Below are 57,671 nucleotides of genomic sequence, written 5' to 3'. Positions count from 1 at the left end.
TAAATTTACTATCATAAAATTCGGCATATTCCCTTGGGCTTTTTCCCCATAAGTCAAAAAACCAATCCATGACTTGCGGAATAGGCAAATACAATTCTCCCTGTTTTTTTGGCATATGCCAGTCAGGCAGATACCAAAATCGACCACGAGGCATACCTTTATCTAATTGTGGGAAATTCCAAAAAGCAGCTCGGCGAGCTAATGAAGGAGCAAAGTAAAAACCTAATAAATGCCAAATAATATTCCGCTTGTTTGCATTGAAAGTGTATATTTTGCTATATAGCTCGGTATAGCAAAAAGCTGTATCACATAAATTTTGAATGAAATCAAACCGCGCTTTCTCATCTAAATCATCAATTTCAGTAGCTGCACAAATCTCATCAACTATGATTTCTAACATCTGCTCATACTTATTTAAGGTATTCAAATGTTCTGCAAACCGATTTTTTTGATTAGTTTGTTTTTGATAAATGCCTAAAGATTGATGCACTTCTAACAAGATTTTTTCAAAGGTGGGCAAAGTAGCCATTCTTTCCTCCTTAGCAGTATTCAAAGATTGTCATGAATATAACATAGGTAACAGAATTTGCTCACGGACTTTTAACGTACATCATTCTTTTGCATCTGAAGTGATATGTATGCCAAAAGTCCTGTCAGAAAAAATACTACTTCTTCATAATCCGCACATGTTTAATCATTCACGAAAGCGTTCCATGAAGTACAGTTCCAATAAAGACGTTCACCAATTTATTTGTGCGCTGATAAAACATGGTTGGCAGTTTCAGAAGCGCAGGAAGCATGGCGTTTTGATAGAGCCGGTCAAGAGTGTAAAAATTTTCATCTCTACTTCACCGAGTGACTGGAGGGCTTTACTGAAAATAAAGCAGAACATTAGACAAGCGGGGTATGACGTAAAATCCTATTTTATTTAACAAAAAATGCCGTCTGAAAGTATCAAACACTTTCAGACGGCCTTTACCTTGATTTCAATTTAAATCATTGCATTAAATCTAAAATCAATCTTTCAACTTCGCCAATTGCCCCTGCACCTTGGCCATCTTGTCTTCCAACTCGGCCAGTTCGGCTTTGTCCTTCTCCACCAGATGCGCGGGGGCTTTTTCGGTGTAGCCGGGTTTGGAGAGTTTGCCGTTGAGTTTGTCCAAGGCTTTTTGCAGTTTTTCGGCTTCTTTGGTCAGACGCGCGGTTTCGGCGGCTTTGTCGATTTCGACTTTCAGCATCAGGCGCGCGCCGTTGCAGACGGCCACGGGCGCGTCTTCGTTTTCGGGCAGTTTGTCCACGATGTTGGCTTCGGTGAGGCGGGTCATGGAAGGCAGGTATTTCAGCAGTTTGTCCACGCCTTCGCCGCCTTCGACAAACAGCGGGGCTTTGACGTTCGGCGCGATGCTCATTTCGCCGCGCAGGTTGCGCACGGCGCCGATGAGGTCTTGCAGGGCGGCGGTTTGCTCGAACGCGGCGGGGACGATTTTTTCGGCGTCCGGCTCCGGCCATTTGGCAATCATGATACTGTCGGCGGTTTTGGCGTTGGCCAGCGGGGCAACGGTCTGCCACAGCTCTTCGGTGATGAAGGGCATAATCGGGTGCAGTAGGCGCAGGATGACTTCGAGCACGCGCACGAGGGTGCGGCGGGTGGTGCGCCGGGTCGTCGGGCAGCCGGTTTGCAGTTGGACTTTGGCCAGCTCGATATACCAGTCGCAGAAGTCGTTCCACACAAATTCATACAGGGTTTGCGCGGCGAGGTCGAAACGGTAGGTGTCGTAGGCTTCGGCGGCGGCGGCCTCAACCTGTTGCAGACGGCCGACAATCCACTGGTCGACAAAGGTATAGGCCAGCGGCTGGGTTTCGTCTTGGCCGCAGTCTTTGTCTTCCACGTTCATCAACACGAAATTGGTCGCGTTCCACAATTTGTTGCAGAAATTGCGGTAGCCCTCGGCGCGTTTGAAGTCGAAATTGATGCTGCGGCCGAGGCTGGCATAGCTGGCCATGGTAAAACGCAGCGCGTCGGCGCCGAACACGGGAATGCCTTCGGGGAACAGTTTTTTCGTCGCTTCAATCACTTGCGGCGCTTTTTCGGGGCGGCGCAGGCCGGTAGTGCGTTTGACCAGAAGCTGTTCCAAATCGATGCCGTCGATCAAATCCACGGGGTCGATGACGTTGCCCTCGGATTTGGACATTTTTTTGCCTTCGTGGTCGCGCACCATGCCGTGGATGTACACGTCTTTAAACGGCACTTTGCCGGTAAAATGCGTGGTCATCATGATCATGCGGGCGACCCAGAAAAAGATGATTTCGTAGCCCGTTACCAACACGTTGCTGGGCAGGAAGGCTTTCAACTCTTCGGTTTCAGACGGCCAGCCGAGCGTGGAAAACGGCACCAGCGCAGAGGAAAACCAGGTATCCAAAACGTCTTCTTCGCGGGTAAGCCCGCTTTTGCCGGCCAATTTTTCCGCTTCCGCTTCGCTGCGGGCAACGTAAACATTGCCGTCTGAATCGTACCAAGCGGGGATTTGGTGCCCCCACCAGAGCTGGCGCGAGATGCACCAGTCTTGGATGTTGTTCATCCATTGGTTGTAGGTGTTCACCCAGTTTTCCGGGAAGAATTTTACCGCGCCGCTGTCCACCGCTTTTTTGGCTTTTTCAGACAGGCTTAGTCCCTTAAATTCGCTTTCCGGCTCACCGCCCTCGGGCTTTGCGCTCATGGCGACAAACCATTGGCGCGTCAGCATCGGCTCGATTACCGAACCCGTGCGGTCACCTTTGGGCGTCATCAGCGTGTGCGGTTTTACCTCTTTCAGATGGCCTTCTGCTTCCAAGTCGGCCACGATTTGTTTGCGCGCAGCGAAGCGGTCAAGGCCGGCGTATTTTTCAGGAAGCTTAATGCCTGTCTGAACTTCGCCTTTGTAGTCGAATACTTCCGCTTCGGCCAGAATTTCCGCCTTTAGGCTCAACACGTTAATCAGCGGCGTATTGTGACGTTTGCCCACTTCGTAGTCGTTGAAATCGTGCGCGGGCGTGATTTTCACGCAGCCGGTGCCGAAATCCTTGTCCACATATTCGTCGGCAATCACCGGAATCGTGCGCCCCGTCAGCGGCAGCACCAATTCCTTGCCGATCAAATGCGCGTAGCGTCCATCGTCGGGATGCACCGCAACCGCCACGTCACCCAACAGCGTTTCCGGCCGCGTGGTCGCTACGGTCAGGCCGTCTGAAAGATTGTCAGCCAGCGGATAGCAGATGTGCCACATCGAGCCCTGTTCTTCCACATTTTCCACTTCCAAATCCGAAATCGCCGTGCCCAAAACCGGATCCCAGTTGCCCAAACGCTGGCCGCGGTAAATCAGCCCCTGCTCATACAGGCGCACGAACACCTCGGTCACAATCCCCGCGCGCGTGTCGTCCATCGTGAAATACTCGCGCGTCCAATCGGCCGAACAGCCCACACGGCGCATCTGCTGCGTAATCGTGCCGCCCGACTGCTCTTTCCATTCCCAAACCTTTTCCAAAAACTTCCCACGCCCCAAATCATGGCGCGACACGCCCTGCTCGGCGAGCTGGCGTTCCACCACAATCTGCGTGGCAATCCCCGCGTGGTCGGTGCCTGGAATCCAGCAGGTGTTGCGGCCTTTCATGCGGTAATAGCGCGTCAAGCCGTCCATAACCGTCTGGTTGAACGCATGCCCCATGTGCAGCGTGCCCGTTACGTTGGGCGGCGGAAGCTGGATGGAAAACGACTCTTGCGAAGCGTCCATATGCGGCTGGAAATAGCCTTTCGCTTGCCAGTTCGCGTAATGTTTGGTTTCGATTTCGGCGGGGTTGTATTTGTCTAGCATGGTAAATTCTGTCGTGAAAAAATTGAAAACATCTGCCCAAAACGCTGCGGCAGAATGCGGAAACTGATTTTTGGAATTATAACGCAAAAGGCCGTCTGAAAGTTTCAGACGGCCTTTCCAAACAATCGGGAAGATTATTTGTTTTTGTCGGATTTCGCTTCTTTTTTCAGCGATGCGTAAAGCTCCGGGTCACGGTTTTTCAGCAGGGAAGCCACCGCCAAATCTTCGCGGTTTACTTTTGCCAGGTCAACGCGCTCGATGTGCACCAAGCGCAGCAGCTCACGAACCGGTTTGGGCATATTGCGGCCTGACTCGTAACGCGAACCGCCGGACTGGGTCACGCCGATGCGGCTCCAGAAGTCCATTTGGTTCAAACCGAGTTTTTTACGGATGTCGCGGATGTTTTCAATTTTCTCAAACGATTTCATTTGGTTTCCTTCTTTCAGATTGGTTTTCAGCAAGCAGAGGGATAAAACTTTACAGATTGCCCGCTGTGAAAGCGCAAGCCCTATTCCATACCTCATACAGATTATTAGACAGGATATTCGAAAGAAGTTTTATCGAAAACATCATAATCTGGATAAATATTTCTAGGTTAAATAGTCCAAACGGAAAACTACATAAAAATCAAAAATATAAAATTCAGCCCTCCAGCTGCTCTTATAAAAATTTTACACAAAAAAACACTAAAAACAGGCATATTCTTGAATGTAAACGTTGTTTTCTGCTGAAAAACGCCGTCGGCATTATACCAAACTGCATATCACGGCCTACCCGTCATCGGACTAACGGTCAAAATTTCATACCCAGTGTCAGTCACCAACACCTCGTGTTCCCATTGTGCCGAGAGCATACGGTCTTTGGTCACAACCGTCCAACCGTCGGGCAGAATGCGCAGATGGCGTTTACCCTGATTGATCATCGGCTCGATGGTAAAAATCATACCCGGCTCCAACACCAGCCCCTGCCCTTTGCGGCCGTAGTGCAAAACCTGCGGCGCTTCGTGGAATTTGCGGCCGATGCCGTGCCCGCAAAACTCCTGCACCACCGAATAGCCCGCATTTTCCGCAATCTGCTGGCAGGCATAGCCGATGTCGCCCAAAGTCGCGCCCGGTTTGACCGCTTCGATGCCCGCCATCATAGATTCGTGGGTAACGTCAATCAGCCGCTGCGCCACAGGCTTGATTTCGCCGACGGCAAACATACGGCTCGAATCGCCGTGGAACCCGTCTTTTTTAATCGTCAGGTCGATGTTGAGAATATCGCCTTCTTTCAAAGGTTTGTCGTCTGGAATGCCGTGACAGATGACATGGTTGACCGAAGTGCAGCAGGATTTCGGATACGGCGGATTGCCGTAATTTAACGGTGCAGGAAACCCGCCCTGCACGTTGACATGATAGTCGTACACCAGCTTGTCGATTTCGTTGGTGGTCACGCCCGGTTTGACGAACTGGCCGATATAGTCCAGCGCCTCGGCGACCAGCCTGCCCAGCTCGCGCATTTTTTCGATTTCTTCAGGCGTTTTGATGGTTACTGCATCCATGCGGATTTCCTTTGTATGAAATGGTTTCAGACGGCCTGATGCCGTCTGAAAAATGGTGGGATTGAAATGGTGGGTTTAATCGAACGGCTGAGGCTGAATTTTAGCGGTAAGCGGGGAAACTGCCGGAAGGCCGTCTGAAACAGTTAATCCTTTACCCGACGTCATTCCCGCGCAGGCGGGAATCCAGAAGACTAAACCCGCACAACTGTTTGCTTTAAAAGTATGACTCATCTCAAACACCTAGATTTCCGCCTGCGCGGGAATGACAAGTCCGGCGTTTCAGACGACCTTCAAACGGTATTTTGAGATTTTTGTAAAAGACCCGACCTTTCTGCTTTTCGCAACACCCCGCTGTTTTTAAAACAGATTATCCATTTCCTGCCCCTGCTTGGACGGTTGCTCCGGCTTCGGCTCGGGCTGCTCGGCTTGCGGCGCAGGTTTAGGTTCCGGCTGCGGCGCAGGCGCGGGCTGGTGTGTTTCGGGTTCGGGCTGTGGCGCGGGTTGCGGCTCAGTTTGGAGAACCGGCGGGACGGCAGTTTCAGACGGCGTATTGACCATGCTCGGCTGCAATTCCCCGTTTGGCACGGCGCGGTTTTGCTGTTCCATCGGGCGCGCGCGCGGGCGTTCGCCGCTGTTTTGGCGGGTCAGAAACGGATTGCGCTCGGCCTGTTCGGCTTCGTTTTTCAACAATTCGGCCTGGGCACCGTCGGTTTGGTTCATTACGTCGGGATTCAAAACAACCGCGCCGCCGCCTTCGCTGCCGTTCGGTTTCCAAACTTCCACGCGTTCGCTGCCGGCCGGCGGCTGCGGCGCGGCGGTTTCGGTTTGCTTTTTCCCGCTGTTAAACGTGCCGATAACGCCGAGGATGACGCCGATAATCGCCAATATGCACACGCCGAACGTGGCGCGGATCAGAATCTGCGGGGTAAGCCGGAATTTTTGTGGTCGGTTTTTCTGCATATGTCGTCGTTCCGCAAATCGGAAAAATTATTCTTATAGATTTAATTGGATTTGAGGCCGTCTGAAAACCCCAACCGCGTATGCGAAAAGTTTTCAGACGGCCTGATGGTTACGGCTGTGCAGCGGCGGGGGATACTGGGGCGGCAGGCGCGGATGCGCTGCCGTTGATGCCGTTATATTCCTGATACAGGGTCACGACTTTCTGCACGCCGATGGTGGTGCTGACGCGCTGGGTAACGGCAGCCTGCTCGGTGGGCGTGAGGATGCCCATCACATAAGTCACATTGCCGTAGGTCACGATTTTCACGCGCGCCTGTGTGGATGCTGGCAGACCCAAGAGCGCGGTGCGGACTTTGGAAGTGCCCCAAGAGTCGGTGGCAACATTATCAAACGTGCGCGCATCGGGGGAAACGGTAATGTAGTTGTACACATTGGCGGCGGCGCGCTCATTGCGGGCGATTTGCTCGACGGCCTGCTTTTCGCTTTCGTTGGAAACCTGCCCCAACAGCAGCAGATTGCGGTTGTAGCTGACGACGCTGATTTTCGGTTTGTAGCCGATGGTCGGGTTGTTTTGGCGCAGATAGCTGCGGGCGGACTGCGCCACGCGCACGGCCATTACGTTGTCGTCGGCCTGTGCGCCGGAAGAGCGGCGGTCAACGACGGATTTGGTGCCGACAGCGGCGCCGCCGACGATGGCGGGCAGACAGCCGGCCAGCATCACGCTGGCGGTGGCGGCAGTGAGAATCAGTTTGGCGGTTTGCTTCATGTTTGTCAGCGTCCTTTAATGGTCATAAAACGGTTTTCAGACGGCCTGAAGTTGAAAAAGTTCAAACAGGCCGTCTGAAAACATTACATTCCGTCGAGCAGCGAAGAATCGATGCAGTCGCACATGGCATGAATCAGCAGGATATGGTTTTCCTGAATGCGGGCGGTACGCGGGTGCGGCACATTGAGCAACACGTCGCTGTCTTTCAGCATGGCGGCGATTTTGCCGCCGTCGCGGCCGGTCATGGCGACAACGTGCATATCACGCTCGTGCGCCGCTTTAACGGCTTCGATGACGTTGGCGGAATTGCCCGAAGTGGAAATACCGACCAACACGTCGCCCGCGCGCCCCAATGCGCGCACCTGTTTGCTGAAAATATGGTCGAAACCGTAGTCGTTGCCGATGGCGGTCAGCGCGGACGTATCGGTGGTCAGCGCCACGGCGGCGAGTTCCATTCGCTCTTTTTCAAAACGCCCCGTCATTTCGGCGGCGAAATGCTGCGCGTCGGCAGCCGAACCGCCGTTGCCGCAAATCAGGATTTTGCCGTCGTTCATCAGACATTGCAGCATCAGTTCCGCCGCCTGCGCGGTCGGCCCGGCCAAAACTTCCGCCGCCTGACGTTTGGCTTCGATGCTCTCGGCAAAATGCGCGGCCACGCGCGCCTGTAATGTTGTCATTTCTGTCATCCTGTAATGTTCTGCACCCAAACGGGTGCGGCGTTTCCCTCGATTAAAACGGCATCCAAACGGCAGGGCTTGCCGCCCAATCCGTGCCGTTGCAGATAATACTCTACACTTCGCTGGAGTTTCAATAATTTAGACGGCGAAATGCTGTATGCAGCCCCGCCGAAACGGCTGTTTTTGCGGTATTTTACTTCAACAAACAAAATCATACCGTCATTCTCAACAATCAAATCAATCTCGCCAAACGCGCAATGCCAGTTGCGCGCCAGCAGCCGGCATCCTTCGGATTCCAAAAAAGCCAGCGCGGCATCCTCGCCCGCCGCACCCTGAGCATGGTTCAAACGCATCACAATCCCCGTTATATTTAGTGCATTAAAATAAAAAATCTACTTCGTTGGCTGCGGCTTGTCGTACTACCTGTACTGTCTGCGCCTTGCCGCCTTGTATCTTTCTTATTTTATTTCTCTATAATGTGGTTCATTCTATTTTTCAGACGGCCCTAGCATCATGTTTCAAAAACACTATCAAAAAGCCTGCGACAGCCTTGCCGCGCAGACATTATACGTTGTCGCCACGCCCATCGGCAATTTGGCCGACATTACCCTGCGCGCGCTCGCCGTCTTAGCCAACGCCGACGTCGTCTGCGCCGAAGACACCCGCGTCACCGCCCAACTGCTCGCCGCCTACGGCATACAGGCCAAACTCGTCAGCGTGCGCGAACACAACGAGCAGCAGATGGCCGACAAAATCATCGCCTTCCTTTCAGACGGCCTCACCGTCGCCCAAGTCTCCGACGCCGGCACCCCCGCCGTCTGCGACCCCGGCGCCAAACTCGCCGAACGCGTACGCGAAGCCGGATTTGCCGTCGTCCCCATCGTCGGCGCCAGCGCCGTCATGGGCGCATTGAGCGTCGCCGGTGTCGCCGAACCAAACTTCCATTTCAACGGCTTCCTCCCGCCCAAATCCGGCGAACGGCAGAAACTCTTCGCCCAATGGGCGGCAGCCGACTACCCCATAATCATGTTCGAAACCCCGCACCGCATCGAAGCCGCCCTCGCCGACATGGCCGCCGCTTTCCCCGAACGCCGCCTCACCCTTGCCCGCGAAATTACCAAAACCTTCGAAACCTTCCTCAGCGGCAGCATCACCGACATTCAGACGGCCTTGCAAACCGACAATAACCAAAGCCGCGGCGAAATGGTGCTCATCCTCCACCCCGCCCCGCCGCAAAAACACAGCGACCTGCCCGAATCCGCCCGCAACATCATGAAAATCCTCGCCGAAGAACTCCCCACCAAACAAGCCGCCGCCCTGACCGCGAAGATTACGGGCGAGAGCAAAAAAGCGCTGTATGACTTGGCGTTGGGGTGGAAGGAATGAGGGATGTATTTTAGGGATTGGGGCCGTCTGAAAAACAGCGGTTATTTTTTGCTAACACTCTTTTCTATGAAACAAACTGCCGTATGAATTAACCTCAGATTCTAGAAGAGAAAGGAAACTTAATGGGTCAAATTATCGAACTTTTCCGCACCAGTTTTTCCTTAATATTCAATCGTAAAAACGTTAAAAAATACCTTTCAGGCGAATTTGAACCGACTGATGAAGAACTGACACAAATGTGGCGTTTTCTCCGCCAGCTTTTATCAACAGATATACAAAATACCATTGAAAACGATTACTCAAATCTGCTCAAACTTCAGACCGAACATCTGAAAACACCTTATCTGAAAGAGCTTTCGTTGGCGGAGTTAGATTTTCTGATTAAAAATAAAGTTGATTTATCAAGCATCCTAATTTTTGTTTTCGCAAAAGGCGGGGTAGCTTCCATTTCATGGGATAACAACAAGCAAATATTTATCGAAGGCGTTGTTGATGCAAAATTGAGAGGGACAATACTTTTAATCCTGATATGTGCAGCATTAGCCTTAATGATAGATAGTATTACTAAACTTTGGTCTCAGGCTGTTTTATATTGGAATACAGCAATAGAACCAAGCAGTAAAACTCAAAATACTTCAATAGCTTACACAGCCTTTACCATTTTGATAATTATATTTATATTTGCAGTAATTAATACTCTTGTGCTAGGGCATCATACTCATCTAGCGAAAGAGAAACTTAAAAAGCTATACCCTGATCTTTTTGAATCCAAATTCGATGCATCTCCTCCGGAAAAGGCTACCTGAAAAAGAGTAAGTCGTTTTTTTTTACTTTTTCAGACGGCCTAACCAAACAAAGGAATACCCATGTTTACCGTCCAACGCATTTACGATTACCGGCCCGACGGCAACCCCGCCGTCTTTATCGACCGCCTCTACCCGCGCGGCGTGACCAAAGAAAAATTCGCCGCCGCCGAATGGCTGAAAGACATCACACCAAGCACAGCGCTGCGGCGCCGGTATCACGAAGATCCCGAACAGAATTTCAGCGGTTTCGCTACCCGCTACCACGAAGAATTGCAGGGCGAAGCGCAACAGCGCGCCATCGCGCATCTTTTGACATTGGAAAAACAACACCGCAGCGTTCGCACGTTTCCGCGTTGGCCGAATATTTAGGCACGGAATTTGTGTACCGCTGAAAGGCCGTCTGAAAAATCCGCCTGTTTTCAGACGGCCTCTCCCCAAACAAATACCTTGCCAACGACAAACCCGTGTTGCTATAATACACAATTATTCGGAATGTAGCGCAGCCCGGTAGCGCACTTCGTTCGGGACGAAGGGGTCGGAGGTTCGAATCCTCTCATTCCGACCAAATATGAAAACCGCTTTGATTGCAAAATCAAAGCGGTTTTTGCTTGAGGCCGTCTGAAAACGCGTCCTCCCGCAGGTCGGATGGATATTTATATCCGACATTTTCAGACGGCTTTTACACTCCGCTGAGGTTTTACCCTTTCCGTCGGATTCAAGAATCCGACCTACGGCTCTTTGTTTTTTCAGACCTCAAACCGCGCCGGGAAATCCGTTCCCAAGCCTGCCGTCCAAGCCAAAGGCCGTCTGAAAAACATTTCTGCTTTTTCAGACGGCCTTGCCGTTACGTTTCAATCCAAACGCGGCTCAGGCGTTTATTTTTTGTCACCCAGTTGCGGCAAAACCGAGCCTTCGCCCGGTTGCAGCAGACCGCTTTGCGAATAAATGCCCAGTTTGGCGCGGGTGTCGGTGATGTCGAGGTTGCGCATGGTGAGCTGTCCGATGCGGTCGAGCGGGGTGAATGCGGCGCCTTCGACTTTTTCCATGCTCAGGCGTTCCGGCTGGTAGGTCAGGTTCGGCGATTCGGTGTTCAGAATCGAATAGTCGTTGCCGCGGCGCAGTTCCAGCGTAACTTCGCCGGTAACGGCTTTGGCCACCCAGCGTTGGGCGGTTTCGCGCAGCATCAGCGCCTGGCTGTCAAACCAGCGGCCTTGATAGAGCAGTCGGCCCAAGCGCAGGCCGTTGATGCGGTATTGTTCGATGGTGTCTTCGTTGTGGATGCCGGTAACGAGACGCTCGTAGGCAATATGGAACAGCGCCATGCCGGGGGCTTCGTAAATGCCGCGCGATTTGGCTTCGATGATACGGTTTTCGATTTGGTCGCTCATGCCCAAACCGTGGCGGCCGCCGATGCGGTTGGCTTCCAAGAACAATTCCACGGGGTCGGCAAACTCTTTGCCGTTCAGCGCAACCGGCACGCCTTCTTCAAAGCGCACGCTCACTTCTTCGGGCTTCACTTCGACGTTTTCGTCCCAGAACGCCACGCCCATAATCGGTTTCACGATTTTGATGCCTGAATTTAAAAATTCCAAATCTTTGGCTTCGTGGGTCGCGCCGAGCATGTTGGAGTCGGTGGAATAGGCTTTTTCGACCGACATTTTGTAGTTGAAACCGTTAGCAATCAGAAATTCGCTCATTTCGTGGCGGCCGCCGAGTTCGTCGATGAACTGCTGGTCGAGCCAGGGTTTGTAGATGCGCAGCGCGGGGTTGGTGATCAAGCCGTAGCGGTAGAAACGCTCAATGTCGTTGCCTTTGTAGGTCGAGCCGTCGCCCCAGATGTTCACGTCGTCTTCCTTCATCGCCGACACCAGCATGGTGCCGGTTACTGCGCGGCCTAAAGGCGTGGTGTTGAAATAGGCGATGCCGCCGGTGGAAACGTGGAACGCGCCGCATTGGATCGCCGCGATGCCCTCGTGCGCCAACTGCGCGCGGCAGTCGATTAAGCGCGCGTTTTCCGCACCGTATTCCATCGCTTTTTGCGGAATGGCGTTGTAATCGTCTTCGTCGGGCTGGCCGAGGTTGGCGGTGTAGGCGTAAGGCAGCGCGCCTTTCAGTTTCATCCATAACAGGGCGGCGGAAGTATCCAAGCCGCCTGAAAATGCGATACCGACTTTTTGGCCGACGGGGAGGGATTGCAGAATGGTGTGGTTTTGGCTCATGGGAGAATCCTTAGAAATTCGGCGGGAAAAGTATTATTATGCCTTCAGACGGCCTGTTTGTCAGGTCTTGCCAACAATCCGAAGGCCGTCTGAAAACTCCCGCACATCCTAAGGAAACCCCATGCCCGACCGCTTCAACCTCATCATCATCGGCGACGAAATCCTACACGGCAGCCGCCAAGACAAACATTTCGCGTTTTTCAAAAACCTGCTCGAAAGCCACGGCCTCAAATTGAACCAAGTCCAATACCTGCCCGACGAACCCGGATTATTAATCAAACAACTACAGCGCAGCTTTTCAGACGGACTGCCGACGTTTGTTACCGGCGGCATCGGCGCCACGCCCGACGACCACACGCGCCAGGCCGCAGCCGCCGCATTGGGCGTTCCCATCGTCCGCCATCCCGAAGCCGCCGCGCTGATCGACGGCGTTACCCTCAAGCGCGGCGAACCGACGGACACGCCCGAACACTGCCAGCGCCTGAAAATGGCCGACTTCCCGCAAGGCGCGGAAATCGTTCCCAATCCGTTCAACAACATCGCCGGATTTTCCATTGCCCGACACTATTTCTTCCCCGGCTTCCCCGTCATGGCGCACCCGATGGCCGAATGGGTTTTGGAAACACATTACGCCGACCGCTTCCACCAAACCGAACGCGGACAGCGCAGCATCTACATCTTCGGCCAACCCGAATCACGCATCACGCCCGTCATGGAACACATTCAGACTGCCTACCCCGGCATCGCCGCCTTCAGCCTGCCCAGCGTCGGCCGGACACTTTCAGACGGCCGCACCGTCCCGCCGCACATCGACTTCGGCATCAAAGCCGAAGGCAGCGCCTGCCGACAACTCGACGACGCCTGGGCAGACGCTCTCGCCCGCCTGCGCACATTGGGCGCGGATTTACAGGAAACGGCGGAGTAAGGCCGCCTGAAAAACAAACTTTTCAGACGGCCTCATATCCATTTCCTCAACGCAGCTCCAACAAAGCCTCCGGATGTCTGCTGGCAATTTTCAGCAACGTCGCCGCAGCTCCGCTCGGCTGGCGCCTACCCTGCTCCCAGCCTTGCAGCGTTCTGACCGACACGCCCAACACCTTCGCAAATTCACTTTGGCTCATACCCGTTTTATGTCTGGCCTTCACAGCCTCGCTTACCGCCACATGACAAACCCTGCTGACCTCGCCCGCTTTCATCTGCCGCACGGATTCCAGCAGCAATTCCCCAAGCTCCGCACCCGTAAACTCATGCTCTGCAGCATCAACATCTTTCAGATTCATAACAACTCCTCTCTCAATTTGAGCAAAATGTGCGCAGGAATATTCTCATTTTTGGCTTTCGCATAAATCAGCAAAAGATGGATTTCCCCGTTTTCCAAACGGTTGAAATAAATAATCCTCGCGCCGCCACGCTTACCCAACCCACGACGCTGCCAGCGCAATTTCCGGCAACCGCCGCTTTTCGGCACAACATCACCGGACAACGGATGTTCCGCCAAATAAACCGCCAACTCGCCCCGCTCCTCCTCATCCAAAATATCATCGCATAAACGGGTAAAAATCGGCGTTTCAATAATCGTGTACATAAAATTATACTACAAAGACGTATATTTTTAGAAAATCTGCCAGATTGAATCCGCTGCCAAAATTGCAGGACAATTTTCAATCGGCATCAATACAGTAGGTACGGTTAGCCGCCTTAAGCGGCGTAACCGTACAAACCGCATAAACCACCCGAGCATCCCGAAAACCACCCCATCTTTTTTAGACGGCATCAGCAGCATCCGTACCCAAGCACCGTTTCGTACGGTTACGCCGCCTTTCGGGCAGCTAACCGTACCTACGCGGGCTGTCTGAAAATTTCAGACAGGCATTTTCAGACGGCCGAAAGCAGCGATTTTATTCCTTAACTTTCAAATGCAGCCAAGCGACATCTCCCTCTTCAAGGTATTTAAATACCTCGCCGATATTAATGACTGGCGGAGAGTGGTCGCCTACCACAATCACTTCAGCCCCCTTCATTTCCGGCTGTTTCAACAAAGCTGCCAATCCGTCGAAAAACTGGGCTTGGAGACGGAAATTCCGACAAAGCAGGGTATCGCTCGGTAATTGGAAATCTTCGCATTTCAATCTTTGGTTATATAAATCTTTTTCAGAATAGTCGGCATGGGTGCTCAGCGTCAGCCAGTAGAAAAATAATTTATCGTTTTGGCGGAATCCCTGTTTGACTTCATCATACAAGACACGGTCGCAAACCCCGCCAAATGCTTCGCAGGTCGGCTTGCCCATCATATATTCCGCCGTCTGAATCTTGTTGAATCCCGCTTTAGGATACCAAGCATAGCGGTCGTAAAGCTGTCCGCTCGCACCATGCAGCGCGATGGTTTTATAGCCCTGTTTTTGCAATATATTCGGCATACATTTGGAAAATTTCTCGGCAGGAGTCCGTCGGAACGAAAAGCCCCTCGCCCCGCCAAAACCGCACAATTCCCTCAATTCCCCTTCGACAGTTGCCCCGATAGCGCGGAAATATCCCGTCTCTACTTGGGAAAAAAGTGATTTTTCCGCATAAATCTTTTCCAATACCGCGTCTTGGAGTTTGCTGTTTTTCGGCTGTCCCCAAGATTCATTGACGATAAACAGTATTTTTTTTGCCGTCGGCTTTGAAAGCCGTAAGCTTGCTCGTTCGCGGCTTTCCTCAAGCAAAACCGGCTCGTTGTCTGCCGCTTTTAAAAAATCGAAATCCTGATTTTCCCGATAAAGCGCATATTGACTTTTTGCATAATAGAAATTATTGCCGCCAAACAGAATGGCCACATTACTCCGATGATGGTATTGCAGATGCCCCGTAAAATATGCTGCAACAAACAGCGGAACGCACACGTATAAAACATGGTAAATATTCGTTTTACCCGCAATTTTCCCTAAAAACATAGGAATAAGAAACAGATAGCCCAGCAAAAATACCGTCAACGCCTGATACAGGAAAGGGGCCTTCATAATAAACGGCGCAAGGTAAATCGCCCCCAGCAAATCCATAAACGGGAAAAGCTGCATGACCATCATCAACGTATCAAACAGCGCTGCAAGCCAAAACAGCAATAAGCCGGTAAATTTTGCGAAACGCCACGGCAAAACAAACAGCAGCGCTGCCCAAAAATAATCCAAATTCAGCAACGGGCGGGCTGTATTGGTAAAGTAGGCAGCTGAAAGAAAAGCAACATTCGGCAGCAAAACCAGCAGCAACGCCATTACCAGCAGGCGAAACGAGAATTTAGGCAGCGCATATTCTTTATGTAGCATCGCATATACAGACATTTCAATCACTCTGTTTTAAAGATTAACGGCAGGGAGAAGGCAGAAAATTCTTCGGAATCGCATCCGCCGCCGAAGAATCGCATTCCCATTCGATAACATTTTCCGCCACACCATTTGCATTGACTTTCGGCACCAGCGTCAGCGTTTTATTCCGAATAACCTCGTTAGCCTGATTATTCATCGTCATCTTGATTATCCCCGTATTGCTGACCTCGATGCTTTTCAAATAGCGCCCGTGCGGGCTGTTTGAGCCGCTGTAATTGACCATGGTCGTCCACCCCTGCCCGAAATAAGCCGTACTGATGTCTGCCTTAACGCTGCTGGCAAAAATCAACGCCTCCGAAATCTGCGCGCGCGCTGCATATTGGTGGTACATCGGCAGCGCAATCGCCGCCAAAATGCCGATAACGGCCATCACGACCATCAGCTCGATAAGCGTAAACCCGCGCTGTATGAGTTTTAGCATGATCCCCCCCAAAAATATATCATACAGATATAGAAAATTTTAAAGTTTAAAAAAGCGTACCCCTTACGCAAGAGATACGCCTTTTCTATTGATTTATAATTAACGGCAGGCAGCAGGAATGTATTTGTCTTCCAAATCAGCAGTACCTTTTTTAGCATCACATGTCCAAGAAACAGAACCATTGTTAGCTTTCGGAGTCAGAACGATGGAGGCACCGGTAACACCTGAAGCCACACCTGAACTTTTCATCAGTGCAGTAATCACACCGTCAGCCTTAACAGTCACATTTTTTACATATTTACCGGTAATGGTAGAGGATGAAGCGATACCGGCTTCCTTATTACTTGTCGGGAATTGACCTTTATCGGCATAGTATTCGGTTACCGCTGCTTTTTGACCGTCAGCCAAGCTTACAGCTTCAGAAATCTGCGCGCGGGCAGTGTAGTCTTGGTAAGCCGGCAGAGCGATGGCGGCCAAAATACCGATAATCGCGACAACGATCATCAACTCGATCAGGGTGAAACCTTTTTGGATTGCTTTCATGTTAAATACTCCAGTTTAAAAAGTGAAAAAAGTTTTTGGTTTTTCGGGCTTGCGCCCGCTTGTTGTTTTGGGCTTGCGCCCGGGTTAAAAAATAATCCGTAATGTGCTTGGCACTTGTTTTAATTGGTAAAACCATCAAAAAGAAGGAATATACAGCTATTCGGTTCGGTTATTCGGTGTTTTGTCTAACCTCACCGGACATGATGTATCCAGCAACGCTTGTGCCAACTTTGGAATTTTTTGCGGATTATTTTTTGATTCATTGTTTTTAAATTGATTTATTTTGAAATTTAACCTTTCAGGCGCAAATCAGACCGAAATGCCCGCACAAAATGCCTTTTGCATGGTGCCGTTTTTCGTCAGATTTGTATTTTTGCCGTCATATGGGGATACGTTTTATGCCATATGACGGTTTTTGTCATGCGGCATGGCATTTTGATAATGTGGAAATGGCTTTGATGAACGGTAGGAGGGTCGTAGGTACGGTTAGGCGGTACGCCGTAACCGTACGCAACGCCGCTTGGGGCGGCTAACCGTACCTACGGCTTTGGGTGTTTTCAGACGGCCTTTGGCGGTTTTGAAAAATCAGCCGAAGATTTCTGAATGTGAATCGAGCATATGCAGCTCTACTGCATCGTCGGTCAGACGGTAAATCAATACTAAATCGGGTCTGATATGGCAGTCGCGGTAGCCTTTGAAATTACCGGCCAACGCATGGTCACGGTATTTTTCAGGCAGGGGTTGTTCATGAATCAGGTGGTATAGGGCTTCAATCAGGTTTTCACTCAAGCCGTGTTTTTTGAAATCTTTGTCAAACGAACGGGACTTTTTGATTTTACGCATCTTTGGATTGCCCTATCCATTCTTCAAAGCTGCTTTCTGTAAAACTGCCGTCTGCCATTTCTTCTGCGGATTGGCGCAATCTGGCCTCTGCCTGCGGAGTCAGTCTGTTTTTGCGGTAATCGAAAGAAAGCGGCAGGGTGTTGGTTTCGGCAACTTGGTTTAGAAACAGCTTGAATGCCTGCGCGGGCGTCAGGCCGTAGCTTTCGATAACGGGAAATGCGCGGTCTTTCAGGCTTTGCTCGAGCCGGATGTTGAAATTGGTGGAAGCCATGTCTGCTCTCCTGCGGTTTATTGTGGTGTAATTGTAAAACAGATGTTTTGCATTTGAAAGCATTTAAGAGTAGGCCGTGCCAGTGGGGAACGGGCGTGACACGAAGCTGCAATGCTCAAACCCGACAAGCACCCGCTTTTTTTCAGACGGCATTAAGCACTTTTGGTTAAATCGCGCATCCGCTTTGTTGTGTTGCGCCCGCGAAAACCGAGGGCTAACACGACCTACGAGTGCTGCCAAAACCTGCCGGTGGCTGAGCGTAGGTACGGTTAGGCGGTACGCCGTAACCGTACGCAACGCCGTTTGGAAGAAGATGCCGTCTGAAAAAAGCGGCGGGTGGCGGGTTATACCGTATGGCTGGCAGGGTTTGTACGGTTACGCCGCTTGGGGCGGCTAAGCGTACCTACGGCGGCTTTGAAAAATCAGCCGCTAAACGGGTTAAACAGCTTCACGCCCGTGCGCTCGAAATCGGTTTCGTTGCGGGTAATCAGGATCAGGCGGTGTTGTTTGGCGGTGGCGGCGATCCATGAGTCGTTTTCGGGACTTTTGTCGGGGATGTGCAGGGTGGCGCAGATTTCGGCGGTGGTTTCGTCGATGGGCAGGATGCGGCAGTAGAATAAGTCGGCCTTAACGGCTTCCAACCATGCGCGCAATACCGCGCCTTGCGCTTTGTCTTTGCGCTCCATGCTCAAGACGCCGCACTCGAGTTCCATCATGACGACGGCGCTGGTGTAGAAAAATGTTTTGTCTGCTTTGGACAGCCATTCGGTAAATCCTTCATCAGCCTTGCCGCGCTTGGCTTTGCGCATTTCGCTGATTGCGTTGGTGTCGAGCAGATACATCAGTCAAACTCCACGGGACGGCGCTGCGCTCTGCTGCGCGGGGGAATTTCGAGCTCGATTTCGCTGGCATCGGGTTCGATATTGGTTAAAACGTCGAGCGCGGATTGGAATTTCCCCGAAAGCCGTAAATACTCTTCATGACTGATTAATACCAAATCGGGTTTGCCGCGGTTGGTAATGAAAACGGGCCCGCTGTGCGCAGCTTTTTGGGCTTGGCTGGTGCGTTGGTTGAATTCGCGGCTGCTGTATGTGTGCATGGTGATGCTCCTTTCGGCTGTTTGATGTATTGATGTTAATACATCGAGTATTTGCAGGCAAGGGGAAAGCATCGGATGGAAAAAAGGCCATCTGTTTTCAGATGGCCTTTCTGTATTTGGTTGCGGGGGCAGGATTCGAACCTACGACCTTCGGGTTATGAGCCCGACGAGCTACCATGCTGCTCCACCCCGCGGCAGGAGATTTGAACTATACAGGTGTTTGGTGTGTGTGTCAAGCGTTTGGCTGTTTTTTGGCGGGTAGGAAAAGTAAGATGCCGTCTGATACTTCGGCTACGCTCAGTAACCGAAGTATCAGACGGCATCTTTAGTCTGCCAAATCCGCCAAACGGCTATTCTTTTACGAAACTCACGCCGTTGAGATGCGAGCCTAAAATGGCGCTGTGCAGGGCGGTCAGGGCTTTGGGGCGCACGAAGTTGCGGCGGTAGGCCAAGACGACGCGGCGCTGCGGGGCGGGCGCTTCAAACGGGATGATGCTGAACAGCAGGTGGTCATTTTCGGTCAGCGCGGTGGCGGGCATGACGCTGATGGCGAGGCCGCTGGCAACCATGTGGCGGATGGTGTTGATCGAGCTGCCTTGCAGGGTGTTGGTCAAGCCTTGGATTTTCTGTTTGGCGGCCAGCTCGGAACAGCTTGATAAAATCTGGTCGCGCATACAGTTGCCTTCGGTCAGCAGCAAAACCTGTTCTTGAGCCAAGAGGTGCGGAGTGACGGAATCGAGTTCTTCAAAGTGGTGGCCTTTGGGAACGATGACGAAGAAAGGTTCGTCGTATAGGGGTTCGGTCACGATGCCGGTTTCGTGAAACGGCTCGGCGACGACGATGGCATCCACATCGCCGCGCTTGAGCGATTCGGTCAGGATGTGGGTGTAGTTTTCTTCGAGCATCAGCGGCATTTTGGGAGCGACTTCGCGCAACGATACAATCAGCTTGGGCAGAAGATAGGGGGCAACGGTGAAGATGAGGCCGAGTTTGAACGAGCCTTCGAGCTCGTTTTGCTCTTCGTTGGCCAAATGTTTGATTAAATCGGCCTCTTCCAATACGCGGCGGGCTTGGGCGACGATGCGCTCGCCCGCGTCGGTAGTGATGATGTCGTTGCTGCTGCGGTCAAACAGCGATACCGACAGCTCTTCTTCCAGCTTTTTGATGGCGATGGAAAGGGTGGGCTGGCTGACAAAGCAGCGGCGCGCGGCGCGGCCGAAATGGCGCTCCTGCGCGACGGCAACGATGTAACGCAGTTCGGTCAGCGTCATGAATCAAACCTTTTTTTGTTCCGGCAGCGTGATGTTGAGTTCGAGAACGTCCATACCGTTGTGTTTTTCCTGCGAAATACGGATATCATCTAAAGAGGCGTGAACGTATTTCGACAAGACTTCCAGCAATTCTTTGCGCAAAGTCGGCAGGTAGTCGGGCGCTTCTTCCTGCGCGCGCTCCTGCGCAATGATGATTTGCAGACGGTCGCGGGCGACATTGGCGGTTTTGGGCTTTCTGCCAAAAAGCATATCAATCAACGACATAGCTTAACCTCCGAACAGTCGTTTGAAGAAGCCTTTTTTCTCGGCGTCGAGGAAACGCATTTCGCGGTTTTCGCCGAGCAGGCGGGCAATCACGTCTTTATAGGCTTCGGCGGCAACGGCGTCTTGCTGGTGGATTACCGGTTCGCCGGCGTTAGATGCCTGCAACACGTTTTGCGATTCGGGAATCACGCCGATAAGCGGAATGCGCAGAATGTCGCAAATATCCTGAACCGACAGCATTTCGCCTTTGGCAACGCGCTCAGGAGAGTAGCGGGTAATCAGCAGGTGTTCTTTCACCGTACCGCCCTGCTCTGCTTTGCGCGATTTGCTTTGCAGAATGCCCAAGATGCGGTCGGAGTCGCGCACGCTGGAAACTTCGGGGTTGGTGGTAATGATGGCTTCGTCGGCAAAATAAAGTGCCATAAGGGCGCCTGTTTCGATACCTGCGGGCGAATCGCAGATTACATATTCAAAACCCATTTCGCCAGTCAACTCGTTCATCACTTTTTCGACGCCGTCACGGGAAAGTGCGTCTTTGTCGCGGGTTTGCGACGCGGGCAGAATATAGAGGTTTTCGCAGTTTTTGTCTTTAATCAACGCTTGGTTGAGCGTGGCTTCGCCCTGAATGACGTTGATCAAGTCATAGACGACGCGGCGTTCGCAACCCATAATCAGGTCGAGGTTGCGCAAGCCGACGTCGAAGTCGATAACCGCGGTTTTGTGACCGCGCAAGGCCAAACCTGATGCAATACTGGCGCTGGTCGTGGTTTTGCCCACGCCGCCTTTACCGGAAGTCACTACGATGATTTTTGCCACGATATTTCCTTTTTTCAGATACTTAAGAATAGTTATTTGGCGTCGATTGCAGCGATGACCAAACGGTTATCCTGCAACGAAACCTGTACGGGTTTTTTATGCAGATGAGCGGGCAGATCCTGCTCGAAATTGCGGTAAATCCCCGCGACGGACACAAGCTCCGCCTGCATGGAATGGATAAAGATGCGTGCGTCTTTATTGCCTTTCGCACCGGCCAGCGCACGGCCGCGCATCGGCGCATAAATATGGATATTGCCGTCGGCGATAAGTTCCGCGCCCTGGCTCACATTTCCGGTAACGATCAAATCGCCGTTTTCCGCATAAACCTGCTGACCGGTGCGCACGGGCGTACTGATCAATACGGTCGGATTGCTGATAACGGTCGCCTGAACCGGCGCGGGTACTGGCGCAGCCGCAACCGTAGCGGCCGCCTGCGACGTTTCGCCGTTTTTATCGCTGCGGTTGAACACCAAATGGAACCGCGCCGCATAAGGCGCCCACACCTCGCTCTCGTGACGCAGCCCCAAAATCTGCATCCCGTAGCGGGCAAACAGCGAAATCACCGCCGCCAGATTCAGCGATTCGGGATACTCGAAATCCTGAACATCCAACACCAGCGGCATATATTCCAATTCGCGCAGCTGCCCTGCGCGGCGGCTTAGAAAATCTTCTAATTCGGTTAGATCTGCGGTATGCAGATGAACAGCCAGCACATCCAGACGGGCTGACTTTACGTCAAAAGCGGGTTTCATTTTGTGAGTAATTCATAAAAATTTTTAATTGCGTAAGTTTACCGTGCAAATCTTGGCTATTCAATCCGTCAGGCCGTCTGAAACGCAAAAATATTTTACACAAAAACCCAGCCTCACAACCTGCCCGCCGTCTAAGCCCGCTGCAACGGGAACACCCGCCGCCTATGCGTTTTATGTAAAAACGGGCAAACATTGCCGATTTGCCACAATATGGCGGAGGACGGCGTTTCTGCCGTTTTTCAGACGGCCTTTTGTCGCGCAACCGGCATCAGGCCGTCTGAAAAATATCCGAACCTGTTTACCCCCAAAACCAAAGGCCGTCTGAAAAGAACTTTCTTTTCAGACGGCCTTTGCCTATTTCTGCAACACAGCCAGCAACGATTTTAGCGCTTCGATTTCATTGTTTTTCTGTGCCAACATTTCATCTTTTATCAGCAGCAACTCCTGCGTATGTTTCAGACTTAATTTCAGTTTTTCCAATTCAACCGCTATTTCGGGATTGCCGTAATAATTGGTATTGTCTCCGCTGTTTGCACCAATCAGCAAAAACAATCCTTTGTCATCAGATGTTATCAATTCCGCAATATCAATCTTAAAAATAGCAGCCAGTTTTTCCAATTTTGACAAATTCCAATTTACTCTCATCGCGCTCAAGGCGGGAATAGCTGCTTTTGGAAATATTCATGCGCTCCGCCATATCCTCCTGCGACCAGTTGTTCAACTCGCGCAAGGCACGGATTTTGTCGTTGACTGCCATTTTAATTCCTTGTAAATATTCGGGATTTTAAACCGAAAATCGGTCTTAAAAACCGTTTTTCCAGATTGAGAAACATCAATTTAACAGGATATTATCCCGCTTGCCGTTTCTTGGCAAATTTCTAAGGATTTTTCAAAGGATCAACATTATGGCAACAAACCCTAACTTTCCGAGTAAAACAGGTAGACCAACCCCTCTCAATCCCAATTATCCAAGCAAAACCGGAAACCCTTCAGGCAAAGGCCGTGGTAATGAACCTAAAAGTAAAAGATAAAAGCAAACAAATGAGAAAAAACACATTAACTATAGCTACTTTGTTGCTGATCGCAGGGTGTTCCTCCTCCGTACAAGTACCAGGTCGTTGGTATCGTGAAGGCGTTACAAGAACCGACACACAAACATTTCACGAGAAATGCATATACTCAGTTGGAACAAATAGCAAAGTAACACCCGAGAGGGAGAGGCGAATGCTTATCGCCTGTATGCAAGGGGCTGGATTTCGATGGATTCCCCCTCATGTGATATACCGCTGAACCATCACAAGGTTGTTTTGTCGGATTCAAGAATCCAACCTACAACATCTTAGTGCTTCCAGATAAAAACAGGCCGTCTGAAAATCTTCAGACGGCCTTTACCGTTTTCCAGCCTAAAAAATCAGCAATGAACCAATGTGCCTTCGTCTTCGCCCGAAACCACGCGCTTGAGGGCGCCTTCTTTGGCGATGCCGAACACGACGATGTTGAGTTTGCGTTCGCGGCAGAGGGTAAAGGCGGTGGCGTCCATCACTTTGAGGTTTTTCTCGATGGCTTCGTCAAAGGTAATGGTTTCGTAGCGGGTGGCCGACGGGTCTTTTTTCGGGTCGGCAGTGTACATGCCGTCGACGTTGGTGGCTTTGAGCATCACGTCGCAGTTCATTTCCGCGCCGCGCAGGGCGGCGGCGGTGTCGGTGGTGAAGAAGGGGTTGCCGGTGCCGGCGGCGAAGATGACGACTTTGCCTTCTTCGAGATACTGAATGGCTTTGGGGCGGGCGTAGGTTTCGGCAATCTGCTGCATGGAGAGGGCGGATTGGACGCGGGCTTTGAGACCGAGTGATTCGAAGGCGTCTTTGAGGGCGAGGGCGTTCATGACGGTGGCCATCATGCCCATGTAGTCTGCGGTGGCGCGGTCCATGCTGCCGGCTTGGGCGGAGACGCCGCGGAAGATGTTGCCGCCGCCGACCACTACGCCGACCTGTACGCCCAAATCAACGATTTCTTTGACTTGGCCGACAATCTGCATGATGGTGTCGCGGTTGATGCCGAATGCGTCTTTGCCCATCAGGGCTTCGCCGGAAAGTTTCAATAAAACGCGTTTGTATTTTGTTTGCTGTGTCATGGGATACCTTGCTTTCTTCGGGTTGGCTATCGGCCGTTTGAAATGTTTTCAGACGGCCTCTCGATAGATTGGACAAACGTTTTCTGCAACCGCAGTGATTGTAGTGCTTCTATTTTTGTTTTTCAAAGCATTAAAGGTGCCCGCGCAGGGCAAGCCGCACACTTGGCTCGGTTACGCCCGCAGGCATTCCGCAACATCTCGTTTTATACAATATGGTTATATTTCAAGTGGTTATAAAACAAATTAGGTTAACAATAAAAATGATACAAACTATCATTACCGCCAATAAGCGCTTATCAGATGTTTTGTTACAAATAATCTTTTAACCTTGACGTACAACCTAAAGGAGTTTCAAAATGAAGCCATTATACCGTTATGAATATATTCTCGTCAGTGGCGGCGCATCCGGTTGCAAAGATTGCGACGATATCATCGCACTGGAAAAAGAATGCCGTGATGATATAAATAATGGGTTTACCATGGGTGCAACCGCAGGAGCGCTGTTCACGAAAAGCCCTTATTTCACAGGGATAGGCGCTATAGCTGGGGGAGCTCTCGCGGCCAGCAACAGCCCAGAATGCAAAGCTTTGGCTAAATTGAAGAAATAGCTGCCTAACTATCAGATACGTGCGGGCTACTAAAAATATAAGGAATGTATTGATGATGCAATATCTCAAAACATATCTCTTTTTTAAGTTTTTGTATTATTACATTGGCATGTCGGTGGCTTTCTGCATTATGTTCGGCATTTATTTCGGCCGGGAAGCCGCCGTCAGTATTTTTCTTGATAAGAATACGGTTATCATGCTGCTCTTTTTGGCAGCTTTCGCTACTTTTTTTGACTTTATCAAAAAGTGGAAGTCCGGCCGTTGATAGAAGGCCGTCTGAAACGGTTTTCAGACGGCCTTAAAACGGTTTGCCCAAAAACCTTCCGCCCGAACCATCTGTTTTTCAAAACCCGCCTTCCAAAAAAAGCACCCGATTCCGAATGAAGCCGGGTGCTTTTCTTAATGCTGCATATTAAACCTTGGCGGCGGCGGCCACTTCGGCAGCGTAGTCCACCACGGCTTTTTCGATACCGTCGCCAACTTTGTAGCGTACGAATGAAACCACTTCGGAGCCGTTTTCTTTCAGGAATTGGGCAACGGTTTGGTCGGGGTTCATTACAAATGCCTGGCCGTTGAGGGTAACTTCGGCGAGGTATTTTTTGATGCGGCCTTCAACCATTTTAGCGGCGATGTCGGCGGGTTTACCGGATGCGATGGCTTGTTCGGTGTAGATGTGGCGTTCTTTTTCAACCAGATCTGCATCAACTTCGGCTTCGGACACGCATTGCGGTTTGGCGGCAACGATGTGCATACCGACTTTGCGGGCGGCTTCTTCGGAGCCTTTGTATTCGACCAATACGCCTTCGGTCGCCAATGCGCCGTGGATATAGGCAACGAGGCTGTTCGGGGTTTCGATGATTTGGAAACGGCGGACAGACATGTTTTCGCCCAGTTTGGCGATGATGGCTTTGCGCTCTTCTTCAACCAATGCGCTCAATTCTTCGACGGTTGCCGGTTTTTTAGCAGCAGCGGTTTTGGCAACGGAATTGGCAAATGCGACGAAGCCTGCGTCTTTGGCGACGAAGTCGGTTTCGCAGTTTACTTCGACCAATGCACCGGTATTGCCTTCGACGGCAACGGCCAAAACGCCTTCGGCAGCGGTACGGCCGGCCAGTTTGCCTGCTTTCGCGCCGGATTTGATGCGCAGGATTTCTTCGGCTTTTTCCATGTTGCCTTCGGCTTCAACCAGCGCTTTTTTGCATTCCATCATGCCCAGGCCGGTGGCGGCGCGCAGGTCGGCAACCATTTTTGCAGTAATTTCTGCCATGTTCACACTCCTTGAATTTTGGGAAACATACGGTCAAAACCCCGTATGCGGGAAATTCGATTCGGGCCGTCTGAATGTTTCAGACGGCAGTCAAACGGTTTTTTAAAAAAGGGGCAAGAAGCCCCTCTTTCCAATCTGCCTTACTCGGCAGCGGCTTGCGCCGCAGCGACGGTTTCCTGCAAGGCTTGGTTTTTGCCTTCCAAAACTGCATCGGCGATGCCGCGGCAGTAGAGGCGGATGGCTTTGGCAGAGTCGTCGTTGCCCGGGATAACGTATTTCACGCCGTCGGGGCTGTTGTTGGTATCGACAACGGCAATCACAGGAATGCCCAATTTTTCGGCTTCGACCAGCGCGCCTTTTTGGTAGCCGGTATCAATCACGAAAATCGCGTCGGGCAGGCCTTTCATGTTTTTGATGCCGCCGAGCGAACGCTCAAGTTTTTCAACGTCGCGCTGCATTTCGAGGATTTCTTTTTTGTTAAAACCGCTTTCGGCAGCGTTTTCCAGAGCGACTGATTTTTCTTCCAGACGTTTGATGGACTGCTTAACGGTTTTGTAGTTGGTCAGCATACCGCCCAACCAACGGTAGTCAACGTAGGGCATACCGGCGCGGACAGCTTCTTCTTTGATGATTTCGCGCGCTTGGCGTTTGGTACCGACAAACAGTACAGTGCCTTTGTTGGCAACCAGACGGCGTACAGCTTCTTGAGCCTCTTGGAACAGCGGCAGGGTTTTTTCCAGGTTGACGATGTGAATTTTGTTGCGCGCGCCGAAAATGTATTGTTCCATTTTCGGATTCCAGAAACGGGTTTGGTGACCAAAGTGGACACCGGCTTCAATCATCTGACGCATGGTAATTTGAGACATAATATTCCTTAAAATTGAAAGGGTTAGGAGCACACATTCAATCGCATAGAACTTGATTTCATCAAGCACCCTTCGGCGAAAGTGGGCGTAGTTTGAAAAAAAACGAGGCTTTCAAAAACGAAAGCCTGCGGATTATATAGGATTTGAGGCCGTCTGAAAAGGGCGGCCACGGGGGTTTTGCGCTTTCAGACGGCCTTTGCGCGTGGTTTTGCGCCTCGGCGGATTCGGCCTGCGCTTCCTGTTTCAACCTGCGGTTGCGGTGGCGCACGAGTGCAATCCACATCAGCAAAACGGTCGGGGAAACCGCCAAAAATGCGAGATAAACCAGCGCCCGCACGATACTCGGCTGGGCAAGGGAAAACATAACGGCAACAAAAAGATAGCCGATGACGACGATGTGCCACATGGTTCGGTTTCCTGTTTTTTTCAGACGGCCTCATGCCCGCAAAGCGCGGTTTGCAGCCTGCCGCCACCGTCTTATAATAAATCCGACCGATTCTAACAGCAAAGGCCGTACCGTGAAAAATCAGGAGAAAACCGAACTGCGCCGCCAACTGCGCCGCGCCTGCAGCGCGATGAGCCGTGAAGAGCGCGCCGCGGCGACGCTGGCGGCCAACCGCCTGCTCAAGCGTTTTGCCAAGCGCGGGGCGCGGATCGGGGCGTATTGGCCGATGGGTAAGGAACTTGAATTAAACCTGTTTTTTCAGACGGCCTTAAAGCGCGGCGCGCGGCTTTTCCTACCCTATATCGAGCCGCGCGAAAAACGGCTCTGGTTTACGCCGTATCACTCGGACGGTGCGGCGCCGGAACGCAAACGCGGGCGGAGCAAACTTTATATTCCGCAGTTTGCGGGGCGCAAAATCCGTGCGCACGATTTGGATTTGCTGTTGGTGCCCGTGGTCGGCATCGACGCGCAGGGCTACCGTTTGGGGCAGGCAGGCGGATTTTACGATGTCTCGCTGGCGGCTTTGCGCCACCGTTTGCCGCTCAAAACGCTGGGCGTAGGTTTCGATTGCCAGATGGTCGGCGTTTTGCCGCGCGAGGCGCACGATATTCCGTTGGGCGGTTTCGTGTCGGAAAAAGGGATTTTTTACTTCAAAAATGAGTTTTTCAGACGGCCTCAACCTACATAAACTACAGTAAACTACAAAAATCCGAAAAATTTAATAAATTAACAATCTATCAAACATTCCCGCGCTTTTGCCGATGAATCAAGGCCGTCTGAATGTTTCAGACGGCCTTGATTTTTATAATTTAACCGTCTGTTGCACAAAATCTTTGCTTTTATCCGAAAAATCTAATAAATTCTGCCGGACAGGTTGTCAACAATCCGTGCACGCGGATTCGGCATATAAACATATAATCAAACAGCCGGAAACGGCCCGAATATCTTAATAAATTCGGCTTCAAACGGCGGCAAAGGCGGCAACGCCTGTTTTCAAGGAGTCAAACCATGGCTGACGCGACTGATGTGGTATTGGTGGGAGGCGGGATTATGAGCGCCACGCTCGGTGTGTTGCTGAAAGAGCTGGAGCCTGATTGGGAGATTACGATTATCGAGCGGCTGGGCGATGTGGCGCTGGAATCGTCCGATGCGTTGAACAACGCGGGTACGGGGCATTCGGCCTTGTGCGAGCTGAACTATGCGCCGCGGGGTTCGGACGGCAAAGTCGATCCCGCACGTGCGCTGGGCATTGCCGAGCAGTTTCAGATCAGCCGCCAGTTTTGGGCGTCGCTGGTGAAAGAAGGCCGTCTGGCCGACAACTCGTTTATCAATACCGTGCCGCACATGTCGCTGGTGATGACGGCCGACCATTGCGATTATCTGCAAAAGCGTTACGACGCCTTCAAACCGCAGAAGCTGTTTGAAAAAATGGAATTTTCGACCGACCGCAGCAAAATCCGCGAATGGGCGCCGCTGACGGTGGACGGCCGCGACGAAGCGCAACCGCTGGCCGCCACTTATTCCGCCGAGGGCACCGACGTCGATTTCGGCAACCTGACCCGCCAGATGATTCATTATCTGACCCAAAACGGCGTGAAGCTGCAAACCAACCGCCACGTCGAAGACATTACCCGCGAGGCCGACGGCGCTTGGGTGGTGAAAACCGTCGCCACCGCCGACCCCGCGCAGCAGCTGACGTTCCGCAGCCGTTTTGTTTTTTTGGGCGCAGGCGGCGGCGCGCTGCCGCTGTTGCAGAAATCCGGCATTCCCGAAGGCAAAGGCTACGGCGGCTTCCCCGTTTCCGGCCTGTTTCTGCACAACAAAAACGAAGCGACCGCGCAGCAGCACAACGCCAAAGTTTACGGACAAGCCTCAGTCGGCGCCCCGCCGATGTCGGTTCCCCATCTCGACACCCGCAACATCGGCGGCAAACGTTTCCTGATGTTCGGCCCTTACGCCGGCTTCAAACCCAACTTCCTCAAACAGGGTTCGCTGATGGATTTACCGACGTCCATCCACTTCGACAACCTCTATCCCATGCTGCGCGCGGGTTTGGACAACATGCCTCTGACCAAATACCTGCTCGGCGAATTGCGCAAAACCAAAGACGAACGCATCGCCTCGCTGCTGGAATACTACCCGCAGGCCAATCCCGACGAGTGGGAACTGATTACCGCCGGACAGCGCGTTCAAGTCATTAAAAAAGACAACCAAAAAGGCGGCGTATTGCAGTTCGGCACCGAACTCGTCGCCCACGCCGACGGCTCGCTGGCCGCGCTCTTGGGCGCCTCGCCCGGCGCCTCCACCTCTGTTCCGCTGATGATCAAACTCGTCAACCAATGCTTCCCCGACCGCGCCGAACGCTGGTCAGGCCGTCTGAAAGAACTCGTACCCGCTTATGGCGTGAAGCTCAACGACAACCCCGCATTGGCGGAGGAAATTCTCAGCAGTACGGCGGAAGTTTTGGGCATTTACCATTAAATATATAGAGTAACCGTTCAGACGGCATTAAAAACAGCGTATCCGTGGAGGTGCGCTGTTTTTAATGCCGTCTGAAATTATGTCTTGTCGGGTAAGTTTTCATAATCCCTACACATCTTAACCATTCCCTTTACTATCATAAATTAAGCCGATACCGTCGGTTTTCACAGACACTCCCCAACCAGGATAATAATCATGAAAAAATACCTCGCCGCCGCTACTGCCGCGCTGACCCTTTCCGCTACCGCCTGCGCCGCCCAGCCGCCCAAAGACAAACCCGCCTACGACTGCTCCCGCGACTGCACGCGTTCCGAGCACCTGCCGCACGGTTTCGACCGCTTGGATTTAAGCAGCCGCCAAAAAGCCAAAATCCGGAAAATTCTCGAAAACGAGCGCCGGGAACGTCAGGCCGAACGCAGTGCGCACGAGGAAAAAATGAAAGCCAAATTTGCCAGCTTGGAAGCGCAGCACGAGGAACGGATAAAAAAAGAAGCCGAACGTCAGGCAGCCGTCGATAAATTAATCAGCGGTAAAAAATTCGACGAGGCTGCCGCCCGCCGTCTGATCGGCGAAGAGGAAGCCGAATCCGACCGCATGATTGCCGATATGAACGCCGATCGCGCCGAACACAAACCGCAGCACGAAGCCGCACAACTGCGCCGTCTGAAAAACTTCCACGCCATGTTCCAGGTATTGACGCCCAAACAGCAGCAGCAATGGCTGGAACAGCGCAAACAGCGTGCGGCGGACAAAGCGGAACGCCGCAAACCGCGCCCTGAAACACCCGAAGCAGATCAGCATCCTGAAGCCCCGCAGACCGATGCTCCGCCCGCATTCGAGCCGGTCAAACCCGCAACTGCCCCGCAGCAGTAAACAGCGGCCTCCAAACCGGCGGTTGGAAATATTCCGCAACCGCCGAACCGCAAACAGCCGGCCGTTATCCCTACCGCTCAAGCATAATGCCCTGCACCTAAGATGCAGGGCTTTTTTGCGCCGGTGGCGCGCTCGGGGTTGCCGGGGATTCGGTTGATCCAGCAGGCGGCGAGCCAGGCGAAGGCGGCGGCTTCGACCCATTGGGGGTCGAGGTTGAGGGTTTGGGTGCTGTGGAGCATGGTGTTGCGCACGGTAAAGAGGTCGTGCAGGGTTTGGATGAGGGTAGTGTTGCGGATGCCGCCGCCGCAGATGTAGAGGTTGCGCACGTCTGGGGCGGCGCGGTGGGTGGCGTCGCAGATGGTTTGGGCGGTGTAGTGAAGCAGGGTTTTGAGAACGTCTTCGGGAGCTTCGCCGCCTTTCAGACGGCCTCTGAGCCAGTCGAGGGAGAAGAGTTCGCGGCCTGTGCTTTTGGGGTGGGGGTGGGCGAAGTAGGGGTGGTCGAGCAGGCGGTTGAGGAGGTCGGGGAGGAGACGGCCTTGTGCGGCTTTTTCGCCGTTTTTGTCGTAGGGGAGCTGCCAGATGTGTTGTGTCCAGGCATCCATGAGCATGTTGCCGGGGCCGGTGTCGAAGCCGAAGGCGGCTTCCTCGGGGGGGAGGACGCTGATGTTGGAAATGCCGCCGATGTTGAGGACGACGCGGGTTTCGTCGGGGCTTTGGAACAGAGCTTGGTGGAAGGCGGGGACGAGGGGGGCGCCTTGTCCGCCGGCGGCGAGGTCGCGGCTGCGGAAGTCGCCGACGGTAAAGATGCCGGTGAGTTCGGCGAGGAGGGGCAGGTCGGCGATTTGGATGCTGTATCCGTGTTCGGGGGCGTGGCGTATGGTTTGGCCGTGGCAGCCGATGGCGGTGATTTCAGACGGCCTGAGGTTTTGTGCGGAGAGGAGGTCGGCAACGGCGCGGGCGTAGAGGACGCTGAGGTTTTGGGCGAGGATGCGGCTGCGGTGGAGTTCGTTGCGGCCTTCGTTTTGCAGATCGAGGAGTTGTGCTTTGAGGCCGCCTGAAAAGGGAACGAAGCTGTGGGCGAGCGCGCCCTGCCATTGGCAGCCGTTCATTTTGATGAGGACGGCGTCGGCACCGTCCATGCTGGTGCCGGACATCAGGCCGATGTAGTATTGGCTGTTCATGATGGTGGGAAATTCGGGGGGAAAGGCTTATTTTAACTGATTTTGCGCAGTTGATGAGGCAGCGCAAATTTCTTGTTGAAAGAGGTGGCAGAACGCGGATTACGGGTTACAATGCCCAATGTCGGCAAGATCGCCGCTTGAAAAAATTTCCGCTTTTGCGGGCGTTCCAATTATTTGCAAGGAAGACATTCATGAATCAGGCTCAACCGGGATCAAACCTGAAGCTGATTAATGCCTTTTTCGCCGCTATGCTTGTGGGCATGGTCGGCTATTTTATCGTTTGGGGCTTGGATTATACGCATAGCAATCATGCCGTTTTATTTATTCTGGCGACGATGTTCGGCGTGTTTATGGCGTTTAACGTGGGCGGCAACGATATTGCCAACTCGTTCGGAACTTCCGTCGGTTCGGGTACGCTGACGATTCCGCAGGCGCTTTTGATTGCGGCGGTGTTTGAGGTCAGCGGCGCGGTGATTGCCGGTGGCGAGGTAACGGATACCATCCGCAAAGGGATTATCGATTTGAACGCGATGAGCCTCGAGCCGATGCAGTTTGTCTATATCATGATGTCGGCGCTGTTGGCGGCGGCGCTGTGGCTGTTGTTTGCCACCAAAAAAGGGCTGCCGGTTTCGACGACGCACGCAATTATCGGCGGCATCGTCGGCAGCGCGCTGTGTCTGGCGTTTATGAGCCATGTTGAGGCGGGCGGCCTGATTAAATGGGGCAAACTCGGCGAGATTGCGGTTTCGTGGGTGTTGTCGCCGGTATTGGGCGGCGCAGTGTCGTTTGTCGTGTTCGGCCTGGTTAAAAAATATGTGTTGGACTACAACGCCTGGGCAGACAAAACGCTGGCCGAAATCAAGCAGGAACGCCGTGCCTACAAAGCGCGCCACAACGAATTTTTCGAGGGTCTCGACGACGCCGGCAAAGCCGATTACGCCACCAAACTCTCGCACGACGCGCAGATTTACGACGAAGCGGATTTCGATCCCGACGAGCTGCAATCCGATTATTACCGTGGTCTGTATGAATTGGACGTGCGGAAAGAGGGTGTCGACTCCTACCGCGCGCTGCATTCGTGGGTACCTGTGATTGCCTCGGTCGGCGCGATGATGGTGTCGTCGATGCTGATTTTCAAAGGCCTGAAAAACCTGCATTTGGGGCTGAGCAACGTCAACAGCTTCCTGACCATTTTCATGATCGGCGCGGGCGTTTGGATGGGAACATTCGTGTTCGCCAAAAACCTCAAACGCAAAGATTTGGGCAAATCCACATTTCAGATGTTCAGCTGGATGCAGGTCTTTACCGCCTGCGGTTTCGCCTTCAGCCACGGCGCCAACGACATTGCCAATGCCATCGGCCCGTTTGCCGCGATTATGGACGTTTTGCGTTCGGGCAACATCACCGAGCAAAACGCCGTTCCGCCCGTCGCCATGCTGACCTTCGGCATCGCCCTGATTGTCGGCCTGTGGTTTATCGGCAAGGACGTGATTAAAACCGTCGGCTCGGATTTGGCAAAAATGCACCCCTCTTCCGGCTTCTCCGCCGAGCTTTCCGCCGCCGCCGTCGTGATGGGTGCGTCGCTGATGGGCTTGCCCGTGTCGAGTACCCACATCCTCGTCGGCGCCGTTTTAGGCATCGGCCTGGTCAACCTCGACGCCAACTGGTCGCTGATGAAACCCATCGGCCTGGCTTGGGTGATTACCCTGCCCGCCGCCGCGGTGTTGTCGGTGGCGTGCTATCTGGTGTTGCAGGCTGTGTTCTGATTTTGAACGCCACTAAAAAGAAGGCCGTCTGAAAAAATTCAGACGGCCTTTTCGATTGAGAGGTCGTTGAAACGCTCAACCGCCCTGCCCTTTTCGCTTACTCCACCACGCAAACAGGTTGCCCAGCACCGTACCCGACACGGAATGCCACACGCAGGCCACCGCCGTCGCCACTGCAGATTCCGCGCTGGCCGGGAAAAACTTCGCGCTCAAACCCGTTGCCAAACCCGCGTTCTGCACGCCCACCTCAATCGCAAGCGTGCGCTTTTTCGCCGTATCCATCCCGACCGCCGCGCCCGCGTAATAGCCCAGCACATAACCCAAAATATTGTGCGCCGCAATCGCCGCCAGCATCACCGCCGCAGAATCCATAAAACGGTGGCCGTGTACCGCCGCCACCCCGCCGACGATACAGGCAAACGCCAACACTGCCACGCCCGGCATCGCCGCGCGCACATCGTCAAACCAGCGCCGCCCCTGAAGCAGAATGTTCGCCCCCGAGCCGACCACCACCGGCAACAGCGTCACCAGCAGCATGAATTCAAACATCGCCCAGCCGTCCATCTCCACCGTCTGCCCGACCAAAACCGTCATCCAAAGCGGCGTTACCACCGGTGCCAAAACCGTCGAAACCGTCGTCATCCCCACCGAAAACGCCACATCGCCCTTCGCCAGAAAACTCATAATATTCGACGATACCCCGCCCGGACAGGTTCCGACCAACACCAGCCCCAGCGTCAGGCCGTCTGAAAGGCCGAGTGCCTTCGCAATCCCAACCGCCAGAAGCGGCATAATCGTATATTGCGCCAGCGCGCCGATAAAAATATCCAGCGGCCGCTGCGCCAAAACCACATAATCGCGCTTGCCCAGCGTAATCCCCATCCCCAGCATAATGATGCCCAACACCCAAATCTGCACATCTCCCTTGACCCACGCAAACGTGGCAGGCTCGATCATGGCAATGACCGCCGCAAAAATAATGATGGCGGCGGTAAAACGGGTCAGCTGGCTGCTGAGCTTGGCTAAAAACTGCATCTTCTGCTCCTTTATGCTGATGCAAATGCTGTTGTCGCTAAAGGCCGTCTGAAACGGCAAATCTTCCGTCTTTTACCCCGCTTTCCCCCGTTGCGCAAACCGCCGCCGCCTTTTTCCGCCAATCCCGCGCAACAATCCTGCGCCGTCCGCAAAATTACCAAAACCATCTTCCAAACAAACCATGCCGTCTGAAAAATCATGTTTCAGACGGCATCGGTTTTAGCGTTTTACGGTTAATTTTTTCAGACGGCATGTTGAGAGAGAGAGGACAGCAAGTGTAACCATTGAAATGATAGATTTATTTTGATATATTCAAATCAATCAAAACCATCAGAAGCCGCCTCATGACACGCCCCGAAAAAGTACGCCTGCTGATAAACAAACATTTCGGCGGACGACAGAAAAACTTTGCCGAAGCCGTCGGCAAACAGCCCGCCCAAGTCAACCAATGGCTCAAAGGCCATCGCAACATCGGCGACGGACTGGCCGCCCATATCGAAAAAGCGTTGGGTCTGCCCGCAGGTTGGCTGGATGACGATGTGCAGGAAACCGCAGCGAAAAGCAGCGAAATTTCCCCGGCTCCGCCGCTGCGCTTTTGGGCGGCCAACGACCCGCTGCCTCAGGACGACTACGCATTTGTCCCGTTTTACAAACAAATCGGATTCGCAGGCGGAACGGGAACATTCGAACAGTCCGACGACGGCGGATTGCAGTTGCCGTTCGGAAAAGCCACGCTCTGGCGCAAGGGCATCAGTAAAGAGAATGTGTTCTGTTGCACGCTCGACGGCGACAGCATGGAGAGCAAAATTCCCGACGGCACGACATTGGCCGTCGACAAGGGTGCAACCCAAATCAAAGACGGCAAAATCTATGCCTTCCGTCACGACGATCTCTACCGCGTCAAATACCTCTACCGCCTGCCGGGCGGAAAAATCAGAATCAAAAGCGAAAACAGCTTTTATCCCGACGAAATTGTCAACGGAGAAGCCGTCGAAATCATCGGCAGGGTGTTTTGGTGGTCGGTATTGGACTGACGCGCAGAATTAAAAAGGCCAAGCGGTTTATCCCGTTTGGTTTTTTTGCACGATATCCTTTTAGACAGGATGCCATCTGAAACGGCTAAAAAGCACAAGACAAAAAATTCCGATGCAGAACAAAGTGATATAGAAATATATTAAAATTTGATAAATTTATTCTTGCCAATAAATTTATCATTAGTATAATTTATTCATCCGAATCAGACAGGCAATGCAAACTGTCCGGCGGATATTTCAAAACCAACCATAGGAGAAACAATGATGAAACCAAAGTTCAAAGCGCATCTCCCGACAGCCGTCGGACTGCCTGCCGCCATTCTGGCCGCAGCAGCAGGGTGTGCCTCATTCAAAACCGAGGGCGATGTCCGCTTCCAATCGGACAACCCTCAAACTTCCGCGACTGCCTCTGCACAGCCGTAAACGCCAAGTCTATAAAATTTTAGGAGAAATAAAATGGATAAAAAGTTCAAGAAGCCCATGTCGGAATCATCTGCGCATTATTTGACGGTGTCGTATCACCCCGTCCTGATCAAATTACGGAAGAAGTGGTTGAAATGGCTGATGCAATGTTTGCCGAAATCGGTACCTGCCATGAACGGATCAGACCGCTTGCGATTTTGGCTGACGGGATTGCCCGTTCAATTACCGAACTGATACCTGACGAACTGAAATTAATCTTTGGAAATGATGATTTTCTGAAATATTTGCAAAGTAAAGGGCAGGATGAAACCTTTAATTTACTAAAAAATAGTAGAATCAATAGTGTAGCAAAAGTGCTGAAGGCTTTTTACAAAAGCTGGCTGGCTTATACCGCTAAAGACCGTCGGCTTAAAGTCTGTATTGTTACAGCCCAAGTCCGTTGGCGCTCAAAATTTGAAATTGCTCTATTGGGGCTGTAATTTTCTCATCGGTTAATGACATGTTCGGTTTTTTCAAAAAAATTACGATATTACTCTTGTGATCGTCATCACTGTTTGGATTAATTTTTTCCGGACACGGGCGAACGCAGCAGGACTCATGGTTACTGACATATAAATGGTCCGCTTTACCCGTATGCCAGATTCCTGCTGCCGCTTGCATTGGGAATTGCCGTACGGCATGACCGATGGAAAAAAAGGCCGTAACATGTGGGCATCTCTCCGAAAAATCCTGAAAAGATACAAAAAACCGCTGCTTGTTTTGGCGGTCAATGAATTTGTATATATGCTTTTCGGCGTACCCGTAGAATGCTTCAGATACTGCCCCGTACGCCCATGACCGCATTCGAGAATTTTCTTTTTACCGCCGGCTATATCGTTATGTGGATCTGCCTTTTATGGATTTTCATGATTGCTATGACGAATAAATACAACCGTTTTTAGGTATAAAAATACCCCCGCAGCTGCCGGCCTGCGGGGTTTATATTTCCAAAAGCACGCTGATTAGCATAGCGGCCAACGCAAAAACGGCCGATCATTTTATCCGATCTCCAAAGGAGTAGCCGCCGTCATCATAAGCCCAATAAGCGATAGAGAAAGCCAAATTGCCTAAAAAATAGCAGACAAACGTATTGATAAACGCCTTCACAGCCGTATTTCCCATGGATGGCGGGATACCGAATCATACCATATCAATAACCACCTACCGCCCCAAGCAACGCTGCCACCCACAATGCCGCCACCCAGGCCGATACCGCCATGCTCCATTGCGGCAGCAGCTTGTCGAAATCCGCACTGTTTCGGGCTTTTCCCGCCATAACCAGATGCGCGGCGGTCAGCACGCCCAGCAGGCCGCACAATGCCGCCAAACCTGTGCCGCTGAAACTGCGCAGCAGCCATACTCCCCAGCACATCGCAGCCGTAAGCGCAAGCGCAGTATGGTAGCGTTTGGCGCGCGCCAATCCCAAGCGCACGGCGAGCGTGCGTTTACCCGAAGCCGCATCGCCCTCGATGTCGCGCATATTGTTGAGGTTCAGCACCATCACGCACCAAAATCCCACCGCGCAGGCGGGCAGCAGCGTGACGGCGTTCAGACGGCCTGTTTGCAGAAACGCCGTCCCTGCCACCGCCAGCAGACCGAAAAATACAAAGACAGCCAAATCGCCAAAACCCGCGTAACCGTAGGGTTTGTGTCCCGCCGTGTAGCCGTAGGCCGCTGCCAGCGACAAGGCGCCCGCTGCCAGCCACGGCCATGTCTGCGCCCAAAATCCGCCCGTCCGCCCGAATGCCGCCGCCAGCAATGCCAACCCGAGAAGGCAGCAGACCGCCGCGCTCAGACAAAGTGCACGTTTCATGGTTTGGCGGGCGATGCGCCCCGAGCCGACCATGCGCTGCGGCCCCCGACGCGATGCGCCGTCAGTACCGCGGCAGCCGTCGCCGTAATCGTTGGCGAAGTTGGCGAACATCTGCAAGGAAACGGCTGTTGCCGTGCTCAAAACAGCGACGGCGAAATCCGCCCGATGCTGCACGGCGGCAGCCAGACTGCCCGCGAGCGTGCCCGCAAGCGCCAGCGGCAGTGTGCGCAAACGCGCCGCCGCAAGCCAGTAGCGTAGGTTCATTTGAGGTTGGTTTTGTTGTTTTGGTTGGCGCGGATTATAGAAGCTGCACGGAAAAGCAGTTTTGATATGAGTGAAAAAACGGAGGAATTTCAGACGGCCTGAGACCATTGCAAAAATCAGAATGGCCGTCTGAAACTTTTACAGACGGCATTCCTGCGCAGGCGGAAATGACATCGGTTGGGATATTAACCGTTTCAGACGGTATTCAGACAGGCGTTTCTTATTTTTGCAAAGGTCCCGGCCTACCCTGCCCTTTTCCCCAAAAAAGAAAATACCCGCTCTTCAAGCGGGTATTTTTGTTTCGCCTGTTTTTTTCAAACGGCCTGACAACTGCCTCAGTGCCGTCTGAAAAGGTTTACCACTGGTAACCGATACCGGCGGTTGCGCCGTAGTAACCGCGCGAGTTGCCGGAGGCAGTGCCTTTGATCACCCAGTTGCCGCCGTCGGAGATGCTGGAGAAGCCGACTGCGTAACCGCTCTCGCCGCGGTAGGTGCTGCCTGCAACCGCCATCATGCTCTTGCCGGGCAGGTAGGCTTGCGGCAGGCCGGCGATGGCCATGGAAGCGGCTGTACCGGCGTTGGCGCGTGTTTCGACACCGTTGATTTGTTGCGTCAGATGACTGCCGACGGCTTGGAGCTGGCCGACGTTAACCGCATCGGTCGGAGCACGGCCTGCACCGACGTTGTGGATGACAACGGGGGCATCTTTGCCGACGAGGGTTACGTCGTTGGCAGCTTGACCGCCGTTCAACGCGCCTTCTTCGTTGCTGTACTGCACCACGCCTGCGCCGCCGTTTTGCAGCGCGCTGATGTTGGCAGTATTGGCAGCCACGTTGGCATTGGTGGCAAACAGTTGTCCGCCGTTAACGGCTTCAGTGCTGTCGGCAGCGATATTGCCTGCGGCAACGCCGCTTACTTTGTTGCCGCCTGCGTTGATGCCGTCTTTGCTGATGGCCACGTTACCCGCTTTGATGCCGTCTGAATTCAGAACGGTATCGCCTGCGGTGACGCTCGTAACGTTCAGCGCTTTGTTCAGCTTGACTTTGAGGCCGTCCGAACCTGCTTCGGTGGTGATGTTTTCATCGCCTTTGAAGGCTACGCTTTCGCCGAGTTTCTTCACGCCCGTGCTGCCGCTGTCGCCGTTGAAGGCCAGACCTTGCGTATCGACGGCGGTTTTCGCGGCGACGCCTTTAGCGATGTCGGCTTTGGCGGCATCGGTCAGATCGACGGCGTAATCGGTTACGTCGGTTGCGTCTTTCGCGCCCGCAGTCACTTTCACCGCTGCGCCTTGGGCCGCGCTGACGGTGGTTTTTTCGGCGTGGACGGTGTAGGCGGTGTTGCTGCCTGCGGTATTGGTGTCAACACGGGTGTTGTTGCCTGCCACGACGCTGGCGGTGGTATCGGCTGCGGCAGCCAAGCGTTTCACGTCGTCAATGTTGGCGGCGTTGCTGCCGACGTCTCCTCCGCTGGCTACGCCGGTTATGGCTTTGTTGCCGGCGTTGATGCCGTCTTTGCCGATGTTCACATCACCGGCCTTGAGGCCGTCTGAAGTAAGTGCGACGTAGTTGCCGACTTTTACGCCTCTGTTGTCCACAACGGTATCGCCTGCGGTAACGCTGTCAACGGTCAGGTTTTTGGCGGTGGCCACTTTGTAGGTGGTGCTGCCGTCGTTGTTCTGCTCAGGCGTTACCACGATGTTGTCTCCTGCAGCCACTTTGTTGGCGGCTGCCGCAGCGGCACGGTTCAGCTGATTCACGTTTACCGCATCGGTACCGGCTTGGCCTTCGCCGATATTGGCAATCACGTTGCCGCCGTTGTTCAGACCTTTTTCAGACAGGCTTACTGCGTTGCCGCCGTCGGCAGGCGTGATGCTCATGCCGCTGCCGTTGACAGTGGCGGTGTTGCCTGCCGCATCGGCGAACTGGGCGCTGTTCAAGCCTTGCAGCTCTTTCGCCAGTTTCACGTTCAGCGTGCCGTTGCCGTCTGAAACCACGCCGATGTTGTTGTCGGCGAGTTTCGCGGCGTCGGTTACGCCGCCTTTAACGGCTACGGTGCTGCCCAGCTTGCGCTCGGATGCTGTACCGCTGTCGCCTGCAAAAGTCAGCGGACTGGTCACGGCGGTGTTCAGCGCGGTCAGGGCGTCGCCTACGTTGGTGTAGGCGGCGGTGGTGCCGTCTGAAGGTTTGCCGCTGACAAGGGTGTAGCTCGGCGCGGTCACGTTGCCTGCGGCGTCAACGGTGCTGCCGCCGCCCAAGGCGTTGGCGACGTTTTGGCCGGCTTTGAACAGCTGGCCGCCGTTGACGGCGTCGGTGCTGTCGGCGGCGATATTGCCTGCGGCAACGCCGCTTACTTTGTTGCCGCCTGCGTTGATGCCGTCTTTGCTGACGGCTACGTTACCCGCTTTGAGGCCGTCTGAATTCAGAACGGTACCGCCTGCGGTAACGCTGTCAACGGTCAGGTTTTTGGCGGTGGCCACTTTGTAGGTGGTGCTGCCGTCGTCGTTTTGCTCAGGCGTTACCTCGATGTTGTCGCCTGCGGCCACTTTGTTGGTGGACGCGGCTTGTGCGGCTTTGAGCTGCTTGAGGTTGACGGCTTCATCGTCTTTCGCGGCATCGGCTACGTTGCTGATGGCTTTGTTGCCGGCGTTGATGCCGTCTTTGCTGATGTTCACATCGCCTGCTCTGAGGCCGTCTGAAGTCAGGGCGATGTCGCTGCCGACTTTCACGCCGTCGTTGTTTACAACAGTATCGCCTGCGGTGACGCTCGTAACGTTCAGCGCTTTGTTCAGCTTGACTTTGAGGCCGTCCGAACCTGCTTCGGTGGTGATGTTTTCATCGCCTTTGAAGGCTACGCTTTCGCCGAGTTTCTTCACGCCCGTGCTGCCGCTGTCGCCGTTGAAGGCCAGACCTTGCGTATCGACGGCGGTTTTCGCGACGACGCCTTTAGCGATGTCGGCTTTGGCAGCATCGGTCAGATCGACGGCGTAATCGGTTACGTCGGTTGCGTCTTTCGCGCCCGCAGTCACTTTCACCGCTGCACCTTGAGCCGCGCTGACGGTGGTTTTTTCGGCGTGGACGGTGTAGGCGGTGTTGCTGCCTGCGGTATTGGCTTCAACACGGGTGTTGTTGCCTGCCACGACGCTGGCGGTGGTATCGGCTGCGGCAGCCAAGCGTTTCACGTCGTCAATGTTGGCGGCGTTGCTGCCGACGTCTCCTCCGCTGGCTACGCCGGTTATGGCTTTGTTGCCGGCGTTGATGCCGTCTTTGCTGATGTTCACATCGCCGGCCTTGAGGCCGTCCGAACCGAATACGTTGTTACCCGCGGTAAATGTTTGCGCGGTTACGCCGGTAAACGTCGGAGTATCCAAGAAGTCGAGGGTAACGGTGTCACCCGATTTGGTTGCCGTCAGGTTGGTGTTTTTGGAAGTCACGTTTTGCAGTGCGCTGTCGGCTTTTTGCAGACTGGCCTTAGTCGTGTCATCAAGGGCGACGGTGTAGAGGGTGTTGCCCTGCGAGTCTTCCTGACCTGCGGTCACGGTTACGCCTGCGCCGTTGGCGACGGACGAGGTTTTTTCCGAGGCGTTGATGGCTTCGGCCACGTCGCCTGCACTCAGCAGTTTGTCTTTGTCGGCGTCGGCTACGGTCACGTTACCGCGTGCGATGGTCGGGGCGGCTGCTTTGGCGACGTCCACGGTGTAGGTGGTCGCGCCGGTGCCAGCATCAACTTTCGAAGTAACATTGGCAAAACCCGTGCCTTCCACCACGGATTGTGCGGCTTTGGCGGCGGATTGTACGGCAAACAGCTGGTCGCCGGTAACAGCGTCTTTGCTGCCTTTGGCAACCTCGCCGTTGGTCAGACCGGTGATTTTGTTATCAGTTTTATCGATGACAACATCACCGACGCTGACTTTGTCAAACGTTACCTGCGGTGCGGTGGCAACGGTGATGTTGTTGCCGTTGCGGGTAATGCCGATGTTCGTGCCGTCAAGGAACTGTACGGTATCGGCAGCGGCTACTGCGGATGAGGTATCGCCGTTGGCCTGCAGTTTGAACGTCTGGTTTTGCAGCGCGCTGATGCCGGCAGCGTTGTTTGCCACGTTGGTGTTGGTGGCGAACAGCTGGCCGCCGTTGACGGCGTCGGTGCTGAGGGCGGTCGAAATATCGCCTGCGGCTACGCCGGTGATTTTCTTATCGCCTGCAAAGATGCCGTCCGCAGTAATCTTAGGTGCGTCGGCTTTGGTTGCGCCTGCTGCATCAACGAAGCTGAGGCCGTCTGAATTTAATACAGTATTGCCTGTTTTCACGCTGTTGAGCGTCAAATCGTCTTTCAGCGTGTAGGCAATGCCGTCGGCGTCTGCGGTGGCGGTCAGGTTTTCATCGCCTTTGAAGGCTACGCTTTCGCCGAGTTTCTTCACGCCCGTGCTGCCGCTGTCGCCGTTGAAGGCCAGACCTTGCGTATCGACGGCGGTTTTCGCGACGACGCCTTTAGCGATGTCGGCTTTGGCAGCATCGGTCAGATCGACGGCGTAATCGGTTACGTCGGTTGCGTCTTTCGCGCCCGCAGTCACTTTCACCGCTGCACCTTGAGCCGCGCTGACGGTGGTTTTTTCGGCGTGGACGGTGTAGGCGGTGTTGCTGCCTGCGGTATTGGCTTCAACACGGGTGTTGTTGCCTGCCACGACGCTGGCGGTGGTATCGGCTGCGGCAGCCAAGCGTTTCACGTCGTCAATGTTGGCGGCGTTGCTGCCGACGTCTCCTCCGCTGGCTACGCCGGTTATGGCTTTGTTGCCGGCGTTGATGCCGTCTTTGCTGATGTTCACATCGCCGGCCTTGAGGCCGTCCGAACCGAATACGTTGTTACCCGCGGTAAATGTTTGCGCGGTTACGCCGGTAAACGTCGGAGTATCCAAGAAGTCGAGGGTAACGGTGTCACCCGATTTGGTTGCCGTCAGGTTGGTGTTTTTGGAAGTCACGTTTTGCAGTGCGCTGTCGGCTTTTTGCAGACTGGCCTTAGTCGTGTCATCAAGGGCGACGGTGTAGAGGGTGTTGCCCTGCGAGTCTTCCTGACCTGCGGTCACGGTTACGCCTGCGCCGTTGGCGACGGACGAGGTTTTTTCCGAGGCGTTGATGGCTTCGGCCACGTCGCCTGCACTCAGCAGTTTGTCTTTGTCGGCGTCGGCTACGGTCACGTTACCGCGTGCGATGGTCGGGGCGGCTGCTTTGGCGACGTCCACGGTGTAGGTGGTCGCGCCGGTGCCAGCATCAACTTTCGAAGTAACATTGGCAAAACCCGTGCCTTCCACCACGGATTGTGCGGCTTTGGCGGCGGATTGTACGGCAAACAGCTGGTCGCCGGTAACAGCGTCTTTGCTGCCTTTGGCAACCTCGCCGTTGGTCAGACCGGTGATTTTGTTATCAGTTTTATCGATGACAACATCACCGACGCTGACTTTGTCAAACGTTACCTGCGGTGCGGTGGCAACGGTGATGTTGTTGCCGTTGCGGGTAATGCCGATGTTCGTGCCGTCAAGGAACTGTACGGTATCGGCAGCGGCTACTGCGGATGAGGTATCGCCGTTGGCCTGCAGTTTGAACGTCTGGTTTTGCAGCGCGCTGATGCCGGCAGCGTTGTTTGCCACGTTGGTGTTGGTGGCGAACAGCTGGCCGCCGTTGACGGCGTCGGTGCTGAGGGCGGTCGAAATATCGCCTGCGGCTACGCCGGTGATTTTCTTATCGCCTGCAAAGATGCCGTCCGCAGTAATCTTAGGTGCGTCGGCTTTGGTTGCGCCTGCTGCATCAACGAAGCTGAGGCCGTCTGAATTTAATACAGTATTGCCTGTTTTCACGCTGTTGAGCGTCAAATCGTCTTTCAGCGTGTAGGCAATGCCGTCGGCGTCTGCGGTGGCGGTCAGGTTTTCATCGCCTTTGAAGGCTACGCTTTCGCCGAGTTTCTTCACGCCCGTGCTGCCGCTGTCGCCGTTGAAGGCCAGACCTTGCGTATCGACGGCGGTTTTCGCGACGACGCCTTTAGCGATGTCGGCTTTGGCAGCATCGGTCAGATCGACGGCGTAATCGGTTACGTCGGTTGCGTCTTTCGCGCCCGCAGTCACTTTCACCGCTGCACCTTGAGCCGCGCTGACGGTGGTTTTTTCGGCGTGGACGGTGTAGGCGGTGTTGCTGCCTGCGGTATTGGCTTCAACACGGGTGTTGTTGCCTGCCACGACGCTGGCGGTGGTATCGGCTGCGGCAGCCAAGCGTTTCACGTCGTCAATGTTGGCGGCGTTGCTGCCGACGTCTCCTCCGCTGGCTACGCCGGTTATGGCTTTGTTGCCGGCGTTGATGCCGTCTTTGCTGATGTTCACATCGCCGGCCTTGAGGCCGTCCGAACCGAATACGTTGTTACCCGCGGTAAATGTTTGCGCGGTTACGCCGGTAAACGTCGGAGTATCCAAGAAGTCGAGGGTAACGGTGTCACCCGATTTGGTTGCCGTCAGGTTGGTGTTTTTGGAAGTCACGTTTTGCAGTGCGCTGTCGGCTTTTTGCAGACTGGCCTTAGTCGTGTCATCAAGGGCGACGGTGTAGAGGGTGTTGCCCTGCGAGTCTTCCTGACCTGCGGTCACGGTTACGCCTGCGCCGTTGGCGACGGACGAGGTTTTTTCCGAGGCGTTGATGGCTTCGGCCACGTCGCCTGCACTCAGCAGTTTGTCTTTGTCGGCGTCGGCTACGGTCACGTTACCGCGTGCGATGGTCGGGGCGGCTGCTTTGGCGACGTCCACGGTGTAGGTGGTCGCGCCGGTGCCAGCATCAACTTTCGAAGTAACATTGGCAAAACCCGTGCCTTCCACCACGGATTGTGCGGCTTTGGCGGCGGATTGTACGGCAAACAGCTGGTCGCCGGTAACAGCGTCTTTGCTGCCTTTGGCAACCTCGCCGTTGGTCAGACCGGTGATTTTGTTATCAGTTTTATCGATGACAACATCACCGACGCTGACTTTGTCAAACGTTACCTGCGGTGCGGTGGCAACGGTGATGTTGTTGCCGTTGCGGGTAATGCCGATGTTCGTGCCGTCAAGGAACTGTACGGTATCGGCAGCGGCTACTGCGGATGAGGTATCGCCGTTGGCCTGCAGTTTGAACGTCTGGTTTTGCAGCGCGCTGATGCCGGCAGCGTTGTTTGCCACGTTGGTGTTGGTGGCGAACAGCTGGCCGCCGTTGACGGCGTCGGTGCTGAGGGCGGTCGAAATATCGCCTGCGGCTACGCCGGTGATTTTCTTATCGCCTGCAAAGATGCCGTCCGCAGTAATCTTAGGTGCGTCGGCTTTGGTTGCGCCTGCTGCATCAACGAAGCTGAGGCCGTCTGAATTTAATACAGTATTGCCTGTTTTCACGCTGTTGAGCGTCAAATCGTCTTTCAGCGTGTAGGCAATGCCGTCGGCGTCTGCGGTGGCGGTCAGGTTTTCATCGCCTTTGAAGGCTACGCTTTCGCCGAGTTTCTTCACGCCCGTGCTGCCGCTGTCGCCGTTGAAGGCCAGACCTTGCGTATCGACGGCGGTTTTCGCGACGACGCCTTTAGCGATGTCGGCTTTGGCAGCATCGGTCAGATCGACGGCGTAATCGGTTACGTCGGTTGCGTCTTTCGCGCCCGCAGTCACTTTCACCGCTGCACCTTGAGCCGCGCTGACGGTGGTTTTTTCGGCGTGGACGGTGTAGGCGGTGTTGCTGCCTGCGGTATTGGCTTCAACACGGGTGTTGTTGCCTGCCACGACGCTGGCGGTGGTATCGGCTGCGGCAGCCAAGCGTTTCACGTCGTCAATGTTGGCGGCGTTGCTGCCGACGTCTCCTCCGCTGGCTACGCCGGTTATGGCTTTGTTGCCGGCGTTGATGCCGTCTTTGCTGATGTTCACATCGCCGGCCTTGAGGCCGTCCGAACCGAATACGTTGTTACCCGCGGTAAATGTTTGCGCGGTTACGCCGGTAAACGTCGGAGTATCCAAGAAGTCGAGGGTAACGGTGTCACCCGATTTGGTTGCCGTCAGGTTGGTGTTTTTGGAAGTCACGTTTTGCAGTGCGCTGTCGGCTTTTTGCAGACTGGCCTTGGAGGCGTCAGACAGATCAATGGTGTAGTTGGTGTCGTTGGCCGCATTGTCTTTGACAGAGGTAACGCTTACAGCATCACTTCCTGCCACATTCGTACCCTCGGCGTTGACGGTGTAGACAGTTTGTCCATCCGAACCTTTGCCTGCGATAACGTCGGCGATATTGGTGCCTTTTTGCACTTCGGTTTTGCCGGCACGAATGGCTTCATGCACGGTATTTTTGCCCGTGCCACCAATGTCGGTCATGGTAACAGTACCGTCGCTGCCCATCTTGGCTGTACCGCCTAATACGGCTCCCACGCTGCTGCCCAAAGTATTGATGACATTATCGGTTGCATAAAGCTGGCTGCCGTTGACGGCATCGGTACTCTCCGCAGTAATACGGCCGGCCGCAAGATTCGTCAGCGTACGTTCCTGATTTTTTTTGCCGATGCTGACGGTTGCCGTCGGATTCGCACCTGCAAAACCGCCGTAGGCAATACTGCCGATTTTTGCATCGGAAGTTGCCTGCACCTCATCCGTAACCGAAGATGAACCGATTGCAACAGAATGTTCGTGTCTTGCCTGTGCGTCGTTACCGAATGCAGCGGCAGAAGTTGCCGATGCAACAGCCTGTGCGCCAACCGCCGCCGCATTATAGCCCGATGCATTTGCAGAAGAACCGGCTGCCAACGACTGAATTCCCGTCGCATTGGCCTGTGTTCCGACTGCCGTTGCGTTTTGCCCGGACGAATTAGCGGCATAACCGACGGATACGGCCGAAATATTCTGTGCTTTCGCCTGATAACCTACGCTCACAGCACCGACACCTGTCGCCTTACCACCCAAAGCAATGGCGGAATCGCCTTCTGCTTCAGCCTGGTTACCGATACCGACGGCATTACTACCGTCTGCCTTTGCATTCGTACCGAACGCCAATGCGCTACCGCCGGCACTGTTCCCTGCGTTTTTAGCCTTACTGTTGGTCTTGGCACCCGAGCCAATCGCAATATCATAGTTTTCTTTGGCAGAGGCCTTCCAGCCAAGCGATACCGCTCCGGAACCTGCGGATTCGGCGTCAACGCCTACGGCAACTGCATATGATCCGGTTGCACCGTCATTATCATAATTCCCGCCTTTATCAGCATCATTATCGTAATCTACACTGAAGTAATGCGTTTTGCCTGCTTCGGTCATGCGGTAGAGCTGGTCACCGTTGACGGCATCGGTACTGCCCGCGGCGACGCTGCCTGCGGCAACGTTGGTGATGGTTTTTCCGCCGTTGTTCAGGCCGTTTTCAGACAGGCTGACCGTGCCGGTACCGACGCTTACTTTGTCCACATTGATGTTGCGGCTCAGGTTAATGACGTAATCGGTGTTGTTGCCGGTTACAGTGCCCACTACACTGAGGTTGCCGTCTGTATTTTTGGCGGTGGTGGTTTTTTCGGTGGCGGTTGTGGCGGCATTAATCGCGCCCGCCACCTGCTCGGCGGTGGCAAAGTTGTCGCCCGCCGCAGCGGCGCTCACTTGGCCTGAGGGACTGGTGATCAGGGCGGATTTGTTCACGTCAAACGTGATGTTGCCGCCTACGCTGCGCGCAGTTGTGCCCGCACCGTTCACGAAATTAATGTCGCGGTTAGTTTGGTTAAGCGTTTCGGCCTGCGTGCCGTTAACGCTGGTGGTCAGCGTTTGCACGGCGCTGTCGGCTTTTTGCAGGCTGGCTTTGGCAGTATCAGACAGGCTTACGGTGTAAGTCGTGTCGTTGGTTTTCGCATCGTTATTTGACGAAACAGTCAGGCCGTCGCCGGTTTCGACAACCGTGCCTTCGGCGTTGATGGTGTATTCCTTACCGCCGCTTGTATTCGTGGCTTCCGTAATGCTTGCGATGTTTGTACCTTTGGCCACTGTATTTTTCACTTGGGCAGCGTTAGCAACGGCATAAAGCTGGCTGCCGTTGATTGCATCGGTCGAATCTCCTGCAACACGGCCTGCGGCAACGTTGACGATTTGGCGCTCTTTACCCGCCGCACCCACGCTGACCACACCGTTGGCTGCGCTGCCGACACCTGCAAACTGATGGGTTTTGCCGCCGATATCGATAGAAGACACCGCCTCCGCCGCTTTATCAGCGGAACTGTTGCCCAAAATCACGCTGTTGTCTTGGCTGCTGGTAACAGCATTACCCAATACGAAAGTATTACTGTTGGCAACAGTATTGTTGTTACCGATGCCGTATGACCCGCTGCCGCTGATATTGCCCAGCTTGCCGACCGCACCCGAACGATCACCGCCGACCACATTGTCAGTACCGATAGAGATGGATTCCAAAGCCGTCGCTTTGGCACCCGAGCCGATGGCGGTTGCACGCTCACCTGCGGCGGTCGTCCTCACACCCGCAGCAATGGCGTCCGCGCCTGTCGCACCGTCGTTGTTATAGTTCGAACCCGCTCCCTGCTCGGTACTTTTAATACTGTAATAATGATCTGAATTCAGTAGCAGATTGGAAGCCACGGCATAAAGCTGGCTGCCGTTAACCGCATCCGTACTGGCGGCGTTTACCTCACCCGGAGCCACGTTTTTCAACTGGCGTTCGTAGCCGGCCGATCCGAACGACACCACGTCGCCTGCAGCGACCTTATTGCCGCCGGCAAAAGCAATGAATAAAGTAGAGCCGTCGATTTGTTTAATGCCGGCATTGCTTACTTGGGTTGCGCCCGTACCCACATTACTGCCCGCACCGATGGCAACGGAGTTTTCCAAATCTGAAGTCGAGCCTACGCCGAGCGCAAGCGAAGCGGTGCCGGTTGCGCGTGCACGCGTACCGAATGCAGTTGACAAATCGGCAGCAACTGCCTGAACACCGACAGCTACCGCACCTGCGCCGGCAATCGTCTTCGCATAGCGACTACGGGTCCGATTTGTAAAATCGACCAAATAGTCGCCGGTCAGATCTTTATACTTGATTGCAGCAGCCTGGTTATTAAGATTATGGCTTTCCTTTTCAGTTGCAACCGCATTCCATAAAATCGGATTTGTACTTGCCACCTTATCCAAATCGTCACCGCCGACGGCAATGGAGGAGTTGCCTGTCGCCTGCGCATTTCCACCCAAAGCAACCGACTGGTCTCCACTGGCATTAGCTTGCGCACCGATGGCAACAGACTGCGCATTGGCAGGTGAGCCAGTAGAGGCATTATGACCGATTGCAATCGTATCTTCTCCGTTTGCCGTTGCCCTACTGCCTGCGGGCGAAATTGCAATGCTATAGTTTCCATTACCATCATTTATTGCTGCCGCAAACGCCTGACCGCCCACCGTTAACAGGCTCGCTGCCAAAATGCTGTAAATAAATTTCTTCGTCGCGGAGAGGCCGTCTGAAACGGTTGTGCCGTCCGTGCATTCGCTCTGCGCACGTTTACCTTTGGCGGTTTCAATTTCAGACACAGCGACCCATGCTCCCAATGAGTCATTCCAAATGGTGCGGAAATTCTTATTCATTTTTCAAATCTTTCTATCTAGAAGTAACAAGACGGTTCAACCCGGAAATCATGACATTACATTTTTTGTCAGTTTGTTACGCAAACTGTCATGCCAATCACTATAAAAATACGGATAATCAACCACGGCTTGCTTGTACCGTTTAGCCAGATTTACTGCCGCTTGTCGCAAATTACCTGCAACGCAGCGGCTCCGGACAATAACTGCCGCAATCCGTTTACAGATAAACGGAGCAATTTTCATGCCAAACGGTCATGCCTCGAAAATGTCGTCTGAAAATGTCGGATATCTAGTGAAGTAAAATAAGAAAGATACAAGGCGGCAAGCCGAAGACAGTACAACTAGTACGGGACAGATGAACTTGGCGCTTCAGCGCCTTAGTGAATCGTCCTCTTTGAGCCCGGCCACAGCCAACGCTGTAGATTTCTTATTTTAATTCACTATAAATATCCGACCTACAGCGGGGAGCCGCAGGTCGGATTCAAGAATCCGACAAAAAGGACAAAACCTCTGCGGAGCATTAAATGCCGTCTGAAATACCGGTTTATCAGCAAGCAATCTTTGCAAAAATCAAAAAGGCCGTCTGAAAATTCAGACGGCCTTTGTTCAAATTACTTCAAACAAAATTTCAAACCCCGCGCAACAGCTCGTTCACGCTGGTTTTCGCGCGGGTTTGCGCATCGACGCGTTTCACAATTACCGCGCAGTAGAGGCTGTGCGAACCGTCTTTAGACGGCATGGATCCCGAAACGACCACCGAACCCGCCGGCACGCGGCCTTGATAGATTTCGCTGGTGGTTCGGTCGAGGATTTTGGTCGATTGGCCGATGAACACGCCCATCGAAATCACGCTGCCTTCTTCCACAATCACGCCCTCGACGATTTCACTGCGCGCGCCGATGAAGCAGTTGTCTTCAATGATGGTCGGCGCCGCCTGCAAAGGCTCCAACACGCCGCCGATGCCTACGCCGCCTGATAAATGCACGTTTTTACCGATTTGCGCACAAGAGCCGACGGTCGCCCAAGTGTCCACCATCGCGCCTTCGTCCACATACGCGCCGATGTTCACATAAGAAGGCATCAGCACCACGTTTTTACCGACAAAGCTGCCGCGGCGCGCCACCGCACCCGGCACCGCGCGGAAACCGGCGGATTTGAACTCGTCTTCGCTCCAATCGGCGAATTTGGTCGGCACCTTGTCGAAATATTTGTTCACGCCGTCGTTCAAAACCTCGTTGTCGGCGATGCGGAACGACAGCAACACGGCTTTTTTCACCCATTCGTTCACCTTCCATTCGCCCACGCCCAAACGTTCGGCCACGCGCAATGCGCCCGAATCCAGTTGGCGCAGCGTTTCCCAAACGGCTTCCTTAACTTCGGGGCTGACGCTGGTCGGGGTGATGTCGGCGCGGTTTTCAAACGCGGTTTCGATGATTTTTTGCAAAGACATAGTGATTCCTTTGAATGGTTAGGGCCGTCTGAAACCTTTTCAGACGGCCTGTGTGAAAATCTGAAACTGAAACGGATAAGCCGTTATTCTGCCATGCAAACACGGTTTCGTCAGCTATTAAGACGATTACGCAGACAATCCCACAGCCTGCATATTTTCAGACGGCCTTACCGTCCGAACGGATCAGAGGTTACGGTTTTCTTCTTCCAAACACCGAATCCGCGCTTCCAATACCGCCGTCTTCTCCTGCCGCGCAACGCTCTCCTGCGCCCGGATGCAGATTGCGCAGAACCATGACGTAACGGCGAATGCCAAAAGTGCGGTTTTGTCGGTCAATTCATTGAATACCTGCGGACGGGTAATGATGACGACACCGTTGCCGACGACAAACAACGCCACGGCGAACATCAGCCGTTCGGTGCGGCTGAAACGGTGCTCCCCTGCCAGCAAGCCTTTACAGATTTTGTTAATCCACGGCAGACCGCCGCCGATGGCGGAACCGAACACCAGCGAGGCGAGATGGTCATATTGCCGCGTCCAGTATTCGGGCGGAATCACCCCCAACAGCAATGAAAGCACGCCCGATACGGCAGGTACGGCCACAGGAACTTTTTTATCCATTTATTCGACATTTGCATTTTTTCAACCGGCCGATTTTCAGACGGCCTTGATTTTAGCGGAAACTGACGCAGTTGGGGAGACAGTTGCAGCATACTGTTCCGCCTATGTTCCGACACAGCGGCCTGCCGTTCAAATCCCGCAAGGCCGTCTGAAAATCGTGGAAATCCATCTGTTCGGAACCGAAACGCGCCAAATGTTCGGTGTCCTGCTGGCAGTCAATCAGTTGTACGCCGCGTTCGGCCAGATACGGTACAGCGCAGGCAAACGCGATTTTGCTCGCGTCGGGCGCGAGGGCGAACATGGATTCGCCGTAAAACACGCTGCCGATTTGTACGCCGTAAAAGCCGCCTGCGAGTTTCAGGCGGCCTTGTTCGTCGGGATACCAACATTCAAACGAATGCGCATGACCCGATTCGTGCAGGCGCGTATAGGCCGTCTGAAATTCGGGCACAATCCATGTGCCGTCCTGCCCGGGGCGCGGTACGGCGGCGCAATGGGCAATCACTTTACCGAACGTTTGGTCGGCGGTAACGCGGTAAGGCTTGTTGCGCAAGGTTTTCGCCAGCGATTTACCGATATGCAGTTTTTCGGGGAACAACACCGTGCGCGGCGCGGTGGCAAACCAGTAAAACAGTCCGTTTTGCGAAAACCACGGGAAAATGCCGCTGCGGTAAGCCGACAGCAACCGCCCCCTGTCCAAATCCGCGCTCACGCCGACCAAGCCGTCGCAATGTTCCAGCGCGTAATCGGGATTGGGAAAACGGTAATCTTGCGGCGGTAAAAAGGGAATGTTCATTTTTCCTGTTTCCAAAAAATTTCAGACGGCCTCAAATCATCTGAGGCCGTCTGAAAAGTCAATCCCGCAATCAACGCTTGTTTTTCGCTTGGCAGTCGGCGCAAATGCCGTACATATATAAGGCATGGTCGACGATACGGTAGCCGTTTTCTTCGGCGATTTTGTCTTGCAGCGCTTCGATTTCGGGGTTGTGAAACTCGGTCACGGTGCCGCATTTGACGCAGACGATGTGGTCGTGGTGGTCGCCCTTGTCGAGTTCGTAAACCGCTTTGCCGGTTTCGAAATGGTGGCGCTGCAAAATGCCGGCCTGTTCAAACTGGGTCAGCACGCGGTAGATGGTGGCGACGCCGATTTCGATACCCTCCTCCAGCAGAATGCGGTAAACGTCTTCCGCGCTCAGATGCTCTTCGGCATGGGTTTCAAACAGGTCTAAAATTTTCAAACGCGGGCCGGTTACTTTCAATCCGCTGTCTTTCAGTTGCGCAATATTGCTGAATTTTTCCATAGTATTCAATACCCCCTGTGGTGTAATAACCGTTATAATACGCACTTTCCGCCCGATTGCCCACCTGCGCCCATAAAGGTTTTCTATAACCGTTTCAGGCCGTCTGAAAAGAATCGGGTTGAAATGATTTCTAAAGATACGATTATCGTTTGCTTTTCGAAGATATTCAAGCGACGATGCCTTCGACACACTCAAAGAAAGGTCCAACCGTGAATAAAACCCTATGTTTCGCCCTTGCCGCCCTGTTGGGGCTGGCTGCGTGCAGTGCCGAGCGCGTTTCTCTTTTTCCTTCGTATAAACTGAAAGTGGTGCAGGGCAATGAATTGGATCCGCGCGCCGTCGTATCTTTGCAGCCGGGCATGAGCCGCGATCAAGTGCAGCTTCTGCTGGGTACGCCGCTGTTGCGCGATGCGTTTCACGCCGACCGTTGGGACTACACATTTAATACAGGCCGCAACGGCGTGATTAAAGAGCAGCGCAACCTGACGCTGTATTTCCAAAACAACCAACTGGTCAAAGCCGAGGGCGATGCGATTGCCAAAGCCATCGAAATGTTGAAAGCCGCACAGGCGCAGCAGCCGCAGGTTCAGCCGGCGCAACCCGGCGCAGCTTACGTTCCAATCCAAAAATAATTGAGGAAACAAAATGGGCGCATTGAAAATTGCCGTCGCCGGCGCAAACGGCCGCATGGGGCGCGTTTTGGTTCAGGCTATCGATCAACATCCCGACACCGTATTAAGCGGTGCGCTCGAGCATTCGGGTTCGGACGCGCTGGGCTTGGATGCGGGCTTCGCGTTGGGCTTGAAAACAGGCGTCGCCATCAGCGACGATATGGATGCGGTTTTGGCGCAAAGCGACGTATTGATTGACTTTACCCGTCCCGAGCCGACCCTGAACCACCTGCAAAAATGCGTGGAACAAAGCGTCAACATCATCATCGGCACCACCGGTTTCGACGACGCGGGCAAAGCCGCGATTAAAGCCGCAGGCGAAAAAGTCGGCGTGGTCTTCGCCGCCAATTTCAGCGTCGGCGTGAACCTAACGTTCCACATCCTCGACACCGTTGCCCGCGTATTGAACGAAGGTTACGACATCGAAATCATCGAAGGCCACCACCGCCACAAAGTCGATGCCCCCAGCGGCACCGCGCTGCGCATGGGCGAAGTGATTGCCGACGCGCTCGGCCGCGATTTGAAAGAATGCGCCGTTTACGGCCGCGAAGGCCACACCGGCGCGCGCGACCCGAAAACCATCGGTTTTGCCACCGTGCGGGCGGGCGACATCGTCGGCGACCACACCGCGCTGTTCGCCACCGACGGCGAGCGCGTGGAAATCACCCACAAAGCCTCCAGCCGCATGACTTTCGCCGCCGGCGCCGTCCGCGCCGCCGTGTGGGCTGCGGGCAAAAAAGGTTTATTCGATATGCAGGACGTTTTGGGACTGCGCAACTGACCGCCGCGCGGCTTGGAACCTTGAGGCCGTCTGAAAAAGGTTTGCCGGAATGCAGACGGTTTTCAGACGGCCTTTTGCTTTTTTATATATTCGGCCGTCGTAAAACAACTGAAACGGCAGCCTGCCGTAGGTCGGGCACTTTTGCCCGACAAACTGCCGGTATGCGCCAACGGTAATTCGGAATATCCGCCGATGCCGGGCAAAAGTGCCCGACCTACGGCTTGGTTTTCAGATAATTCGCGGCACACAAAAGGCCGTCTGAAAACAGCGGCTTACCCCGTTTTTCCCAAACATCTATAACACGGTAATTTTCAGACGGCCTGTCACACCGCACCGACAATAAAACAAAACGAAACCCATCATGACCGATACCCAAACCAGCACATTCAAACAAATCTTCTCACGGCGGATGCTCATCTGCATCTTTACCGGTTTTACTTCCGGCCTGCCGCTGTATTTCCTCATCAACCTCATTCCCGCGTGGCTGCGCAGCGAACACATCGACCTCAAAACCATCGGCCTGTTCGCCCTCATCGGCCTGCCGTTTACCTGGAAATTCGTCTGGTCGCCCGTGATGGACGCCGTGCGCCTGCCCTTTCTCGGACGGCGGCGCGGCTGGATGCTCGTCACCCAAATCGGCCTCTTGGCCTCGCTCGCGGCCTACGCATTCCTCAATCCGCACCAACACATGGCCGTGATTATGGGTTTGTCGCTGGTCGTCGCCTTTTTCTCGGCCAGCCAAGACATCGTGCTTGATGCGTTCCGCCGCGAAATCCTGCCCGACAGCGAACTCGGTTTGGGCAACGCCATCCACGTCAACGCCTACCGCGTCGCCGCGCTCGTGCCCGGTTCGCTCAGCCTGATTCTCGCCGACATCATGCCCTGGCAGAATGTTTTCCTTATTACCGCGCTGTTCATGATTCCCGGCCTGCTGATGACCCTGTTCCTCGCCCGCGAACCCGAACTGCCGTCCAAAGCCCCGCGCACATTCGCCCAAACCGTCGTCGAGCCGTTTCACGAATTTTTCACCCGCAAAGGCGTGAAGCAGGCGCTGATGGTGTTGGCGTTTATTTTCTTCTACAAACTCGGCGACAGCATGGCCACCGCGCTGGCCACGCCGTTTTACCTCGACATGGGCTTCAGCAAAACCGACATCGGCCTGATTGCCAAAAACGCCGGTCTCTGGCCGGCCGTCATCTTCGGCATCATCGGCGGCATCTGGATGCTCAAACTCGGCATCAACAAATCCCTGTGGCTGTTCGGCCTCGTCCAATGGGCGACCATTTTGGGCTTTGCCTGGCTCGCAAGCTACGGCCATTTCGACACCGTCGGTCTCAACGAACGCCTGCTGCTCGCCGTCGTCATCGGCGCCGAAGCCATAGGCGTCGGCTTGGGCACAGCCGCTTTCGTCGCCTACATGGCGCGCGAAACCAACCCCGCATTTACCGCCACCCAGCTTGCGCTGTTTACCAGCCTCTCCGCCGTTCCCCGCACCTTCATCAACGCCACTACCGGCTTTTTGATCGAAAAACTGGGCTACGTCGATTTCTTCTGGCTCTGCTTCGCGCTGGGTGTTCCCGGAATGCTGCTGCTGTTCAAAGTCGCCCCGTGGCACGGCGGCAAAACCGGGCAGAAGCCTGCAATGCAGCAACAATAATCAGGAAAAGAAAAGGCCGTCTGAATATTTCAGACGGCCTTTTGCTTGCGGCAAACGCCGGTCAGCGGATGTTTACATAGCTGCCCGAATGCAGCTCGCGCAGGAGGTTGCCTGTGGCCTGTTGGGCTTTCTGCTGGGCGATGTATTGGCGCACGGCATTGCGTTGGCGCTCTTCGGGCATACCCGCGTCGCGCACGTTGTTGAGTTTAATGATGTGCCAGCCGAACTGGGTGCGCACGGGGGCGCTGATTTGGCCGGGTTTGAGTTTGTGGACGGCGTCTTCAAATTGGGGAACCATCATGCCGTCTGAAAACCAGCCCAAATCACCGCCGTTGGCTGCGCTGCCGTCCTGCGAATACCGGCGTGCCAAAGCGGCGAAGTCGGTACCGCCGCGGGCTTGTTTGAGAATTTTGCGGATGCTGCTTTCGGCGGCTTTGGCAGCGTTGTCGTTATCGGCTTTGAGCAGGATGTGTTGGGCGCTGTATTGGCGGATCGGCTCGCCGGCGGGGAGTTGGACGCCCTGCTGTTTGGCGCGGGCGATGAAACTGTCGATCTCGCCGTCGCTGACTTGGCTGTTCTGCAAAATGGCCTGCTGGCGGACTTTGGCCATGATGATGCCGTCGGCAACTTCGCGGCGGGCGGCTTTGCCGGCGTTTTTCAGCGCGGGATTGGCAGCAACGGCAGCGTCGATTTCAGCTTCGCTGGCTTGGATGTTGCGGCGTTTGCCGGCTTGGATAATCAGGGATTGGTTAACGAGCTGTCCGAGTACCTGTCGGCGCAGTTCGGCTTCGCTTGTGCCTTTGGGGGCGCTTTTGCGGGCTTGGGCGACGGCGCGGGAGAGTTCGCGCAGGGTGATGACGTCATTGCCGGCGACGGCGGCGATGCCGTCTGAAAGTTTGACCTCGGCGGCTTGGAGGTTAAACGACAAGGCCAGTAAGGCGGCGGGAATCAGGGGTTTGAAATTCATGGTTTGACTACCTCGTTGGTTTTGCTGTAACCCGGAATACCCAGGCGGAGCTGTTCATACGGATTTTTACCGAAATTGCTCAGGTTTTTAAACTGGAGATTGAAGAATACCGCATTTTTACTGCTGTTTTCGCCGGTAACGTAGTGCTGGCCGACGACGCTGGCGCTCCAGCAGCCGCAGCCGCTTTTGTATTCGACGCCGGCAAGGATTTCGAGCGGTTTGCGGGCTTCGATTTCGTAGTTGTAACGGGCGATGCCGTACAGGTTTTTGGTCAGCGGCCATTGGGCGGCAAGATCGATTTGGTTGAGCTTGTCGTAGCGGTATTGGCCGTTGTCCTGCAGGTAGATTTGGGTGTTGCGGTTGTATTTGTAGCGCGCGCTCAAGACTTTGCCGGGCTCGGGATTGTAGCGGATGCCGGCGGAGTAGCTTTCGGCGCGGTTTTGGTTTTGGTTGTAGTGGATGTCGAAATCGGTGTAAACGCTGTCGGTTATGTTGCCGCTTGCGAATGCCACCCAGTCGGAACTGCTGCGTTTTTCGCTGCCGACGGTACCGTCGAGGGCGACGCTGTCATTGGTGAA

Annotated in this window: 52 protein-coding genes, 2 tRNA genes and 2 pseudogenes (2 of these 56 running past the window's edge); 17 read left to right on the top strand and 39 right to left on the bottom strand. The window is 53.9% G+C overall.

All coding sequences use genetic code 11. The features are described 5' to 3' along the window. The 8 genes from BG910_RS07015 to BG910_RS06975 form a co-directional block, all read right to left on the bottom strand. On the bottom strand, positions 1-529 hold the start of the coding sequence (locus BG910_RS07015) for a hypothetical protein (protein ID WP_089036225.1). 1,070 nt of this gene lie to the left of the window's left edge; only the first 529 of its 1,599 coding nucleotides appear in the window; the start codon lies at positions 527-529; the stop codon falls past the left edge of the window. Between the two features lie 487 nt (positions 530-1,016). Continuing rightward, positions 1,017-3,848: a valine--tRNA ligase gene (locus tag BG910_RS07005; RefSeq protein ID WP_089037180.1), complete on the bottom strand. Its 2,832-nt coding sequence runs from the start codon at positions 3,846-3,848 to the stop codon at positions 1,017-1,019. A 134-nt stretch (positions 3,849-3,982) separates the two neighbouring features. Next, a complete protein-coding gene (locus BG910_RS07000) occupies positions 3,983-4,276 on the bottom strand; it encodes a helix-turn-helix domain-containing protein (RefSeq protein WP_089037179.1) in 294 nt (97 codons plus the stop codon). A gap of 335 nt (positions 4,277-4,611) precedes the next feature. Then, the gene (gene map, locus BG910_RS06995) at positions 4,612-5,391 is read right to left on the bottom strand and encodes a type I methionyl aminopeptidase (protein WP_089036223.1); all 780 of its coding nucleotides are present in this window, start codon (positions 5,389-5,391) and stop codon (positions 4,612-4,614) included. A gap of 357 nt (positions 5,392-5,748) precedes the next feature. Further along, positions 5,749-6,351 (bottom strand): hypothetical protein, encoded by a 603-nt coding sequence (locus BG910_RS06990; protein ID WP_089036222.1) that lies wholly within the window; start codon positions 6,349-6,351, stop codon positions 5,749-5,751. Positions 6,352-6,460: 109 nt separating this feature from the next. Then, positions 6,461-7,117: a BON domain-containing protein gene (locus tag BG910_RS06985; protein ID WP_089036221.1), complete on the bottom strand. Its 657-nt coding sequence runs from the start codon at positions 7,115-7,117 to the stop codon at positions 6,461-6,463. A gap of 83 nt (positions 7,118-7,200) precedes the next feature. Then, positions 7,201-7,794, bottom strand: coding sequence for a phosphoheptose isomerase (locus BG910_RS06980; protein ID WP_089037178.1), 594 nt, complete (start codon positions 7,792-7,794; stop codon positions 7,201-7,203). A 5-nt stretch (positions 7,795-7,799) separates the two neighbouring features. Continuing rightward, positions 7,800-8,147: a YraN family protein gene (locus BG910_RS06975; RefSeq protein ID WP_089036220.1), complete on the bottom strand. Its 348-nt coding sequence runs from the start codon at positions 8,145-8,147 to the stop codon at positions 7,800-7,802. 160 nt (positions 8,148-8,307) lie between these two features. On the opposite strand from BG910_RS06975, the gene rsmI reads away from it, so the two are divergent. The 4 genes from rsmI to BG910_RS06955 all read left to right on the top strand — a co-directional run bounded on the left by rsmI (position 8,308) and on the right by BG910_RS06955 (position 10,551). Further along, positions 8,308-9,180: a 16S rRNA (cytidine(1402)-2'-O)-methyltransferase gene (gene rsmI / locus BG910_RS06970; RefSeq protein ID WP_089036219.1), complete on the top strand. Its 873-nt coding sequence runs from the start codon at positions 8,308-8,310 to the stop codon at positions 9,178-9,180. Between the two features lie 122 nt (positions 9,181-9,302). Continuing rightward, the gene (locus BG910_RS06965; protein WP_089036218.1) at positions 9,303-9,986 is read left to right on the top strand and encodes a hypothetical protein; all 684 of its coding nucleotides are present in this window, start codon (positions 9,303-9,305) and stop codon (positions 9,984-9,986) included. 60 nt (positions 9,987-10,046) lie between these two features. Next, a complete protein-coding gene (locus BG910_RS06960; protein ID WP_232462173.1) occupies positions 10,047-10,355 on the top strand; it encodes a DUF488 domain-containing protein in 309 nt (102 codons plus the stop codon). Between the two features lie 119 nt (positions 10,356-10,474). After that, positions 10,475-10,551 (top strand) — tRNA-Pro (locus BG910_RS06955). 310 nt (positions 10,552-10,861) lie between these two features. On the opposite strand, the gene argG is transcribed toward BG910_RS06955, so the two are convergent. Then, complete coding sequence (gene argG / locus BG910_RS06950; RefSeq protein ID WP_089036217.1) at positions 10,862-12,205, bottom strand: argininosuccinate synthase; 1,344 nt, start codon at positions 12,203-12,205, stop codon at positions 10,862-10,864. A gap of 121 nt (positions 12,206-12,326) precedes the next feature. On the opposite strand from argG, the gene BG910_RS06945 reads away from it, so the two are divergent. Next, entirely contained in the window at positions 12,327-13,130 is an 804-nt protein-coding gene (locus tag BG910_RS06945; RefSeq protein WP_089036216.1) for a competence/damage-inducible protein A, read from the top strand. A gap of 46 nt (positions 13,131-13,176) precedes the next feature. Here the strand turns inward: BG910_RS06945 and BG910_RS06940 are convergent, their stop codons facing one another. From BG910_RS06940 to pyrH, 17 genes are all read right to left on the bottom strand, one after another. Next, positions 13,177-13,485, bottom strand: a complete 309-nt coding sequence (locus tag BG910_RS06940; RefSeq protein WP_089036215.1) for a helix-turn-helix domain-containing protein — start codon at positions 13,483-13,485, stop codon at positions 13,177-13,179. Continuing rightward, positions 13,482-13,790, bottom strand: coding sequence for a transcriptional regulator (locus BG910_RS06935; protein ID WP_089036214.1), 309 nt, complete (start codon positions 13,788-13,790; stop codon positions 13,482-13,484). The genes BG910_RS06940 and BG910_RS06935 overlap by 4 nt, the downstream gene beginning before the upstream one ends. A gap of 313 nt (positions 13,791-14,103) precedes the next feature. Further along, positions 14,104-15,522, bottom strand: a complete 1,419-nt coding sequence (locus tag BG910_RS06930) for a sulfatase-like hydrolase/transferase (protein WP_089036213.1) — start codon at positions 15,520-15,522, stop codon at positions 14,104-14,106. Positions 15,523-15,544: 22 nt separating this feature from the next. Next, positions 15,545-15,988: a pilin gene (locus BG910_RS06925; protein ID WP_089036212.1), complete on the bottom strand. Its 444-nt coding sequence runs from the start codon at positions 15,986-15,988 to the stop codon at positions 15,545-15,547. A 99-nt stretch (positions 15,989-16,087) separates the two neighbouring features. Beyond that, on the bottom strand, positions 16,088-16,531 hold the full coding sequence (locus BG910_RS06920) for a pilin (protein WP_089036211.1): 444 nt from the start codon (positions 16,529-16,531) through the stop codon (positions 16,088-16,090). Between the two features lie 585 nt (positions 16,532-17,116). After that, entirely contained in the window at positions 17,117-17,374 is a 258-nt protein-coding gene (locus BG910_RS06915; protein WP_089036210.1) for a type II toxin-antitoxin system YafQ family toxin, read from the bottom strand. Continuing rightward, positions 17,367-17,645, bottom strand: a complete 279-nt coding sequence (locus BG910_RS06910; protein ID WP_089036209.1) for a type II toxin-antitoxin system RelB/DinJ family antitoxin — start codon at positions 17,643-17,645, stop codon at positions 17,367-17,369. Before BG910_RS06910 ends, BG910_RS06915 begins: the two co-directional genes overlap by 8 nt. Before the next feature lie 422 nt (positions 17,646-18,067). After that, positions 18,068-18,487: a type II toxin-antitoxin system VapC family toxin gene (locus tag BG910_RS06905; RefSeq protein ID WP_089036208.1), complete on the bottom strand. Its 420-nt coding sequence runs from the start codon at positions 18,485-18,487 to the stop codon at positions 18,068-18,070. Then, positions 18,487-18,744, bottom strand: a complete 258-nt coding sequence (locus BG910_RS06900) for a type II toxin-antitoxin system Phd/YefM family antitoxin (protein WP_089036207.1) — start codon at positions 18,742-18,744, stop codon at positions 18,487-18,489. Before BG910_RS06900 ends, BG910_RS06905 begins: the two co-directional genes overlap by 1 nt. Before the next feature lie 117 nt (positions 18,745-18,861). Then, positions 18,862-18,938 (bottom strand) — tRNA-Met (locus tag BG910_RS06895). Positions 18,939-19,094: 156 nt separating this feature from the next. Beyond that, on the bottom strand, positions 19,095-20,015 hold the full coding sequence (locus BG910_RS06890; RefSeq protein WP_089036206.1) for a LysR substrate-binding domain-containing protein: 921 nt from the start codon (positions 20,013-20,015) through the stop codon (positions 19,095-19,097). 3 nt (positions 20,016-20,018) lie between these two features. After that, a complete protein-coding gene (minE, locus tag BG910_RS06885) occupies positions 20,019-20,279 on the bottom strand; it encodes a cell division topological specificity factor MinE (protein WP_089036205.1) in 261 nt (86 codons plus the stop codon). A 3-nt stretch (positions 20,280-20,282) separates the two neighbouring features. Then, complete coding sequence (gene minD / locus BG910_RS06880; RefSeq protein ID WP_089036204.1) at positions 20,283-21,095, bottom strand: septum site-determining protein MinD; 813 nt, start codon at positions 21,093-21,095, stop codon at positions 20,283-20,285. A gap of 32 nt (positions 21,096-21,127) precedes the next feature. Further along, positions 21,128-21,847, bottom strand: coding sequence for a septum site-determining protein MinC (gene minC / locus BG910_RS06875; RefSeq protein WP_089036203.1), 720 nt, complete (start codon positions 21,845-21,847; stop codon positions 21,128-21,130). A gap of 354 nt (positions 21,848-22,201) precedes the next feature. Continuing rightward, positions 22,202-22,465 carry a hypothetical protein gene (locus BG910_RS06870; protein ID WP_232462172.1) on the bottom strand — a complete coding sequence of 88 codons (264 nt, stop codon included), beginning with the start codon at positions 22,463-22,465 and terminating at the stop codon, positions 22,202-22,204. Further along, positions 22,440-22,604 carry a helix-turn-helix domain-containing protein gene (locus BG910_RS12795; protein WP_232462171.1) on the bottom strand — a complete coding sequence of 55 codons (165 nt, stop codon included), beginning with the start codon at positions 22,602-22,604 and terminating at the stop codon, positions 22,440-22,442. The genes BG910_RS06870 and BG910_RS12795 overlap by 26 nt, the downstream gene beginning before the upstream one ends. A gap of 654 nt (positions 22,605-23,258) precedes the next feature. Continuing rightward, a complete protein-coding gene (gene pyrH, locus BG910_RS06865) occupies positions 23,259-23,978 on the bottom strand; it encodes a UMP kinase (RefSeq protein ID WP_089036202.1) in 720 nt (239 codons plus the stop codon). Positions 23,979-24,334: 356 nt separating this feature from the next. On the opposite strand from pyrH, the gene BG910_RS06860 reads away from it, so the two are divergent. Together BG910_RS06860 and BG910_RS06855 are read left to right on the top strand one after the other, a co-directional pair. After that, on the top strand, positions 24,335-24,586 hold the full coding sequence (locus tag BG910_RS06860) for a hypothetical protein (RefSeq protein ID WP_089036201.1): 252 nt from the start codon (positions 24,335-24,337) through the stop codon (positions 24,584-24,586). A gap of 52 nt (positions 24,587-24,638) precedes the next feature. Then, positions 24,639-24,851 carry a hypothetical protein gene (locus BG910_RS06855; RefSeq protein WP_123805966.1) on the top strand — a complete coding sequence of 71 codons (213 nt, stop codon included), beginning with the start codon at positions 24,639-24,641 and terminating at the stop codon, positions 24,849-24,851. A 147-nt stretch (positions 24,852-24,998) separates the two neighbouring features. Here the strand turns inward: BG910_RS06855 and tsf are convergent, their stop codons facing one another. The 3 genes and pseudogenes from tsf to BG910_RS06840 all read right to left on the bottom strand — a co-directional run. After that, the gene (tsf, locus tag BG910_RS06850) at positions 24,999-25,853 is read right to left on the bottom strand and encodes a translation elongation factor Ts (protein WP_089036199.1); all 855 of its coding nucleotides are present in this window, start codon (positions 25,851-25,853) and stop codon (positions 24,999-25,001) included. Between the two features lie 140 nt (positions 25,854-25,993). Beyond that, on the bottom strand, positions 25,994-26,719 hold the full coding sequence (gene rpsB, locus BG910_RS06845; protein WP_089036198.1) for a 30S ribosomal protein S2: 726 nt from the start codon (positions 26,717-26,719) through the stop codon (positions 25,994-25,996). Between the two features lie 169 nt (positions 26,720-26,888). After that, positions 26,889-27,125: pseudogene (locus BG910_RS06840) on the bottom strand (hypothetical protein); the annotation flags it as partial. 112 nt (positions 27,126-27,237) lie between these two features. Here BG910_RS06840 and BG910_RS06835 point away from each other — a divergent pair. The 3 genes from BG910_RS06835 (at position 27,238) to BG910_RS06825 (ending at position 30,518) form a co-directional block, all read left to right on the top strand. Then, complete coding sequence (locus tag BG910_RS06835) at positions 27,238-27,852, top strand: 5-formyltetrahydrofolate cyclo-ligase (RefSeq protein ID WP_089036197.1); 615 nt, start codon at positions 27,238-27,240, stop codon at positions 27,850-27,852. A 320-nt stretch (positions 27,853-28,172) separates the two neighbouring features. Next, a complete protein-coding gene (locus BG910_RS06830) occupies positions 28,173-29,645 on the top strand; it encodes a malate:quinone oxidoreductase (RefSeq protein ID WP_089036196.1) in 1,473 nt (490 codons plus the stop codon). 195 nt (positions 29,646-29,840) lie between these two features. After that, positions 29,841-30,518, top strand: coding sequence for a Spy/CpxP family protein refolding chaperone (locus BG910_RS06825; protein WP_089036195.1), 678 nt, complete (start codon positions 29,841-29,843; stop codon positions 30,516-30,518). A 77-nt stretch (positions 30,519-30,595) separates the two neighbouring features. On the opposite strand, the gene BG910_RS06820 is transcribed toward BG910_RS06825, so the two are convergent. Beyond that, positions 30,596-31,699, bottom strand: coding sequence for an anhydro-N-acetylmuramic acid kinase (locus BG910_RS06820; protein ID WP_089036194.1), 1,104 nt, complete (start codon positions 31,697-31,699; stop codon positions 30,596-30,598). A gap of 191 nt (positions 31,700-31,890) precedes the next feature. Here BG910_RS06820 and BG910_RS06815 point away from each other — a divergent pair, with 191 nt between their 5' ends. Then, entirely contained in the window at positions 31,891-33,465 is a 1,575-nt protein-coding gene (locus tag BG910_RS06815) for an inorganic phosphate transporter (RefSeq protein ID WP_089036193.1), read from the top strand. Positions 33,466-33,540: 75 nt separating this feature from the next. Here the strand turns inward: BG910_RS06815 and BG910_RS06810 are convergent, their stop codons facing one another. After that, complete coding sequence (locus BG910_RS06810) at positions 33,541-34,500, bottom strand: bile acid:sodium symporter family protein (RefSeq protein ID WP_089036192.1); 960 nt, start codon at positions 34,498-34,500, stop codon at positions 33,541-33,543. Between the two features lie 344 nt (positions 34,501-34,844). On the opposite strand from BG910_RS06810, the gene BG910_RS06805 reads away from it, so the two are divergent. The 3 genes from BG910_RS06805 to BG910_RS06800 all read left to right on the top strand — a co-directional run bounded on the left by BG910_RS06805 (position 34,845) and on the right by BG910_RS06800 (position 36,436). Continuing rightward, entirely contained in the window at positions 34,845-35,534 is a 690-nt protein-coding gene (locus BG910_RS06805; RefSeq protein WP_089036191.1) for a S24 family peptidase, read from the top strand. 261 nt (positions 35,535-35,795) lie between these two features. Further along, a complete protein-coding gene (locus BG910_RS12290) occupies positions 35,796-35,957 on the top strand; it encodes a hypothetical protein (protein WP_157694047.1) in 162 nt (53 codons plus the stop codon). A gap of 134 nt (positions 35,958-36,091) precedes the next feature. Continuing rightward, positions 36,092-36,436, top strand: coding sequence for a hypothetical protein (locus BG910_RS06800; protein WP_232462170.1), 345 nt, complete (start codon positions 36,092-36,094; stop codon positions 36,434-36,436). Positions 36,437-37,146: 710 nt separating this feature from the next. Here the strand turns inward: BG910_RS06800 and menA are convergent. From menA to fur, 6 genes and pseudogenes are all read right to left on the bottom strand, one after another. Next, on the bottom strand, positions 37,147-38,073 hold the full coding sequence (gene menA, locus BG910_RS06790) for a 1,4-dihydroxy-2-naphthoate octaprenyltransferase (protein ID WP_089037177.1): 927 nt from the start codon (positions 38,071-38,073) through the stop codon (positions 37,147-37,149). 355 nt (positions 38,074-38,428) lie between these two features. Beyond that, positions 38,429-49,645, bottom strand: coding sequence for a YadA-like family protein (locus BG910_RS06785; RefSeq protein WP_089036188.1), 11,217 nt, complete (start codon positions 49,643-49,645; stop codon positions 38,429-38,431). A gap of 628 nt (positions 49,646-50,273) precedes the next feature. Further along, positions 50,274-51,095, bottom strand: a complete 822-nt coding sequence (gene dapD, locus BG910_RS06780) for a 2,3,4,5-tetrahydropyridine-2,6-dicarboxylate N-succinyltransferase (RefSeq protein ID WP_089036187.1) — start codon at positions 51,093-51,095, stop codon at positions 50,274-50,276. 183 nt (positions 51,096-51,278) lie between these two features. After that, the gene (locus BG910_RS06775; RefSeq protein WP_089036186.1) at positions 51,279-51,716 is read right to left on the bottom strand and encodes a hypothetical protein; all 438 of its coding nucleotides are present in this window, start codon (positions 51,714-51,716) and stop codon (positions 51,279-51,281) included. Between the two features lie 52 nt (positions 51,717-51,768). After that, positions 51,769-52,512 carry a leucyl/phenylalanyl-tRNA--protein transferase gene (aat, locus tag BG910_RS06770; RefSeq protein ID WP_089036185.1) on the bottom strand — a complete coding sequence of 248 codons (744 nt, stop codon included), beginning with the start codon at positions 52,510-52,512 and terminating at the stop codon, positions 51,769-51,771. A gap of 70 nt (positions 52,513-52,582) precedes the next feature. After that, positions 52,583-53,081: pseudogene (gene fur / locus BG910_RS06765) on the bottom strand (ferric iron uptake transcriptional regulator). Between the two features lie 145 nt (positions 53,082-53,226). On the opposite strand from fur, the gene BG910_RS06760 reads away from it, so the two are divergent. The 3 genes from BG910_RS06760 to BG910_RS06745 all read left to right on the top strand — a co-directional run bounded on the left by BG910_RS06760 (position 53,227) and on the right by BG910_RS06745 (position 56,126). Further along, complete coding sequence (locus BG910_RS06760) at positions 53,227-53,649, top strand: outer membrane protein assembly factor BamE (RefSeq protein WP_089037176.1); 423 nt, start codon at positions 53,227-53,229, stop codon at positions 53,647-53,649. 13 nt (positions 53,650-53,662) lie between these two features. Further along, positions 53,663-54,469 (top strand): 4-hydroxy-tetrahydrodipicolinate reductase, encoded by an 807-nt coding sequence (gene dapB, locus BG910_RS06755; RefSeq protein ID WP_089036183.1) that lies wholly within the window; start codon positions 53,663-53,665, stop codon positions 54,467-54,469. 361 nt (positions 54,470-54,830) lie between these two features. Next, complete coding sequence (locus tag BG910_RS06745; protein WP_198344764.1) at positions 54,831-56,126, top strand: AmpG family muropeptide MFS transporter; 1,296 nt, start codon at positions 54,831-54,833, stop codon at positions 56,124-56,126. A 61-nt stretch (positions 56,127-56,187) separates the two neighbouring features. On the opposite strand, the gene BG910_RS06740 is transcribed toward BG910_RS06745, so the two are convergent. Further along, the gene (locus BG910_RS06740; protein WP_089036180.1) at positions 56,188-57,093 is read right to left on the bottom strand and encodes a peptidylprolyl isomerase; all 906 of its coding nucleotides are present in this window, start codon (positions 57,091-57,093) and stop codon (positions 56,188-56,190) included. Continuing rightward, on the bottom strand, positions 57,090-57,671 hold the final stretch of the coding sequence (locus tag BG910_RS06735) for an LPS-assembly protein LptD (RefSeq protein WP_089036179.1). It continues 1,839 nt past the right edge of the window; the window shows 582 of its 2,421 coding nt (coding positions 1,840-2,421); its start codon lies beyond the right edge, outside the window — the gene reads right to left on this strand; its stop codon occupies positions 57,090-57,092. Before BG910_RS06735 ends, BG910_RS06740 begins: the two co-directional genes overlap by 4 nt.

It is taken from the genome of Neisseria chenwenguii (genome assembly GCF_002216145.1).
In the GTDB taxonomy this organism is placed as follows: domain Bacteria; phylum Pseudomonadota; class Gammaproteobacteria; order Burkholderiales; family Neisseriaceae; genus Neisseria; species Neisseria chenwenguii.
The sequence above is the reverse complement of the archived record's forward strand: the minus strand, read 5'-3'. Positions and strand labels throughout refer to the sequence as shown.

Excerpts from the sequence above, each read along its gene's own strand:
- BG910_RS07005 (WP_089037180.1), bottom strand. The coding sequence starts at position 3,848 with ATGCTAGACAAATACAACCCCGCCGAAATCGAAACCAAACATTACGCG.
- BG910_RS07000 (WP_089037179.1), bottom strand. The coding sequence starts at position 4,276 with ATGAAATCGTTTGAGAAAATTGAAAACATCCGCGACATCCGTAAAAAA.
- map (WP_089036223.1), bottom strand. The coding sequence starts at position 5,391 with ATGGATGCAGTAACCATCAAAACGCCTGAAGAAATCGAAAAAATGCGC.
- BG910_RS06990 (WP_089036222.1), bottom strand. The coding sequence starts at position 6,351 with ATGCAGAAAAACCGACCACAAAAATTCCGGCTTACCCCGCAGATTCTG.
- BG910_RS06985 (WP_089036221.1), bottom strand. The coding sequence starts at position 7,117 with ATGAAGCAAACCGCCAAACTGATTCTCACTGCCGCCACCGCCAGCGTG.
- BG910_RS06980 (WP_089037178.1), bottom strand. The coding sequence starts at position 7,794 with ATGACAACATTACAGGCGCGCGTGGCCGCGCATTTTGCCGAGAGCATC.
- BG910_RS06975 (WP_089036220.1), bottom strand. The coding sequence starts at position 8,147 with ATGCGTTTGAACCATGCTCAGGGTGCGGCGGGCGAGGATGCCGCGCTG.
- rsmI (WP_089036219.1), top strand. The coding sequence starts at position 8,308 with ATGTTTCAAAAACACTATCAAAAAGCCTGCGACAGCCTTGCCGCGCAG.
- BG910_RS06965 (WP_089036218.1), top strand. The coding sequence starts at position 9,303 with ATGGGTCAAATTATCGAACTTTTCCGCACCAGTTTTTCCTTAATATTC.
- BG910_RS06960 (WP_232462173.1), top strand. The coding sequence starts at position 10,047 with ATGTTTACCGTCCAACGCATTTACGATTACCGGCCCGACGGCAACCCC.
- argG (WP_089036217.1), bottom strand. The coding sequence starts at position 12,205 with ATGAGCCAAAACCACACCATTCTGCAATCCCTCCCCGTCGGCCAAAAA.
- BG910_RS06945 (WP_089036216.1), top strand. The coding sequence starts at position 12,327 with ATGCCCGACCGCTTCAACCTCATCATCATCGGCGACGAAATCCTACAC.
- BG910_RS06940 (WP_089036215.1), bottom strand. The coding sequence starts at position 13,485 with ATGAATCTGAAAGATGTTGATGCTGCAGAGCATGAGTTTACGGGTGCG.
- BG910_RS06935 (WP_089036214.1), bottom strand. The coding sequence starts at position 13,790 with ATGTACACGATTATTGAAACGCCGATTTTTACCCGTTTATGCGATGAT.
- BG910_RS06930 (WP_089036213.1), bottom strand. The coding sequence starts at position 15,522 with ATGTCTGTATATGCGATGCTACATAAAGAATATGCGCTGCCTAAATTC.
- BG910_RS06925 (WP_089036212.1), bottom strand. The coding sequence starts at position 15,988 with ATGCTAAAACTCATACAGCGCGGGTTTACGCTTATCGAGCTGATGGTC.
- BG910_RS06920 (WP_089036211.1), bottom strand. The coding sequence starts at position 16,531 with ATGAAAGCAATCCAAAAAGGTTTCACCCTGATCGAGTTGATGATCGTT.
- BG910_RS06915 (WP_089036210.1), bottom strand. The coding sequence starts at position 17,374 with ATGCGTAAAATCAAAAAGTCCCGTTCGTTTGACAAAGATTTCAAAAAA.
- BG910_RS06910 (WP_089036209.1), bottom strand. The coding sequence starts at position 17,645 with ATGGCTTCCACCAATTTCAACATCCGGCTCGAGCAAAGCCTGAAAGAC.
- BG910_RS06905 (WP_089036208.1), bottom strand. The coding sequence starts at position 18,487 with ATGTATCTGCTCGACACCAACGCAATCAGCGAAATGCGCAAAGCCAAG.
- BG910_RS06900 (WP_089036207.1), bottom strand. The coding sequence starts at position 18,744 with ATGCACACATACAGCAGCCGCGAATTCAACCAACGCACCAGCCAAGCC.
- BG910_RS06890 (WP_089036206.1), bottom strand. The coding sequence starts at position 20,015 with ATGACGCTGACCGAACTGCGTTACATCGTTGCCGTCGCGCAGGAGCGC.
- minE (WP_089036205.1), bottom strand. The coding sequence starts at position 20,279 with ATGTCGTTGATTGATATGCTTTTTGGCAGAAAGCCCAAAACCGCCAAT.
- minC (WP_089036203.1), bottom strand. The coding sequence starts at position 21,847 with ATGAAACCCGCTTTTGACGTAAAGTCAGCCCGTCTGGATGTGCTGGCT.
- BG910_RS12795 (WP_232462171.1), bottom strand. The coding sequence starts at position 22,604 with ATGGCAGTCAACGACAAAATCCGTGCCTTGCGCGAGTTGAACAACTGG.
- pyrH (WP_089036202.1), bottom strand. The coding sequence starts at position 23,978 with ATGACACAGCAAACAAAATACAAACGCGTTTTATTGAAACTTTCCGGC.
- BG910_RS06860 (WP_089036201.1), top strand. The coding sequence starts at position 24,335 with ATGAAGCCATTATACCGTTATGAATATATTCTCGTCAGTGGCGGCGCA.
- BG910_RS06855 (WP_123805966.1), top strand. The coding sequence starts at position 24,639 with ATGATGCAATATCTCAAAACATATCTCTTTTTTAAGTTTTTGTATTAT.
- tsf (WP_089036199.1), bottom strand. The coding sequence starts at position 25,853 with ATGGCAGAAATTACTGCAAAAATGGTTGCCGACCTGCGCGCCGCCACC.
- rpsB (WP_089036198.1), bottom strand. The coding sequence starts at position 26,719 with ATGTCTCAAATTACCATGCGTCAGATGATTGAAGCCGGTGTCCACTTT.
- BG910_RS06830 (WP_089036196.1), top strand. The coding sequence starts at position 28,173 with ATGGCTGACGCGACTGATGTGGTATTGGTGGGAGGCGGGATTATGAGC.
- BG910_RS06825 (WP_089036195.1), top strand. The coding sequence starts at position 29,841 with ATGAAAAAATACCTCGCCGCCGCTACTGCCGCGCTGACCCTTTCCGCT.
- BG910_RS06820 (WP_089036194.1), bottom strand. The coding sequence starts at position 31,699 with ATGAACAGCCAATACTACATCGGCCTGATGTCCGGCACCAGCATGGAC.
- BG910_RS06815 (WP_089036193.1), top strand. The coding sequence starts at position 31,891 with ATGAATCAGGCTCAACCGGGATCAAACCTGAAGCTGATTAATGCCTTT.
- BG910_RS06810 (WP_089036192.1), bottom strand. The coding sequence starts at position 34,500 with ATGCAGTTTTTAGCCAAGCTCAGCAGCCAGCTGACCCGTTTTACCGCC.
- BG910_RS06805 (WP_089036191.1), top strand. The coding sequence starts at position 34,845 with ATGACACGCCCCGAAAAAGTACGCCTGCTGATAAACAAACATTTCGGC.
- BG910_RS12290 (WP_157694047.1), top strand. The coding sequence starts at position 35,796 with ATGATGAAACCAAAGTTCAAAGCGCATCTCCCGACAGCCGTCGGACTG.
- BG910_RS06800 (WP_232462170.1), top strand. The coding sequence starts at position 36,092 with ATGGCTGATGCAATGTTTGCCGAAATCGGTACCTGCCATGAACGGATC.
- menA (WP_089037177.1), bottom strand. The coding sequence starts at position 38,073 with ATGAACCTACGCTACTGGCTTGCGGCGGCGCGTTTGCGCACACTGCCG.
- BG910_RS06785 (WP_089036188.1), bottom strand. The coding sequence starts at position 49,645 with ATGAATAAGAATTTCCGCACCATTTGGAATGACTCATTGGGAGCATGG.
- dapD (WP_089036187.1), bottom strand. The coding sequence starts at position 51,095 with ATGTCTTTGCAAAAAATCATCGAAACCGCGTTTGAAAACCGCGCCGAC.
- BG910_RS06775 (WP_089036186.1), bottom strand. The coding sequence starts at position 51,716 with ATGGATAAAAAAGTTCCTGTGGCCGTACCTGCCGTATCGGGCGTGCTT.
- aat (WP_089036185.1), bottom strand. The coding sequence starts at position 52,512 with ATGAACATTCCCTTTTTACCGCCGCAAGATTACCGTTTTCCCAATCCC.
- dapB (WP_089036183.1), top strand. The coding sequence starts at position 53,663 with ATGGGCGCATTGAAAATTGCCGTCGCCGGCGCAAACGGCCGCATGGGG.
- BG910_RS06745 (WP_198344764.1), top strand. The coding sequence starts at position 54,831 with ATGACCGATACCCAAACCAGCACATTCAAACAAATCTTCTCACGGCGG.
- BG910_RS06740 (WP_089036180.1), bottom strand. The coding sequence starts at position 57,093 with ATGAATTTCAAACCCCTGATTCCCGCCGCCTTACTGGCCTTGTCGTTT.